Here is a 57,671-nt window from a genome sequence, read left to right as displayed (position 1 = left end):
CTGCGATGAAGACGAACTAGATCCATTACTTGAGCAAGTAGCACAGCAAAATGCCGTACTACGTAAAAAAATGGAAAGCGGACGAGATCGTTTACTAGAGCTACATTCATCGGGTCAAGGTGCTGCAGATTCGCTTGTAGCTGAAATCGAAAAACTCGACAATCAGTTTGAATTACCAAGCTACATGATCAACGTGTTCGACACATTTGGTGTAAGCCAAGAAGATAAAGGTGAAAATACCATTATCTTAAAACCAACTGAACATATGTTAAACCCATCATTCCCATCGCTTAAAGAAGACGGTATGACGGTTACCTTTGATCGCGACACGGCACTTTCGCAAGAAGACGTGCACTTTGTTAGTTGGGATCACCCAATGGTGCAAGGCACCATGGATATGATTTGTGACGACGACTTTGGTAGCGCATCAGTAGCATTACTTAAAAACAAAAAATTACCGCCAGGTACCTTTTTTGTTGAGCTAATTTTTGTTGCCGAAGCAATGGCACCAAAAGTATTGCAAGTTGGTCGCTTTTTACCACCTACACCAATTCGTATATTGCTTGATAAAGCAGGCAATAACCTTGGCGAAAACGTAGCGTTTGAAGGTTTTAATCAGCAGTTATCTGCTGTTGGTCGCCAGACAGCAAGTAAACTTGCTGGCGCATTGCAAAGTGCTGTACACCCTATGATTGCTACCGCTAAAGATATGGCACAAGAAAAGCTTGAAGTTATTCGCGCAGCGTCGCTTGCTAAAATGCAAACGTCACTAAATGAAGAGCAAGAGCGACTTGTTGCCCTTAAGCAAATTAACCCAAATATTCGCCAAGAAGAAATTACCTTCTACGATAAGCAACGCAACGACATAACTACGTATATTGAAAAAACGCAGTTACAACTTGATGCAATTCGATTAATCGTTGTTTCGCACTAAGCTTTGAGCTTTCGATGTAAAGCCGTAAATCATTAGTAAAAAATCACTAATGAATCTAACTTAAAAAAAGCGCGGTATTTATACCGCGCTTTTTTATAGAATAAAATACATAAAACGAGATATACAGTCTCACCTATATAAAATTAAAACACCTAACTTATAGGCGTAAATTCACTTCGCGCCCAATTACGCTAACTCAAAAACTTCGAACTTCGATATTAATTACACACCAACTTAAACCTTTACCTTGAGCCTTAGCATTTCCTGCACTAAAATAGCACTCTTAAAAATCATTAAGGTCGGCCGTGTTAGTTAACTACAATCCCCCAATGAATCCGTATTTAACGATACTTTATCAGGATGACGATTTGCTCATTGTTAATAAGCCAAGTGAGCTATTAACAGTTCCAGGTAAAGACCCTAAACATGCCGATTGTTTAATAAGCCGTGTTAATCGCGTTTTTCCAACAGCAAAAATAGTACACCGCTTAGATATGGCAACATCAGGTATACTTTGCCTTGCTATGAATAAAGCAGCGCACAGGCATTTAAGTATGCAGTTTCAAGAACGTGAAACCGCTAAACGCTATATTGCACGCATATATGGAAAGCTTGAGGTCGATACGGGCTCAGTAGATTTACCACTTACTTGCGATTGGCCTAATCGCCCTAAGCAAATGGTTGATCACGAAAACGGTAAACCATCACTTACACACTTTAAAATCCTTGAGCGTGAAGCAAACGCAACCCGCGTTGAGCTAACACCTATAACAGGACGCTCACATCAGTTACGTGTGCATATGCTAAGTTTAGGGCATCCTATTTTAGGTGATAGACTCTATGCTCATAAAGATGCACTAGCTGCAGCACCTCGTTTACAGCTTCATGCACAAATGCTACAACTGAAGCACCCAGTAACTGAGCAAGTACTTACTTTTGAAGCTGAGACTGAGTTTTAGTCGCCTTATTAATATTGACTATTAAGCTATAGTGCTAAACTTTTACCGTGCAAAGCCGATACCTAATTAGTTCACATTATTTGGGGTTGTTATGGTATTTGCACCGTTATTTAAAAATACGCTTTTTAATCTATTACTAAGCTATACATTATTTTTAAGCACACAAGTAACTGCTGCAGAGCATATTGCCCCACCAACCCCATCAAGTATTGAAAATAGCGATATTGAACGTTTACTACCAAATGACGAAATAAAGCCAATACTTGCAGGCGACACCGAATTTTTAAGTTTATACAGTGAATATATGAGCGCCGACTTTAGAGGTGTTGTATTACTTATACCTGATTGGCAATCTACTCCTACGAACAATACAGGCATGAGTTTTTTACGAAAAGAGCTTAATAATTTAGGCTATACAACGTATGCGATGACAGTACCCGACATAGATTGGCAAGCCGGTAAAACACCAGAATTAACACCGGAGCTAACACCAGCCAAAGCAGCAACGGATGCGCAAACTGAAGTAGCAACACCGACAGTACCTAAAGAAGAAACTACCGTAGAATCACAGACTACAGAAATAAAAAAAGAGGTAGAGCCTCATCACGTTAACGCAATCGAAAAAGTAACCGATGAAATACTCGATAACTATAAAATAAATTTAATCGCTCGTTTTAATGCGTTGTATCAAACTGCGATGGAAGAGCCAAATAATATAGTTGTTATTGCACAAGGGACCAGTGCTGGTGTATTGATAGAATATTATGCCGACTTTCCTGAAGAACGAGTTGATGCATTTATAAGCTTAAGTAGTTATTTGCCTAACACCAAGCGCAATGAAGAACTGAGCCAAACAACGTCACTTGTTACACCTGCCCTACTTGATGTTTATTATGCTAACGACAACACTGACATTTTAATGAACCTTAAAAACCGTCAGCGTTGGGTTAACCGCAATGCAAAGTTTGATTACCGCCAACGGCTATTTTTTGGGCTTCGTGATCAACCCGATCAACATGCACGCCTAACAAAAGAAATAGACGGCTTTTTACGCCGACTTTTTTAAATACTCGTAAGCGGCCTGTATATCTTGGCTTTTTTTAACAGCAAGTTCCATCATGTGTTTTGGTAAACCTTGTGATACCAACTTATCTGGGTGATGCTGAGCCATTAACTTACGATAAGCTACTTTTATCTCTCGCTCAGTCACACCATCATTAAGCCCTAATAGTGCCAATGCTTGTGCACGATTCATATTATTATTTGGCGGTACGTGATGACCAGAGCCTTCACGATAACTACTACTTTTATTCTGTTGTTGCTTAAAGCGTTCTTGCTGCTGTCTAAAATTAAATTCAGCTTGGTAGCGTTTTAATACAAATATAAAATGTGCTTTAGAAATACCTAATTGTTTGCTGACTTCATCCAATAGCTTTTTTTCTTGCTCAGCTAATACACCATCAGAAAATGCCATTTGAATCTGAATTTCTAAAAATAATTGCAATAAATCATGACGCTTTGCAAATCGCTCTTTAAAGTCGTATACCGTTTCTTTTAATGAAAAATCACTTTCTTTACCGGACTGAAAAGCATGCTGCGCTTCACGGCGTTCTTCGCCTTTTAAACCCATTTCGTCCATAAATAAGTTAGCAGCTTTTATATGTATTTCGCTAACTCGTCCGTTGGACTTAGCAATATGACCCATTACGGCAAAGCAACTCGAAAAAAACAAAGCTTGGCGCTCGTTTACATCATCACCTTTAAACAAACTAGAAAAACCGCCTGCTTTATCAAAATTATTTTTTAAGCTTTTATCAAATAAATGACCAAGGTATAACCCTAAAATTGCACCAAATATTTTGCCAAACATAAAACCAAAGCAAAAACCGAGTATTTTTCCCCACATCTAAGCAACTACCTCTATTAAATTTATATGTTTGCTAACGCTAAGCGTTCGTTAAGCGCAGCTAGTCGCTCTGGTGTACCGATATCATCCCACTGCCCTATATAAAGTTCAGTAGAAACTAAATGTTCAGCAAGCTTTTTCCGTAATATTGGTCCAAGTGGACGAATGCCTAGCTCAAAGCCTTGAAAAAAATCAGCTTGATAACGACCAATACCCGAAAATGTATACTTTTGACTATCAGGCGATAAATGACTTAAGGCAAAATCGCCATCTTTGTTATGTGGTGGGTTTTCTATGAGCACTATATGCGCTTCACCACTTTGCAAATGCAACTGCATTAGCGCACTAACATCGTAATCAGTAAATACATCTCCATTTATAACAATAAATGAATCGCCTAGTAATGGTAACGCCTCAATAATACCGCCAGCGGTTTCAAGACCACCTTCAACTTCTTGGCTGTACTGTATATTTACACCAAACTGACTACCATCATTAAAGTAATTTTTAATTTTATCACCCTGCCACGCAAGGTTTATTACAATATTTGTGATGCCAGCAGCTTTTAGATTATTTATGTGGTGCTCAATAAGCGGTTTATCTACCACTTTTAACATAGGTTTGGGCATATTTTGCGTCAGTGGCATCATACGTTGTCCGCGCCCAGCGGCTAAAATCATCGCTTTCATTTACGCTCCTTTGCCAACTGTTTTGTTACTTTTGGGATGATTATATTTTTAGTCCAATCACTTAATGCTTTAAGATCTGGATAATTAGCAGCTACCTCAACAATATAATCAAGGGTTGGTAAAATATTATCTAAGTAACCGGTTTTACCATCACGTAAATATAAACGACAAAATATACCCGCCGCTTTTAAATGACGCTGCAGGCCAGTTAAATCAAACCAATATTTAAATTCATCGAATGAAGTGTTAGCCAGTAAATTTTGAGCCGTAAATTCTTGATAAGCAAAATCAAGCAAGCTTGTTAACTCTTGTTGAGGCAGTTTAAAGTAGCAATCGCGTAGTAGCGATACTAAATCGTAGCAAAGCGGACCGCGCACGGCGTCTTGATAATCTATAATCGCCCATTTGCCATTACTGTGCATTATATTACGGCTATGGTAGTCGCGATGTACTGTAACTATGGGTTGAGCTAGCATAATATTAGTTAACAGTTTACTGCTTGCTTGCCACATTGCTTGATATTGAATATTGGATTCTGTACTGAGATCAATACCTATAAAATCATTAACTAACCACTGGCTAAATATATCAAGCTCGAGCGCTATAAAATCCTTATTATAAGCTTGCATAGCAACAGATGCTGGCGTTTTTGCCCATTGAGCGCTTAAGTCTATTAACGCTTCATAATGCTTTGTTCTATTTACATCATTTAGCATATCGGCTAAATGCGTACTCCCTAAATCGCTTAATATAAAAAAACCTTGTTGCTCATCGCTCGCTATAATATGAGGCAATAAAAAGCCTTGGTCAGTAAATACTTTATTAAGCAAAATATAAGGAGTGTTATTCACTTTTTTTGGATCGGAGTCCATAACAATAAAGTGCTTATTAGCGTAACTTAACCGGTAATAACGTCGAAAACTCGCATCCCCCGTAATGGCGGTTAATGTAGTTGCCTGAGCATCAAAGTGCGTGTTTATAAATTGTTGCAAATTATCAATACGTGTCATTTTATAAGATATCTATTTTTAGCTAAGTTAATTAGGTCAATTACTGTATTTGCCATTATTTTCCTTTATTATGTCTATATTATATTTAGTTAAAGAGCATTAAGGGCAATAAATGAGCAAAACCTGGGGCATATTGATGCTAGGCGTAATTAGCGCACCATCGCTTGCCGAAACTGAACTGACACACAAGCTTTGTGGCACTTCAATGCAAACCAGTGCTTGGCAACCGCTTCCAGGCCTTGGGCTTGGTACTGTTGACATTAAAGCCGATGATGTAGAGCTCCTTGGCGCTCAAAGCGCTGAATTTACTGGCAACGTTGATATTAACACCGTTAATATGAGTTTGTCCGCACAAACTGCGTTAATAGACAAGCAACGCGGCTTATTAAATGCAACCGGTCCAATTACTTATCGTGACTATATTAGCCAAGTAAACAGCACTGGTTTAAACGCTGATTTAAATAATTCAGAGATTAGCTTGCTTGGTGCTGATTACAGCTTAACTGAGCAGCAAGGTAAAGGCGGAGCCGAAAAACTCACTGTTAATGAGTCTGGCTTAGTGCTAATGAATGCAAGCTTTACTGCTTGCCCTGGCGAAACGCCTGTTTGGGAAATTGAAGCCGACGAAATTAACCTATCAAGAGAAGAAGGTTGGGGCGAAACGCACAACGCTATATTACGCATTCTTGATACACCGGTTTTATACTTACCTTACTTTACCTTTCCTCTTGATGAGCGACGTAAATCTGGTTTGCTTACACCAAACATTTCAAGTTCTGATAAATATGGGCTTGAAACAATAACACCGTATTATTTAAATATTGCACCCAATTTTGACGCAACTATTACGCCGCGTTATATGTCACGTATTGGACTGCAACTACAAACAGAAGTCAGGTATTTAACTGAGCAACATGAAGGCTTAGTAGGTATAGAATACTTAAATGAAGACGACTCTGAGCCAGAATTAGATGAGCGTTATATGTTTCATTGGCAACAAAGAAGTTATTTAAGTGAAAACTGGCGTGCAAACGTAGATATAACAAACGTAAGTGACGATAACTACATAACCGATTTAGATTCTAACTACGCTAACAAAACCGATACTCAACTATACCGTACAGGTGCACTTACGCATTTAGGTGATACATGGCGTACCGATATTAAAGTTCAAAACTTTGAAGTACTAGGCGATCACTTAGAATCATATACTGCAATACCACAAATTAATTTTACGCAAACAGCACCTTGGCGAATTGATCATTTTGACTTTAGCGTAGCGGGTGAAATAAGCCACTTTACTAACGACTCAGCAATTATTGACGAAGCAACACGTGTTCATATTGAACCAAAAGCACGCTTTGACTATAAAAAGCATGCTTGGTCGTTTCTATCAGAAGTTAGTTTATTACAAACCAATTACAAGCAGCATGGTGACTTAAGTGGTACTGATTACCGTGAAAGTGTGTCTCGTACTATTCCTAAGGTACGTTTGTACTCACAGCTTAATTTTGAACGCGATACGTCATATTTTGTTGACGATGGTATTCAAACCCTTGAACCGCAAATTCAGTATTTATATACACCAAATAAAGATCAATCTGATATAGGTCTATTTGATACAACCAAGTTGCAAGACGATTATTATGGTTTATTTAGAGATACGCGTTTTTCGGGCGTTGACCGTATTGCTGCTGCAAACCAATTTACTTTGGGTGCAACAACCCGTTTATTCGATAAAAAACAAGAAGAAATATTTAACTTTAGCGCTGGTCAAATCTTTTATTTAAGTGACTCGGCTAAACCTACAGAGCAAGGTTTAAACTCTGATACTAACTACAATGCATTATTTGCAGCGCAAACCATGTTACATTGGCATCGTCGTTGGTACCTCTCTGGTGGTGTACAATACGACACTGATAGTAAACAAATGATCCAATCGAATGTTACCTTAGATTATAAAGGTGATGAAAATCAGCTAGTACAATTGAACCATCGCTATGCAAATGATGTCTCAGGAAATACAATTGAACAAGCAGGTGTCTTTACAAGCATTCCAATTAGTGACGAATGGCAGTTTATTGCAAGCTACCATCGTGACCTTAACAATAACCGAAGCGTCGAAATATTGAGCGGGTTACAGTATGAGTCATGTTGTTGGGCATTCCAAATTACTGGTCATCGCCAAATTGAAACTGACTTAAATCAGTCAATCGGGCAAGAGCAAGCAACCTTTGATTCGGGTATTAGTTTTAACTTTGTATTAAAAGGACTTGGTAGTAAAAGCCGTTATGATGCAAAAAAATTATTACAACAAGGTATTTTTGGCTATCGTAGACCGTATTTTCTCAATAACTAGTATCACAACAGTACTATTAGCAAGAGTAGTAAAAAGAATATGAATTTAAAAAAATTATTAACATCAGCAGTATTAAGTATTAGCCTTTGCCAAAGTGCATTTGCAGCCCCAGTAGAAATAGATAAAGTTATTGGTGTAGTAAACGAAGGCGTTATATTAAAAAGTGAAGTAGACACCATTATTAACCGTGTTAAAAAGCAAGCTGAAGAACAAAGTCAGCAACTGCCTAAAGACGAAACATTACGTGTACAAGCAATAGAACGCTTAGTTAGTCAAACACTAATGATGCAGATGGCTGAACGTATGGGTTTAGAAATATCTGATAGCCAACTTGACCAAACACTTGCAAATATGGCGAAAGAACAAGGCGGTACAATTGCCGATTTACGTCGTACAATTGAAGGTGCTGGCGAAAGTTTTCAAGCATATCGTGAAGAAATTCGTAAAGAAATTACGACGCAACAAGTAACACGTGCAAACGTAGACCGTCGTATTTATATTAGCGAACAAGAAGTTGATAACCTTTTAAAGATTATGGAAACTCAAGGTCAAAATTCTGAAGAATATGATATTGGGCACATTTTGATCGACATTCCTAACGATGCAACCCCTGATGAAATTAACGATGCAAAAACACGTGCAGATAAAGTAATTGAACTACTACAAGATGGTCAAGAATTTAAGCGTATTGCAATTTCTTCATCAAGTGGTTCAAAAGCACTTGAAGGTGGACAACTAGGCTGGATGGGTATTAACGAAATGCCATCATTATTCGCTGAAGCTGTTAAAGGTAAAAAAAGCGGTGCTATTGTTGGTCCTCTTCGTTCTGGTGCTGGTTTTCATATTATTAAAGTACAGGAAATTCGTGGTCGCCAAGTTGTAGAAACAACTGAAGTGCGCTCTCGCCACATACTAATTAAACCTTCAATTATTTTAAGCGAAGAAAAAGCTCGCTCTATGCTTGCCTCGTTTGCAAAAAGATTACGCGATGGTACTGCTGACTTTGGTGAGCTAGCTAAAGAATACTCTGAAGACCCTGGTTCAGCACTTAAAGGTGGTGAGTACGATTGGACAGACCCAACTACCTATGTTCCTGCATTTAAAGATACGCTACTTTCACTTAAACAAGATGAAATTAGTGAACCATTTAGAACGCAGTTCGGTTGGCATATAGTTCAGTTACTAGGTAAGCGCGTAGCTGATAAAACAGAACAAGCTAAACGTAACCGTGCTCATGGCATGTTATTTAACCGTAAATTCAAAGAAGAAAGTTTTAACTGGCAGCAAGAAATGCGCGAACAAGCCCATGTTGATATTTTCCCAGCAGACCAATAAATATGACTTTAAGAATTGCTATTACGCCAGGCGAGCCTGCTGGCATAGGTCCCGACTTACTACTCACGCTTGCTCAGCAAGCGTGGGATGTACAACTTGTAATTATTGCTGATGGCAAACTACTTAAAGAACGTGCAAAACATCTTGGTTTAACTATTAACTTAATAAAATTTGATCCAAGTAAACCTGCACTGCCCGCTCCTGCTGGCAGTGTTTATCTTGATCAGGTTGATTTAGGTGCAGAAGTAGAGCTTGGTGTATTAAACGATAGTAACGGACAATATGTTTTAGACACTTTGCGAATCGCAAGTGAAAAAAACATGGACGGTACGTTCGATGCTGTTGTTACCGGTCCTGTGCACAAAGGTATTATTAATAAAGCTGGTATTTCATTTAGTGGACACACTGAGTACTTTGCTCAGCAGTCAAACACAGCAGATGTAGTAATGCTATTAGCAACTGAAGGTTTAAGAGTTGCACTTGTGACTACTCATATTCCACTTGCTTATGTATCACGTGCTATTACGCCTGAGCGTTTAACTAAAGTTGCAGGCATATTAAATCACGACCTACGCACTAAGTTTGGTATTGAACAGCCACGTATTTTAGTATGCGGGTTAAACCCTCATGCTGGTGAAGACGGTCATCTTGGACGTGAAGAAATAGAAACAATCACACCAACTCTAGATATACTTAGAAGTCAGGGGATGAATTTAATCGGACCACTTCCAGCCGATACTCTATTTCAAGATAAATACTTATCAGAAGCCGATGCTGTACTTGCTATGTATCACGATCAGGGATTACCTGTGCTAAAATACAAGGGATTTGGTAAATCGGTAAATATTACCCTTGGCTTACCATTTATCCGCACCTCAGTTGACCACGGTACAGCGCTAGATTTAGCCGGTACCGGAAAAGCTGATGTTGGCAGTTTTGAATTAGCGATCCGCGAAGCAATTAAGCTCGCCCATGAAAAAGCACAGAATCAATGACCGATAAAGTACATTTAGGACACCGCGCCCGAAAACGTTTTGGGCAAAACTTTTTATTTGATGAAATGATCATCGATAAAATAGTCTCTGCTATTGATCCTAAGCCAGAGGACAACCTAGTAGAAATTGGTCCAGGCTTAGGTGCAATCACAGAACCTGTTGCAGAACTGAGCGGCCACTTAACTGTTGTTGAATTAGATAAAGATTTAGCACAACGTTTAATTGAGCATCCATTTTTAGGCCCTAAGCTAACGGTTAATCAGGGCGATGCAATGACGTTTGATTTTGCTAGCTTAGTTAGAGACGATAAAAAATTAAAAGTGTTTGGTAACTTACCTTACAATATTTCTACACCATTATTGTTTCATCTTTTTGAATTTGCTGACAATATTGAACACATGCACTTTATGCTACAAAAAGAAGTAGTAAAGCGTATGGTTGCAGGTCCTGGTAGCAAAACATTTGGTCGCTTGAGCGTAATGACGCAGTATTACTGTAATGCAATGCCAGTAATAGAAGTACCACCAGAGTGCTTTAAGCCAGCGCCTAAGGTTGATTCGGCTGTTATACGCCTTATCCCTAAAAAACCAGAACAACGCACTGCAAAAAGCGTTAAAATTTTAAATACAGTTTGTTTAGAAGCTTTTAATCAACGTCGTAAAACACTACGAAATAGCTTAGCCAACTTACTAACTGCAGAAGAGCTTACTAGCATCGGCATTGATATAACACTTCGTGCTGAGCGCTTATCTTTACAACAATTTATTGATATAGCTAATTGGATTTATGACAACAAGCAGTAATATTGGATCGCCTGTTAAGGTATCGGTAGAAACATTTTACGTAGAAGGTCAATCTCAACCAGAGATCGAAAAATACGTATTTGCTTATTCGGTAACTATTCGAAATCACAGCCTATGTAGCGCAAAATTACTTAGTCGTTATTGGTTAATAACCGATGCAAATGGCAAAGAAATTGAAGTTGAAGGCGAAGGTGTTGTGGGCGAAATGCCAACTATCGCTCCTGGTGAAAGTTATAAATACACCAGCGGAGCCATTCTTGATACACCTGTAGGCACAATGCAAGGCCACTATACTCTGCGTAATGAGTTTGGTTCTGAGTTTCAAGCACCTATTAATGTGTTTCGTTTGGCTTGTCCTAATATTTTACATTAAATAATGGCAGCACCCGATGGCTGATTATGCGATAGGTGATTTACAAGGCTGCTTTAGCGAATTTAGCACTTTGTTACAAAGGGTTGATTTTAACCCAAGTAAAGATCATCTTTATTTGGTGGGCGATATAGTTGCACGTGGACCTGATTCTCTTGCCTGCTTAGATTATATTTACCAACACCAAAATAGCATGACAATTACACTGGGCAATCATGATTTACACATGATTGCCTGCTATTACCTAAATAAACCGACTAATCCTAAAGATAAACTAGCCCCAATATTTAATAGTAATAAATTACAACACTACATCTCTTATCTACAAACCCAACCTATTGCATTATATTTAAAACAACATGATAGCTTTATTGCTCATGCGGGGTTGAACCCTAACTGGTCAATTGAACAAGCGTTAAAACACGCACAATTTGCTCAAGAGTGTTATCAGTCAAATAATGCAAAAACATTTTTTGAACGCATGTACCAACCTCATCCAGCAATGTGGTCAAACGAACTCGATTGTTTTGAAAAATTTAGGTATATCGTTAATTACTTTACCCGTATGCGCTTTTTAACCCAAAACAATAAACTCGAACTTATTGCTAAAGGTGCAATAAATCAAAATAATGAGCTAACACCTTGGTTCTGTCATCCAAATATACGCACCTCTACGCACGACATTATTTTTGGTCATTGGGCTGCTCTTGAAGGAAGCACTGGCTTTAAACATGTACACGCTTTAGATACAGGCTGTGTGTGGGGTAATACTATGTCATTAATGGAACTAACTAATAAAAAAGTAATTACAGAAAAATCCCACCTTTTGTCTAAATAAACTGAAAAAAACTAATACATCTGTTAGATTTATGAATTAATAGTTAAAATTAATTAAAGTAATTGATTTTAATTACTTAACTTATCTGAATACAAGCCGATAAGTTTTAATTAAGTACCTTTGAGTGGAATCCATATGAATCTAACAGTAAGCCAACGTATTTGGGGTGGTTTTATATTCATCACGCTATTACTTTTAATAATTGGTGGTAATTCTCTAATAAAAATAGCAAATATCGATCGTTCTACTCAAAAAGTGAATCAACTATCACTTCCCGCATTAAATAAAAGCGCTAAGTTACAAGCTGAATTTATTTTAATGAGTAAAGCAGCCCAAGCAAGTTTTTATACATCATCTGTAAGTGAGCTAACTCCAATAAAAAAACAAGTTAGCGAACAAAAACAACTATTCAGTACCTTGCATAGCGAACTACAAGCTGTTGTAAAAAACGATCCTATATTAAATCAAAGTAGTCAAAATGTAGAAAAAACCTATTTAAGCTTTTTAAAAGTTGTTGAGAGCTTAATAGCCGACAAAAACAAACAATTAGCACTTAGCAAGTCTTTAAAAACACAACTAGAAAATATAGAGCTAAGCGCAGAAGACGCAAACTCTATTGTCCTCGATATTATTGATATAGATGGCTTTGAGCAAAACCATCCGCGCGCATTCCAAGCTGCTAACAATCTAGAAAATAACTTTATGTCAGTGGTAAGTAACAGCACTGACATGCTCACGGTTAAAACTATCAACACACTGGATATTGTAAAGAACGAGCAAACGTACTACCTAGAAGAAGTAACTCGTACGGTCGCGTTAATAAAGCCAGCGATAGAGCAATCACATAGTGATTTATACAACAGTTTAAAAGAGTATGTGGATACACTAGAGAACAATATAAAAGGTAATAATGGCTTATCTGCAAATAAAAAACGTTTAATTGACGCTATAGAGCTTACCGAAAAAGAATTAGCGCAATCTGAACAAGCTACTAGAATGGCTTTAAATCAAATAGATGAACTAGTTAAGCAAGCCAGCAATGAAGCATTTAAACTTCAGCAAGGTGTACGAAGTGATGTAGATTCAGCCAACTTATGGACATGGGTTGGGATGGTTATTGCAACACTTTTAGCTATAGCAATCGCTATTATTACGGTTAGCCGTATTACAAAACCCCTTGCAGAAGTTAACCGAATTTTGGATATTGTTGCCAGCGGTGATATGACTCAGAGATTAGATGACACCGCCAAAGATGAGTTTGGTGAATTATCTAAAAGTTGCAATACATTAATAGACAGCTTACGTAGCTTAATTAAAGGTATTATTTCTCGTTCAACTCAACTTGCTGCTGCATCAGAAGAAACATCTGCAATTACAGCTGAATCAAGCCAAGCAATAAGAAACCAACAAGCACAAGTAGAACAAGCTGCCACAGCAACAACTGAAATGAGCAGTACCTCACAAACAGTAAGTAATAGTGCGCAACAAGCGTTAAGCGAAATCAAAAATGCGGACAAAGAAGCTGAACGTGTAAAAGGTATTTCTAATAACAATAAATCGACTATTGAACAACTCGCTCGAGAAGTAGATGACGCATCACAAGTAATTAATAAATTACATCAAGATAGTGCATCTATTGGCAGCATATTAGATGTAATACGCGGTATCGCTGACCAAACTAACTTACTGGCACTTAATGCAGCAATTGAAGCAGCGCGTGCTGGTGAATATGGTCGAGGCTTTGCTGTTGTAGCCGACGAAGTACGATCTCTAGCAAGTAAAACGCAAGAGTCTACTCAAGAGATACAATCAATGATTGAGTCACTACAAACAGGCGCAGAAGCGGCTGTAACGGCAATGAGTAAAGGAAAGCAACGCGCAGTATCATGTGTGGAGCAAACTGACTTAGCGAGCACTGCGCTTGACTCTATTACGTTTGCTGTATCGCAAGCGCACGATGTAAGCGAGCAAATCTCAACAGCAGCACAAGAGCAGCAACAAGTAGCACAAGAAATAAGTGAACGTCTTGAGTCAATTGTAGCTATTGCCGAACAAACAGCTGAAGGTGCAAGCCAAACAAATATATCTAGCTCTGAGGTCGCAAAGCTAGCGGAAGAACTTCGCTTGTCTGTAGATGCATTTAAAGTTTAATTTATACTAACCCACATAAATATATAATCGATTTAATTATTTATATGGATTAGCAGTAAATTTTAACTCGAACAAAAAAGCCGTATTGTGATTATCTCAATACGGCTTTTTTAATTTTCAAATTAATTTTTTATTATGCTCATATTTATTGAACACAAAAAAGCCGCAATAAATGCGGCTTTTCAATAATTAAAGTAAGGCTTATAAACCAGCGCGTTCTTTAATTACTGCAATAAGAGGTGAGCTAGCATAGCTACTCTCAGCCCAGGCTATGTCTGCGCCATCTGCTAATGAGCTTTTAGATAAGTTTTTAACAATGTACTCACCTGTATCTACTGCGCTACTTGCAACAGCATGGCGTAATAAGTTATTACCATTACATTCGACCGCATCGTATATATTACGAATTTTTACACGAGAACTTTTAAGTTTACTGCGTAAACGGTTTTTGTCGTCCGCTGCAATATACTCACAAATAGATACAGCTAATTGATCATCTGCATTTGCAGGTGCTGTATAAACAAATGAACCGGCTGTTATAGCAGCAATAACAACTAGCTTTGGTAATTTAAACATTGAAAACCCTTCCTGGTACTTTATTCTTATATTGATTGGTTAATATTGTACCAATCTACTAAGGTTTTCGCAATAATGTTATCGGTTTTTATATAAAGTTACGAATTTATAACTATGTTTATTTTTATCATCAGGCTGTTTACTTTCTTCACTTTTCACTTCCCAATTAGCTACTTTTTGATAATCTGGAAACTGAGTGTCACCTTTAACGTCTAAATCAATAAAGGTTAAATATAAACGATCTGTGCGTTCTAAAAATTGCTGATAGATATTTCCACCACCAATTATCATAACTTCTTCAACATCACAAACCAGCTCTAATGCAGCCTCCGGCGTTATTACAGCCTCAATACCTACAGCTTGATATTCGCTATTTCGAGTAATAATAATATTACGTCGACCTGGTAAAGGACGACCAATAGACTCAAATGTCTTACGCCCCATGATTACAGGTTTACCCGTAGTCACTTTTTTAAAATGCTGAAGATCGGCAGGTAAATGCCAAGGCATTTTATTATCTAGACCAATTACACGGTTATTTGCCATAGCGGCGATCATTGAAATTATCACACTAAATACCTAATACTTTATTACCAAACAAAGAAAAAGGAGCATAAGCTCCTTTTATATAATCAATTATAATTAACGCTCGTAGACTACTTCTACGTCGTAATCACTTTCATCCCAGTCGTCCCAATCATCATCGTCGCCTTTAGTGGCTTTTTTATGATAAGAGTCCCACTTAAACTCAACTTCTTCGTCTTCAATTTCAGCAAACTTCTCTTTCGGCATGCTATCTAGCAGCGTCATAATGTTGTGAATTAAAGGCTGAGTATTAAGTTTATTAATAGCTGAGATGCTATAAATATTTTCAGTTTCGCCTAGCTCTTCTGCAATTTTTTCACATAGAGCTTTTGCTTCGTCTTCCGGTAATAAATCTATTTTATTAAATACCAACCAACGCGGCTTCTCAGCTAATTTAGGGCTGTACTGATGTAACTCATTAATAATAGCAAACGCATTATCAATAGGGTTTGAACCATCAGCTGGCATTAGATCGATTATGTGTAATAACACACGACAGCGCTCTAGATGCTTTAAGAATTGTATTCCTAAGCCAGCACCGTCAGAAGCTCCTTCGATTAAGCCTGGAATATCGGCAATAACGAATGATTTATTAGCTTCAGGACGCACTACACCTAGGTTAGGTATAAGCGTAGTAAACGGGTAGTCTGCAACTTTAGGTCTAGCTGCAGATACGCTACGTATAAATGTAGATTTACCCGCATTTGGCAAGCCTAGCAAGCCTACATCAGCTAATAAAAGTAGCTCAAGCTTAAGGTTACGTACTTCACCTGGTGTACCCAACGTTTTTTGACGAGGTGCTCGGTTAGTGCTTGATTTAAAACGCGCATTCCCTAAGCCGTGGAAACCACCCTTTGCAACTAAAATTCTTTGACCATGTTGAGTTAAATCGCCAAGCCCTTCTTGTGTTTCAACATCCATGATACGTGTACCAACCGGTACCATAACAAATAAGTCATCAGCCTTTCTGCCAGTACAGTTACGACTACGACCATTTGTACCACGTTCAGCTCTGTGAAAGCGTTCAAATTGATAATCGATAAGGGTATTTAAGTTTTCATCAGCTTGTAGATAAACACTACCACCGTCTCCACCGTCACCGCCATCAGGTCCACCATCTGGAACATATTTTTCACGACGGAAAGACACGATGCCGCTGCCACCGTCACCAGCTTCTGCGCGAATTTCTACTTCATCTACAAACTTCATGATTACTCACTTTAGGGATTGGCTTGTTAATTTAACTATTATATACCGAAGTAGCCTTTAGAGCACACAACGAAAAAATACTTAGGTATATATTGCAAAAGAACTGAAAACAAAAAACCCCGCAAAGGCGGGGTTTTTTAACTACCTTACTGATTACTCAGTTACGATAGTTACGTATTTACGGTTTAAAGGACCTTTCTGTTCAAATTGAACTTTACCATCTGCTTTTGCGAAGATAGTGTGGTCTTTACCGATACCTACGTTTGTGCCCGGGTGAAAACGAGTTCCACGCTGACGTACAATGATGCTACCCGCTAGAACTGATTCGCCACCAAAACGCTTAACACCTAGGCGTTTGCTTTCTGAATCGCGACCGTTACGAGTACTACCAGCTGCTTTTTTATGTGCCATTTCTAAGTACCTCTAATTAAGCGCTAATGCCAGTGATTTTAACTTCAGTGAACCATTGACGATGGCCCATTTGATTACGAGAGTTTTTACGGCGTCTAAATTTAACAATTTTAATTTTTTCACCGCGACCGTGTGAAACAACCTCAGCTGTTATCTTGCCACCGTTTACGAACGGTACACCGATCTCAATCTTCTCACCATCAGCAACTAAAAGCACTGAATCAAATTCAACTGCCGCACCAGTTTCAACGTCTAATTTTTCAAGACGAATCGTTTGACCTTCAGTCACACGATGCTGTTTACCACCACTTTGGAAAACCGCGTACATAATTAACTCCGTCTGTGTGCCCTCAAATCGGCACAACTAAAATATTCTTCGATAGGGCGCGAAGTCTACGCTAATGCTAAAAAACAAGCAACCCTGTTTTGTAATTAAAAAGAATAAAAAGTAGCTACATTGAGGACAATTCATTATTTCCCCTATTTTATATTAATTAGCCTTTTTGCCAAGGGCTTTTTAGCTGTTAACTGAAATAAATTAATGCTTTTAAATATGAGCGCTGCGGTACAATTATTAAACTCAATAACGACTGGGTTTTGATTATCTATTAATCAAGTATCTTTGCTAATTAAGCCTCTATTAAGAACTTTAAAGGTGTTTTTTCAACGAATCGTCACAAAATATCGAGCTAGCCCTTTTTTTGTTGTACAATCTGCGCCGTTCACACATAAAAATTGGCTCGGAGATCAATGGATATACAAGCTATCCAGGCGTTAATCAAAAGCGATATGAATGACGTCAATCAACTTATACATGCGCAAATGCGCTCAGATGTGGCCTTAGTTAACCAACTAGGCTTATATATTGTAAACAGTGGTGGTAAACGTGTACGCCCAATGCTGGCTATTCTAGCGGCTAAAGCGCTTGGCTATCAGGGTAAAGATCACATAACGCTCGCAACTATTGTCGAATTTATTCATACAGCAACGTTACTACACGACGATGTTGTAGATGAATCAAATTTGCGACGAGGCACCCCCACAGCAAATGCTGAATTTGGTAACGCGGCAAGTGTGTTAGTTGGTGACTTTATTTACACTCGCTCATTTCAGCTAATGGTTGGTCTTGGTAAAATGCAAGTTATGCAGGTACTAGCCGATGCAACTAACATTATTGCTGAAGGTGAAGTGCTGCAACTTATGAATTGTAATGACCCTGATACAACTGAAGCAAGTTATATGCAGGTTATTTACTCAAAAACAGCTAAATTATTTGAAGCTGCAACGGGGCTTGCTGCCATTATAACAGAGCAAGACCAAGCAACTCTTAACGCATTAAATGCATACGGTATGCATTTAGGTACTGCGTTTCAATTGGTCGATGATGTACTTGATTACAATGCAGATGCCGACCAGTTAGGTAAAAACATTGGTGATGATTTAGCTGAGGGCAAACCAACGCTTCCACTTATTTATGCAATGCAACATGGTAACGAGCAGCAAACGCAGCTTATACGTGATGCTATTGAGCATAGTAATGGCATGGATCACTTAGATGATATTTTATCTGCGCTTAAACAGACTAATGCACTTGAATTTACAATGAAAAAAGCTGAAGTTGAAGCAGATAAAGCAATTGCATGTTTAGACTTTTTAGCTGAGTCTGATTATAAGCAGGCATTAATAAGCCTTGCTCGCATAGCGGTTGATCGCGACCACTAGCTTTAACACTTTATATTATGTGCATAAACTCCGAACAATAAAAAAGCCTGCAAATGCAGGCTTTTTTAATACTTGATTTAGGCTATTACGCCATGAAATCAACACCTTCTTTGATGTCTTTTTTCAATGTTTCAAGCATGTCATTTTTTGCTTTAGTTTCAAATGCGCTTAGCTCGCCGTAAGAAAGAATTTCTTCTACGCCGTTTTTACCTAAACGTACTGGATGTGCAAAGTATTCTGCATCGCCATTTTCAACAGCAACGTAAGCGTAATCTACAACGTCTTCACCTTGTAGGCCTTTAACTAAAGACATACAAAAACGTGCAGCAGCAGCACCCATTGATAATGTAGCAGAACCGCCACCAGCTTTAGCATTTACAACTTCAGTACCCGCATTTTGGATACGTGGAGTAAGTGCAGCAACTTCTTCATCAGTAAAGCTAACGCCTTCAACTTGAGAAAGTAAAGGAAGAATAGTTGTACCAGAGTGACCACCGATTACAGGAACTTTTACAGTCGCTACGTCAACGCCTTTAAGTTCAGCAACAAATGCTTCTGAACGAATCACATCAAGAGTAGTAATACCGAATACGCGTTTAGCGTCGTAAGTACCTGCTTTTTTAAATACTTCAGCAACAATTGGAACAGTGCCGTTTACTGGGTTAGTAATAATACCCACTAACGCTTTAGGACAGCTAGCAACAATGCCTTCTGCTAAAGTTTTGATGATGCCAGCATTTACATTAAATAAATCAGCACGATCCATACCTGGTTTACGTGGCATACCCGCTGGGATAAGAACGATATCAGAACCTTCAAGCGCTTTATTTAACTCATCAGCGCCAAAACCAGCTACTTTTACATCTGTTGGGATGTGAGAAAGGTCAACCGCAACACCTGGAACCACTGGTGCAACATCATAAAGTGATAATTCAGAACCAGCTGGTAAACCTGTTTTTAATAATAAAGACAACGCTTGACCGATACCGCCCGCAGCACCTAATACAGTAACTTTCATTGGAATTCTCCGTAATTTGAGGTAGGAAATACTTGTGGCACATAAGATAAAGAAATTAAGAGCTAAAAACAAATTTATCCTGCTTATTTTAAGTATATTTTCGACCATAGTCGTAAACTTATTAATTTAATAACCTCAAACTGGCAAGTTAAGTAAACAACTACTGCATAATTATTCATTATTGTGTAGAATTTACAGCATAAATAACAAAAAATGAATGTAGGCTATGCAACCACAAGATAAACAAGAAGCACTGGTAAAAGCATTTAAATCACTTTTAAAAGAAGAAAACTTTGGCTCTCAAGGCGAAATAGTTGACGCGTTAAAAGAGCAAGGCTTTGACAATATAAGCCAAAGTAAAGTATCGCGCATGCTAAGTAAATTTGGTGCTGTACGTACTCGTAATGCAAAACAAGAAATGGTTTACTGTTTACCTGCCGAAATGGGTGTACCAACAGCAAAGAGCCCGTTACGCCAATTAGTTATTGATATTATGCATAACGAAATGATGATCATTATTCGTACTAGCCCTGGCGCTGCACAATTAATAGCACGTTTACTTGATTCATTAGGCAAAGCAGATGGTGTATTAGGTACAATTGCAGGCGACGATACAATATTTATCGCTCCTGCAAAAATATCTGAAATAGACGTAACACTGGAGCGTGTACGACTTTTATTTGATAACGTTTAATAAATTAAGTAAAAGCTTAAAGCTGCTTTAAAAATCCTACTGAGGGTGCAAAAAAAGCAGAGCCCATATCGGCTTGAGTAAAATCAAGCCAATGGTCGTAGCACTCTCCTTCCCCAAGACGGCTTTTTAATACCTTTTCAAATGCAGTGCCTGTAGAGGCGCATGTTATAGATAACATTCCCTGCTCGTAAACATCACCGTAAGGCATACTTTGATTTAATAGTAGTGGTTGTCCGTTTTCATCTTTTAACTCGTTACGTACAGCATGAGAGGTCTCTAAAGCTGGTGTAATCAGTGTATTATCAAGGCGTGTTCGACCCATTATTTGTTCTTGTTCACTCAACGACAAATGCTGCCATACGCTTAAATCATGTTTATAACGCTGCACATGGATATAGCTGCCTTGATCTTCAAAACTCTCTGGTTTATTTATTAATGCCGTAGCACGCTTTTTTCTTCCAAGCGCAGTATCTCCACCATAAATAAAACCGTTAAAGTCTCGACCATCCAAAAAACGAAAGTTACGAATCTGCTCCACCAACTCTACATCAGGTGCAAATAGCTTTAAAATTTGCAACGCAAATAAATGATTAACGTCTTCTCGATCAGAACGTATTTGTACAAATAAATCGCATGGCTGAACACTCATAGAGTGATCGCTGTGATTTATATTTGGAAAGCTTTGTAATTCACTCGGGATATATTCAGGTAAAATATGCGGCCAATACTGCGCACCAATAGCAACCATACAAGACAACATTGATTCAGAAAACTGATCGCTAAATTCTTCTTCAATCGCATTCACTTGCTTTAGTTTTGCGCGCAGAGACTCATCTTGACCATCAAATACATTAAAAAATAAATGCAAACCGTGTAAGTTTGCTTCAGCACAAATCCCTGATTGCGCTTGCGCCATTGTTATTCCTTAGCTTATAAACAAATAAACACGGCGAATTAAAGTTAATTATAATTCGAAGAAATTCACCGTATGAGGTTTTATTTTTATTATAACCTGTTCATTTTGCTCAAATGACTGGCCATATTGTGCAGCAACTTCAATTTCTTGTTCTGCAATCACAACAGTGTAAACATAAGCAGAGCCAATAAAACGACTGTTTAATATTTCTGCCCGCTCGCTTTGTTTATCACTTGTGTTGTCGCTAATTAGCTCTATTTGATGAGGGCGAACATATATTTGCCCAACTCTTGCCTTGTGCTTATGTAAAACATCAGACTCGACTACACCAAATGGCGTTTTATATTCAGTTGCTGTTAATGCATTTGCGCTTAAGTATATGCCCTGACCCAGAAACTCTGCAACCTCCTTTGAACTTGGTGATGTAAAAAGCTGCTCTGGCGACCCTTGTTGCGCAATTTTACCCCGATGCATAATGGCAAGCGTATCTGAAAAAGCAAATGCCTCCTCTTTTGAATGCGTAACAAACACAGCCGATACTTGTTGGGTTTTAATAATTCGACGAATATCAGCAATTAATTCAAAGCGTACTTGCGTATCTACATTTGAAAAAGGTTCATCGAGTAATAGTAAACTTGGTTTGTAAGCAAGTGCGCGAGCAATCGCAACACGTTGTTGTTGACCACCAGAAAGTTGATGCGGGAACCTATCGGCACAACCAATTAAGTGCACGAGTTTAAGCATTTCATCAACGCGTTGCTGTTTTTGAGCTTTATTCATTTTACTTAGCCCAAATGCAATATTATTAGCAACAGTTAAATGAGGAAATAATGCATAATCTTGAAACATCATTCCTATATTACGGTGCTCTGGCGATACAAATGTTTGTCCATCGCTCACCAGCTTTGCATCTATAAATACACTGCCCTGCTTAGCTTCAATTAAACCAGCGATTGCTTTAAGTGTCGTGGTTTTTCCGCAGCCACTGGCTCCGAGTAAACACACAATTTCATCTTTACCAACCGTTAAATCTAAACCATGAAGCACCTGCGTGCCATTATAGTGATAGCTTACGCCTTGCAAAATTAAACTACTCATTTAGCTACGTTGCTCCATAGAACGATTAATAAAATACAAAGGAATAAACCCAACAACAACGATAAACAAGGCTGATACAGAAGCAAGCTCTAACTGCTCATCACTTACATATTGAAATACATGCGTAGCTAAACTCTCAAACCCAAAGGGCCTGAGTAATAATGCTGCTGGTAGCTCTTTCATACACTCAATAAATACAAGCAATGCTGCTGTAAGCAACCCTCGGCGTAATAAAGGTAAATGCACTAAGCGAAGCGTTTGCCCTTGGCTTTTACCCATTGACTGGCTTGCCATATCAAGTGATGGGCTAATACGTAAAAAACTCGATTCGATTGCACCATGTGCAATCGCATAAAAACGCACAACGTAAGCAATAATAATAGTGATAATACTGCCCGTAAGTAACAAACCTATATCAAGATTATAAGGCTCTAGTGCAACGTTAATAGAGTTCTCTAATAATGTGAACGGTAGTAATACTGCAATGGCAAGCACCGTACCAGGAAGCGCATAACCGGTGCTTGCTAAGCGCCCAGGTATAAGTGGATAAGTACTTTTAGATACCCGCTGATAAAACACAACCAATATACTTAAAAAAATTGTGACTAAGCTAACAATGCCAGCTACTTTTAAGCTTTGCCAAGCATAGCTAAAAAATTCAACATTCCATGCTTTGTCAAAATAAGTAATTGCATAACCTAAAAGAATTGCCACGGGCAACACAAAAGCAAGAAACAAAATAACACTACAAAAAGCAGTTGCTAGCCAAGCCGACTTACCTTTTAATATATAAAGGGATTCACTATTAACGCTTGATTGGCGCTCAAATACCGCTTGCTCGCGACGACTAAAACGCTCTGCCATTAATGCTAAAAATAATAGTAGCAGCATAACGCCTGATATTTTTGCGGCAGCTGTTAGTGAATAATACCCAAACCACGTGTCGTATACAGCCGTAGTTAATGTACTCACTGCAAAGTAGCTTACCGTTGCAAAGTCAGCCATCGTTTCCATACTAATTAGCGCTAAAGCCGCTACAATTGCCCCACGAGAGAGCACTAAGCTCACTCTAAAAAAACTTTGTCTAGGTGTAAGCCCCATCAATTGGCTTGCTTGTACTAACTTAAAGGATTGTTCTCGTAATGCGGTTTTAAAAATCAAATACAAATAAGGATAAAGCACTAAGGCAATCATCACCATCGCCCCCGGTAATGTGCGTATATCAAAAAACCAGTAATCGTTAGGAGACTGCCAGCCAAACCAGTCTCTAAGTGCTATTTGTATGGGTCCCGCGTAATCGAGTAAATCGGTATATACATAGGCAATAATATAGGTGGGCATAGCAAGGGGCAGCATAAGTGCCCATTCAAACTGTTTTTTACCTGGGAAGCTACAATACGCAGTAAGCCAACCAAGCGGCAATGCAATTGCACAACTGAGTAAACCCACGCCTAAAATAAGCAGTACAGTATTTGTTATATAATCCCAAAGCACAGTATTCCAAAGGTGAGTAAACACCTCTGAGTCGCCTTGTAAAGATTCAAAAAGAAGAAAAAACAACGGAGCCGACAATAATAAACCTGTCGACCACGCAAAGAGCTGCCATTTAGACAGCTTAAATTTATAAGTCATTAAAGATCGAACTTCACCTCATCAATCAGCTTAAGTGCCAACGGACGATATTTACTGATCTCATCCAGTGGTAAGCTGTCTTCCTTAAAGCTTCCCCAAGACGTAACCAAACTTGATAATTCAACACCAGCCTTAACCGGATACTCCATATTAAGCGAGGCATACATGTTTTGTGCTTTATTGTCGGTCATATACTCTATGAGTTTCAAGGCATTTTCGGCGTTTTTTGCATACTTTGTAATAACAGCGCCAGAAACATTTATATGCGAACCACGATTTGTTTGATTAGGAAAATTAATATTTACCGCTTCAGCCCATGATTTTTGTTCGTCATCTTGCAACATTTTGCCAAGGTAATAACTATTACCTAACGCTAAGTTACATAATCCCTCTTTAACAGCCTTTACCTGAGCACGGTCATTACCTTGAGGTTTACGCGCTAAGTTACTTTTAACACCTTCAAGCCACGTTTTAGTCTCAGCTTCACCGTGATGGGCAATCATTGATGCAACAAGCCCTAAGTTATACGGATGCTTACCTGAGCGAGTGCAAATTTGCCCTTTGTATTTAGGATCAGCTAAATCTTCATAGGTAAGCTCTGGTAATTTTCCTACACGTTCTTTTGATGAATAAACATTTCGTACACGTTTTGTTAGCGCAATCCACTGCCCATCCCCATCACGAAAAGCAGCAGGAACATTTTCATTTACGCTATCACTCTTTATAGTTTGCGTTAAATTTAGGTCTTCTAACTGAATAAGCGCACTAAAATTAGAGGTTAAAACCAAATCGGCTTTACTGTGTTTTCCTTCGCGTTTAACACGCTCAATTAGTCCTTTATTAGCAAAAACAACATTGGTTTTAATACCTGTTTGTTTTGTAAAATCGTCTAAAATTGGCTGTATTAAATACGGTTGACGAAAAGAGTAAATATTAACGACATCATTTGCAAAGGCAGGTACCGATACAACTAACCCTAATACGGTAGCGAGTGTTTTTTTCATTACTTCACCTAAATAATAACTATTATCAAATAATTCTATCGTGATCAGCAATAAAGTGCACACTTTAAATAATTGTAAACAGATAAAAGCGTCCAAAAAGGAAATGCCGTGTAAGAGATCTCTCACGGATATGGCAGCTAATGAGTAAAAAGCTATACAAAAAACCAGCATAAAACCAGTAAGCCATTATATTTAAAGGTTTTATTTATTTTTGCTATTGAGTAAATACAAATTAAATGCAGTTTATGTCCTACTTTAGTTGCCTAAGCTCTTTATAATTACCACATCAAGCAAGCAATGATGCTTATCGAGTAAATGGAAATGGATTACTTACTCGAACAACCAATGATTAGGTTACTAAGGACAGAACGGATTTTAGGACAGGCTCTGGATGAGTATCGCAATGGAATGTTGCACAAAGGATAGCGTTAGGAAGACGCGAAAAGGATAACAACACGGGTTAAGTTGTTTAACAGGATGTTGAAGGAATACACGGACAGGCCTTTAGAGGTAACACAATGGATTTGTTAAAAATGGATGCACTTGGAAGTGCAATATAAGGATTTGGTAATAGTATTTACCCTACAGGATGTTTAGGAATAAAGGATACAGGCCCGGATTGGTCTACATTACATAGAACTAAAAAGTAATATAGTAATAAACATGGATTAGTAAAAATTGGAGTTGATTAAGTTCAATTGCAGGATGCAGAAAATTAGAAGATTCCGCAAGCGCGTTCTAGAAATAGAGCGCGCTTTTCTTCATTTAAAACACAACGCACAACACTCTACACATGCCGTAAAAATAAAGTTATAAAAAATAGCTAAACTACTTAAGCACTCTGCCGATATGTAAGCATAGCTTCGTTAATAACTCACAGGTATGTGCTTAAAATTCAACTACAGCAATTCAGCTGATATTTCTAAAATAAATTCGCTAGAGCAACTACAATCAGTTGGATCTTTTGACGATTACTTAGTAAAGAAAAACCCATATCAAACATTATTGAACACTCAATACTATGATTTTTTGAATATGTCTTTAAATGAGTTTAAAAATATTATTAACGTAATAATTAACTTAGAAAGTGACATAAGAACAAAAAAATATGGCAGCTACGCAAGAGTCGACCCCTTTGGTTACCAACTTAATAAAGTCGCTAATGCTATAAAAAACACTCGTTTTGTAGGCAAGCTTAATATTTGCGATTATTTTTTTAAAATAACCGCGAGCACTAATCAAATGAAACTAGATGGGTTTGATTCGTCTACTGAAGTTCATACAAATTTAAGTAGCATATACGAAACCGTAGCACAGCTTACTTCTGAGCTGGGGTTTAAAGCAATTCAACGAAAAGCTAAATTTCACCTAGGTCAATAGCCTGTAAATACATAGCGTCAAACTAAACAGACAGTGGTCGACCCTTATTTCGCTTACCTAATAAATAGGCATCACGAAACTTAATAAAATGCTGCTCTAATTTTGAAGATGCATCCATTTCGCCCGCAAGAGCCAATACCATAATAGCAACTTCTGCAGTACCTAATTGATGCGCATGAGGGGCAACACGTAAACGGTAATCTGATAACTTATCAGCAGTAACAGAAAGTACAGGCAAGTTATCTAAATAAGGACTTTTACGAATCATTTTTTTGGCTTCACGCCAAGTACCATCCAAAAAGATAAATAAAGGTTTTTTACCTTCTTCAATATTCACTTCTGTAATTGCTCTACCCTCTTCTATATCTTCAGCCGGAAACACAACCAATGGCTGATATTGTGAATCGCTAATCAAAGCTAAAAGAGCTGGGTTAGGATCTGTTCTATCCCATCTAAATGCATGGTTATCGGGTACTATTTCAGCAATTAAGCGCCCTGTATTAGAAGGTTTAAAACTTTCATTGTGATACATCAGTAAGCATACCGCTGCTTTACAATCTGCATGCTCAACACCTTCACAAATACAGTAATGCTTAGCTATTAGGCATTGCTCACAGCGATCCATTTTTGCGCCTCGAGCATTAAACTCACGACGTGATTCACTTATTTGTTGAGCGCGTAATGCTAAAACTGAGTTTTTCACTGTATTTACCTTCAATTAATTAAGCGCGCATTGTAACGACTTATCGCTATTTAATCTTATATTTATCTAGTTTGAATTTGAGAATAGTTTGTTTTAAAAATTATTCATCTATTAACACTATGACGACTAACTCACACAGCTAAGCTAAGCTAAAAATAGGCATAAAAAAACCCAACCTAAGTTGGGTTTTTCAAACAAACGCTAAAAAGCTAAATTACTTCTTTTTTGCTTTTTTGTTTGGTAAGTCAGTGATCGACCCTTCAAAAATTTCAGCTGCAAGACCAATAGATTCGTTAAGTGTTGGGTGAGCATGAATAGTAAGCGCTAAGTCTTCGCCATCAGCGCCCATTTCAATACCTAAACCGATTTCGCCAAGCATTTCGCCCGCGTTAATACCAATCATAGCACCACCGATTATACGGCCACTTTCTTTATCAAAGATAAGTTTAGTAGAACCCTCAGTACGAGATGATGCAATAGCACGACCAGAAGCTGCCCATGGGAATACCGCAGTTTCAATTTTTAAGCCTTGCTCTTTTGCTTCTTTCTCAGTAACACCTACCCAAGCGATTTCTGGGTCAGTATACGCAATCGAAGGAATACATTTAGGGTCGAAGAAATGCTTCTGACCAGAAATAACTTCTGCAGCAACATGACCTTCATGAACCGCTTTATGCGCAAGCATAGGTTGACCAACTAAATCACCAATTGCAAAAATATGGCTTACGTTAGTACGTAATTGCTTATCAACATTAATAAAGCCACGCTCATCAACATTTACGCCCGCTTTTTCAGCATCAAGTAAGTTACCGTTCGGAGTACGACCAACTGCAACAAGTACTTTGTCGTAGCGAACTGGTTCTGCTGGTGCGTTTTTACCTTCAAACGTTACGTATAAGCCGTCTTTTTTAGCTTCAACGCCAACAACTTTAGTTGAAAGCATTACGTTGAATTTTTTGCTTACGTATTTTTGGTAAATTTTGATAATGTCTTTATCAGCTGCTGGAACTAATTGGTCAGCAAATTCTACAACGTCAATTGCAGAACCTAGCGCACGGTAAACCGTACCCATTTCAAGACCGATAATACCACCACCAAGTACAAGTAGTTTTTCTGGTACGTCTTTAAGCTCTAATGCGCCAGTAGAATCAATTACACGGTCATCTTGTGGGATGAAAGGTAAGTTAACTGGTTTAGAACCTGCTGCAATAATCGCGTTATCAAACGTGATAGTTGTTGCGCCATCTGCGCCTTCAACTACTAAAGTATTGCTGCCAGTAAATTTACCGTAACCAGATACAACTTTAACTTTACGCATTTTAGCCATACCGTCTAGCCCGCCAGTTAACTGGCCAACTACAGAATCTTTCCAAGAACGAACTTGGTCTAAATCTATTTTTGGTGCGCCAAAAGTAACACCGTGAGATGACATTTCAGCTGCGTCATCAATCACTTTAGCTACGTGTAAAAGTGCTTTAGAAGGAATACAACCAACATTAAGACATACGCCGCCTAATGTTTCACGAGATTCTACTAATGTAACTTCTAAGCCCAAGTCAGCAGCACGGAAAGCCGCAGAATAACCACCAGGACCACCGCCTAGTACAACAACTTGAGTTTTTAATTCGTTGCTCATGCTTTTACCTTAATTGTTTGAACGGGACACTGCCCTAAAATTTAACTGCCATGTTTCTGCAAGGCAGAAAGAGTGAGCAGCGCACAAAGTGATGCAATTCGTACAAAGATTGTATCATTGCAAATGGTAAAAATCCCAGCTAAAAACAACTGGCTGGGATTTGATTCTATTTATTATCTAACGATTACATCACCAATTGGCGAATATCGCTCATGTAACTTGCAAGAGTCACAGTAAAGCGTGCAGCAAGTGCTCCGTCAATAACCCTATGGTCGTATGACATAGACAGCGGAACCATTAGTTTTGGTTCAAACTCTTTGCCATTCCATTTAGGTTTCATTTCAGACTTAGACACACCTAAAATAGCCACTTCTGGTGCATTAACAATCGGCGTAAATGCCGTACCGCCAATACCGCCAAGGCTAGAAATAGTAAAACAACCACCTTGCATATCAGACGATGTAAGCTTACCGTCACGTGCTTTAACAGATACTTCCATTAATTCGCGTGATAGTTCAATAATGCCTTTTTTATCAACATCTTTAAACACCGGTACAACTAAACCGTTTGGCGTATCAACTGCAACACCAATGTTAATGTACTTTTTAAGGATTAAGCTTTCGCCGTCTTCAGAAAGCGATGAGTTGAATTTTGGAAATTCAGCAAGCGCTTTTGCAGCTGCTTTCATTACAAACACAAGTGGTGTAATTTTAACACCCAGCTTTTTCTTCTCGCTAAGCACATTTTGCTCTTTACGGAATACTTCAAGGCTTGTGATATCAGCTTCGTCAAACTGTGTAACATGTGGGATTTGCACCCAGTTACGGTGTAAGTTTTTGCCTGATAGCTTTTGAATACGAGACAGCTTTTGCTCTTCAATTTCGCCAAACTTAGCAAAATCAACTTTAGGCCATGGAATAAGACCAAGCTCGCTACCACCCGCGCTACTACCTGCTGATAATTGACCAGACTCAACTTGCTTAACTAAGTTTTTAACGTAGTTTTGCACGTCTTCTTTAACTATACGGGCTTTGCGACCAGTGCCTTTAACGTTAGCTAGGTTAATACCAAACTCACGCGCTAAACGGCGAACAACAGGTGATGCATGAGCATACGCGCTATTTTCTGTGAAGCTTTCATTACTTGCTTTTGCAGGTGCTGCTTGAGCCGGTACCGACTCAGTTTTAGCCGCTGCTGCAGGTGCCGATTTTTCAGCGGGTGCAGATGCTGCTACTGGCGCGCTGCCTGCAACTTCAAATACAAAAATTAATGAACCAGTCGATACTTTATCGCCAGCGGCTACTTTAATTTCTTTAACTGTACCTGCAAATGGAGCTGGTACTTCCATTGCAGCTTTGTCGCCTTCAACGTTTAAGATTGATTGATCTTCTTCAACCGTATCGCCAACTGCAACCATAATTTCAGTTACTTCAACTTCATCGCCACCAATATCAGGTACATTAACTTCTTTAGTACTAGGTGCTGCGTTTGCTGTTGAGCTAGCTGCTGGCGCTTCTACAGGAGCCGACTCTTTAGCCGGTGCTGCAGATTCACTTCCTGCTACTTCAAAAACAAATACTAATGAGCCTGTTTTAACTGTATCGCCAGCGGCGACTTTAATTTCTTTAACTATACCGGCAAATGGAGCAGGTACTTCCATTGCTGCCTTGTCGCCTTCAACGTTTAAGATAGATTGCTCTTCTGAAACGGTGTCGCCAACAGCAACCATGATTTCAGTTACTTCAACTTCATCATCGCCAATATCTGGTACGGTTACTTCTTTAGTTGAAGAACCTGTAGAAGCAGCAGGTGCTGCCTCTTCAGATTTAGCTGGAGCAGCGGCTGATGCTTTTTCTTCACCAGTGCTTTCACTCTCGCCTTCAAACAAAAATACTAAAGAGCCAGTTGTAACGGTGTCGCCAACGTTTACTTTAATCTCTTTCACTGTACCCGCTTGTGAAGCAGGTATTTCCATTGATGCTTTGTCGCCTTCAACATTAAGTAATGATTGGTCCACATCTACTTTGTCGCCAACGCTTACTAATATTTCGGTTACTTCTACTTCGTCGTCACCAATATCTGGTACTTTAATTTCAATACTCATTGCAAACCTCTTATGCGTACAGTGGGTTAAGTTTGTTAGTGTCGATGTTGAACTTTTTAAGTGCTTCAACAACTACTGACTTCTCAACTTCACCGCGTTTAGCAAGTTCAGATAACGTAGCAACAACAACGTAGCCCGCGTTAACTTCAAAGTGACGACGTAGGTTTTCACGGCTATCAGAACGACCGTAACCATCTGTACCTAACACTTTGTAGTTGCTGCTTGGAATAAATGAACGCGCTTGTTCTGCGTAGTTTTTCATGTAATCCGTTGCTGCAACAGTCACAGAGTCGTTTAATACGCTTGTGATGAATGCTGTTTTTTGCTCGCCTTCAGGGTTAAGCATATTGAAACGTTCAACATCTTGACCTTCACGCGTTAATTCGTTGAAAGACGTAACAGAGAACACGTCAGACGCAATGCCATACTCTTCGCTTAGAATCGTAGCGGCTTTACGTACTTCAGTCATAATAGTACCTGAGCTTAATAGCTGTACGTTGGCTTTTTTACCTTCGTAACTTTCAAGCTTGTAAATACCCTTACGAATACCTTCTTCAGCGCCTTCTGGCATAGCTGGTTGATGGTAGTTTTCGTTCATAAGCGTTAGGTAGTAGTAAATATTTTCTTGGTCATCACCGTACATACGACGAATACCGTCTTGTACAATAACAGCTACTTCAAACGCGTAAGTTGGGTCATATGAAATACAGTTAGGAACCGTATTAGCAAGAATATGACTGTGACCATCTTCGTGTTGCAAGCCTTCACCATTTAGCGTTGTACGACCCGCAGTAGCACCTAATAAGAAACCACGTGCTTGTTGATCGCCCGCCATCCATGCCATGTCGCCAACGCGTTGGAAACCAAACATAGAGTAGTAAATGTAGAATGGGATCATTGGTAAATCGTTAGTGCTGTATGAAGTTGCAGCAGCAACCCATGACGACATTGCACCTAACTCATTAATACCTTCTTGAAGCACTTGCCCTGATACAGTTTCTTTATAGTAAGAAACAATATCACGATCCTGTGGTGTATAGTTTTGACCATGCGGGTTATAAATACCGATTTGACGGAATAAACCTTCCATACCAAATGTACGCGCTTCATCGGCAATAATTGGTACGATGTTTTTACCAATGCCTTTATCTTTTAATAAGATATTAAGTGCACGAACAAAACCCATAGTCGTAGAAATATCACGTTTTTGCTCTTCAAGTAGCGGCTTAAACGCGTCTACCTCTGGCAACGTAAGTTTTTCACTAAAACGTGGAATACGCTTAGGTGTATAACCTTTAAGTTCATCACGACGAGCATGTAGGTATTTATACTCAGGTGAACCTTCTTCAAGCTCTAAATAAGGTAGTTCTGCAAGTTGCTCTTCAGATACTAAATCGTCAAGACCAAGGCGTGAACGTAAATGTGCAACATGCGACATGTCCATTTTTTTCACTTGGTGCGCAATGTTTTTACCTTCAGCTGCTTCACCCATGCCGTAACCTTTTACAGTTTTAGCAAGAATTACAGTTGGACGACCTTTAGTGTCTTCTGCTTTTTTAAATGCAGCAAATAATTTTGATGACTCATGACCACCACGCTTAAGCGCGAAAATTTCGTCATCTGTCATATCAGCAACAAGTGCTGCTGTTTCAGGGTAACGACCAAAGAAGTTTTCACGTACGTACGCGCCATCTTTGGCTTTATATGTTTGGTAATCGCCATCCACAGTTTCGTTCATTAACTGTAGTAATTTACCCGTTGTGTCTTTAGCTAGAAGAATATCCCAGCCGCTGCCCCAAACCAGTTTAATTACGTTCCAGCCAGCGCCTTTAAACAAGCCTTCTAGCTCTTGAATAATTTTACCGTTACCCATAACTGGGCCATCTAAACGCTGTAAGTTACAGTTAACTAAGTAACAAAGGTTATCTAGTTTTTCACGTGCAGCAAAAGAAATAGCACCACGTGATTCTGGCTCATCCATTTCACCATCACCTAAAAACGCGTATACACGTTGGTTTTTAGTATCTTTTAAGCCACGACCATCTAAGTATTTTAAGAAGCGCGCTTGGTAAATAGACGAAATAGGACCTAAGCCCATTGATACCGTAGGGAACTGCCAAAATTCAGGCATTAACTTAGGGTGTGGGTACGATGGTAAACCTTCGCCATCAACTTCTTGGCGGAAGTTATCTAGTTGTGCAGCCGATAAACGACCTTCAACAAATGCACGTGCATAAATACCAGGAGAAATATGACCTTGGTAATAAACTAAGTCACCACCGTCTACATCATTTGGTGCTTTAAAAAAGTGGTTAAAACACACTTCATAAAATGCAGCAGATGATTGGTAAGACGCCATATGACCGCCTAAGTCGAGATCTTTTTTCGATGCACGTAGAACGATCATAATCGCGTTCCAACGTATGATCGAACGAATACGGCGCTCAAGGTTTACATCACCTGGGTAAGCCGGTTCTTGATCTACAGGAATAGTATTAACGTAGTTCGTGGTAATACCCGTTGGCATATCAACGCCGTCTAAACGGGCTTGCTCTAACACTTGCTCAAGTAAAAACTGAGCTCGTTCAACACCTTCTTCGCGCACAACTGATTCAAGAGCTTGTAACCACTCTTGTGTTTCTAGCGCGTCTACGTCAATTTTATTGACTTCAGACATATGGAGGTTTCCTTATGTTTAAAATACGAATGTTTAATTTAATATCACTGTTACTTAATTTTGTGTGTTCAAAGTAGCAATGTACTAGCTTAATTTTGTTTGGTGCGTCTTAAACTACGTTCAATTCGCGAATGTTCTTTTCCCGCTTCAAGTAATGCTTCTTCTATAAACGCTAAATGCGCATTACTTGCTAAACGGGCTTGTTCTGGATTACCGTCAATAACGGCATCCATTAATAAACGCCGGTGCTGGGCTAACTGACTGCTAATATCTGACTTTTTTAATAGAACAGTTAAATTTTGCAATACATTTTGCTCAAGTAGCGCTTTCATGCCTCTTACTAAATGCAGTAACACCACATTATGCGAGGCTTCTGCCACGCTAAAGTGAAATGCATTAATTGCTTTTGCTTTTTGCTGTAAATCATCATTAACTAGGGCAATTTTATCAAAGCTTTCTTTCACTTTGCTAAAATCGTTGCTGGTCCCGCGCAGTGCTGCGTAGTAAGCAGCAATCCCTTCTAATGCATGACGAAATTCAAGTAAATCAAACTGCGACTCAGGGTGTTTACTAATCAAATCAAAAAGTGGATCAGTAAGCCCTTCTTCGAGCTGATTTTTTACAAACGTGCCGCCACCTTGGCGACGCGTAACTAAACCTTTTGCTTCTAACTTTTGAATTGCCTCACGCAGTGACGGGCGAGACACTTCAAATTGCTTTGCTAGTTCACGCTCTGGTGGCAACTTTTCACCTGGTGCTAACGAGCCTTCAAGAATCATATTCTCAAGTTGCTGTAAAATAACATCAGATAATTTTGCTGCTTTAATCTTTAAAGACATGAATCAACGTCCGCGTTGTATAAATACCAAGAGCCCGTAAAACGTGGCTTTGAGTTGGATGACTTACCCAAAAGGTAAATTGGTCATACCAAAATTTTACAATAAGGTATCAAAAACCCTAATAGCTGTCAATTTACAGTATATTTGTATGATCAGAGCAGCGTAACGCATTTTGAACGAAGATTAAACAATACACAATTAGGTATAAAAAAGAGAGTGAAAACAAAGATGTTTACAATTGGTCTGACCAGAGGTATTTAGAGTTTTAGCTCTATTTTATGCATTTAAAATCTAACAAAAAATAATTAAGTTTAAATACAATTACTGAAGTACCTTTTTATAATAAAGGCACTCCAGTTTAAGTATTATTAAAATAGTTATGACACCGCGCCAAATAAAGTAAGCAATGCAATAAGTACTAAATAAAATAGCACGTTGCGCTTTACCAACTTAATCATGCATGTGGCTTCGTAAGTACAACCATAATAACGTTTCTCTACTTGTTCAGCAGCTAAAGCAGTGCAAGTAACAACTTTTCTATTTGGGCTGGTAAAATCAAGTACATAATGCAGCCAACAACTTGTGCCTTTATTAAAGTTGCCAATAACTAAATATCCAAAGCTTGTAATACGTGCAGGTAACCAATCAAGCCAAAATAACAGTTTATGTATTAGCTTAAAGCGTTTTGCAAATACAACTTTGTGATCTTCTCTAACTAAATCAGCAAACGTACGCACTAATGCATACAACACAGCACCAGGAGCGCCTAGTACCACAAACCAAAATATAACCGCGCAGTAAAATCTAAAATTAACCCACGCTAATGTTTGCCCAAAGGTTTCGCCGTTATCTTCGCCTTGCATATGCTTTTGCCCAATTTGTAAAGCATATAACGATGCCGCAGTTCCGTCATCGCGTGTTAATGCATTTAAGTACGACTTATATAAAGCACGTTGTTTAGCACAACCAAAGCATACTAATAACACCGCTACATTAATACCTAGCTGCCATAATACAAAATCAGATAAGCAATAAATAAACGCCATAGCAATAACAGGTAATATTAACCAAATTAAAAACCCAGGAACCGAACAAAACAAGCCTTTATCGGCAAGTAATTTAGTAGAGCGTTTTAAGTAACCATTTGCGTAATAACTTATTTGCCAATAGTTTGAGCGAGCACCTAAACGCTCAAGTATTAATGCAATTATTATAGAAACCAAAATCATTGTAGTTACTCTCTTAACTTGATTGCTCAAGCATATTAAAAAACAATTGCCAATTAAAGCTATTACCAGGATCGGTTTTTCGCCCTGGTGCTATATCGCAATGCCCAACAATACGCGAAGCGGTAATTTTAGGATAGCGCAGCATTATTGACCCGCTAATACGAGTTAACGTTTTGTATTGCGCTAAAGTATAAGGTGTAGTGTCGGTACCCTCAAGTTCAATACCAATACTAAAGTTATTACAAGCGGGCTCGCCATTAAACTCAGATAACCCTGCATGCCAAGCACGCTTATTAAAAGGTACATATTGAATAAGCTCACCGGTGCGTTTAATAAAGCAATGCGCCGACACCCTAACTCCCTCTAAACTAGTAAAGCTTGAATGTGCACTGCAGTTAATATTGCCCATAAATAAATCATCAACAAACGACGTACCAAACTGCCCCGCCGGTAGAGAAATATTATGTATAACCAATAATGAAATATCTACGTTAGTAGGGCGTTCATCAAAATGATTACATCCACGCTTTACTACATTGCGTACCACGCCATTTAAATCTATTTTCATAATGCTTTTATAATGTTTTTTATAATATAAGTACAAAAAATGTATAACGCGATGCTAAAGGATTTAAAAAAATAATGATAGTAATGAGCGAGGTATAAAACCTCACCTACAAACAACTCAAAACCATACGTAAGTAAAAATACTCCAAGTTTATATAAGCCCAACCTGTAGGTGCGAATTTACTTCGCGCTTGTTATTAATACCGGCCATGTTGCCCACATCGCTCATACATCTAATTTAAGCACTTTAAAAGCGAGGTATAAAACCTCACCTACAACAACTCAAACCCGCACATAGGCAAAAATATTCCAAACTTATATAAGCCCAACCTGTAGGTGCGAATTTACTTCGCGCTTGTTATTAATATCAATCACGTTGCCCACATCGCTCATACATCTAACTTAAGCAACCAAAAAGCGAGGTGTAAAACCTCACCTACAAACAACTCAAGCCCGCACATAGATAAAAATACTCTAAGCCTATATAAGCCCAACCTGTAGGTGCGAATTTACTTCGCGCTTGTTATTAATACCGATCACGTTGCCCACATCGCTCATACATTTAACTCATGCAACCAAAAAGCGAGGTATAAAACCTCACCTACAAATCCCCCATAAACACACACCGATGAAATTTATTTCACGCCAATAAATAAACCAACCTGTAGGTGCGAATTTACTTCGCGCTTGTTATTCATGCCACTTACATTATCTATATCACTCACATATCTAACTTAAGCACCTAACTACAACACCTCAAAGCGAGGTATAAAACCTCACCTACAAATAATCCAAAACCACCACCAACTAAAAATCATTCCACGCCAACGTATAAATTAACTTGTAGGTGCGAATTTACTTCGCGCTTGTCAATTATACCATTCACGTTTTCCATATAACGCATCTAACTCAAACACCCTAAAGCGAGGTATGAAACCTCACCTACAAATAACCCAAAATACACACCGATGAAATTTATTTCACGCCAATAAATAAACCAACCCGTAGGTGCGAATTTACTTCGCGCTTGTTACTCATGCCACTTACATTATCTATATCACTCACATACCTAACTTAAGCACCTAACTACAACACCTCAAAACGAGGTGTAAAACCTCACCTACAAATACCCTATAAACACACCGATAAAAATTTATTCTACGTCAATATATAAACCAACCCGTAGGTGCGAATTTACTTCGCGCTTGTTTAACTTTTTACTTAAAAGCCAATCGCTTCTCTTTCTTTTATAAACATAGTAAAATTTAACTAATTTATTAACGCTTATGAGCTTTTATTATGCCTATCCCGCACTCTTTAGTTAGCCAACTTGTCACTCTTGCACTCGACGAAGATCTAAATTATCAAACAGCTCAAAACGGCGATATTACCGCGCAGCTTATCCCTCAGAGCGAGCAAGCAAACGCAAAAGTAATTACCCGCGAAGACTGCGTATTTTGTGGAAAAGACATAATCCTCGAAGTATTTAAACAAGTAGACCCAACCGTAAAAGTAAATGTATTAATAAACGATGGCGATACAGCCCTAGCCAATAGCACTTTATTTACAGCAACAGGATCTGCACGATCTATATTAACAGCCGAGCGAACTGCACTTAATTTTGTACAAACACTCTCTGGCACTGCAACCACTACGGCGCATTATGTAAAAGAATTAAGTGGTACTTCAACCCAGTTGCTCGATACCCGTAAAACCATACCGGGTTTGCGCGCTTTACAAAAATACGCAGTAAAATGTGGCGGCGGTGCAAACCACCGTATAGGCTTATTTGACGCATTTTTAATTAAAGAAAACCACATAGCAGCGTGTGGCGGCATTACTAACGCAGTTGCTCAAGCTAAAGCTAATCACCCAAATAAACCGGTTGAAGTAGAAGTTGAATCGCTTAATGAGCTTAAACAAGCCATTGATGCAGGTGCCGACATAATCATGCTCGATAACTTTAGTGTTGAACAGATTAAACAAGCGGTTATTTTAACCAACAAACGCGCAAAAATTGAGGTTTCGGGCAACATGACACTCGATATACTCAAAACTTATTCGCAAGCGGGTGTTGACTTTATATCAAGTGGAGCGTTAACAAAAAACTTACAATCGATAGATTTATCCATGAGATTCGAATAAAAAAAATACGATTACAAATTTCTGACAATTCTAATACGTTGACAACGAGCATAAAAAGGCATTTAATAGCACGAAAGGATGAATTGTAACATTTTGTTAATTAATGTGTGTGTTTAATTAAAAAACACGTGCTAAATAGTAAGCAATAATGGTAGACTCATCCTGTTGGTCTATTTTATTTATAAAGTTAAGCTTAAATAACTAGTTAACCCTTTTATTTTAAATGTGTTTTAAAATATTTTTTAGTAAATATGTTAAAAATACAGATGAAACGGAAGTAACTTATCTTTTTATAGCTATACTTTACCGACTTGTTTACTGCTTAACAGTTGGAAAAGTGAAAGCAATATAAATAAGTGCAACATATAATAGTGAATTCACATCTAGCTTTTGTGTTTCATACCCTAAAGCTAAAAGTGCAATAAAAATTAATTTTAAGTAAAACTGTAAAATTAATAGATTAAAGTAAGTTAGGCATTCTCGCCGCTTATACTATTATTTTACAACATCTATCCTTTAGGAGAGGAAACATGAAAACAATGACTCAAAAACAACAGGGTTTCACCCTAATTGAATTAATGATTGTAGTAGCAATCATCGGTATTCTTGCTGCTGTAGCATTACCTGCGTATCAAGATTACACTAAACGCGCCCATGTAAGCGAAGGTATTAACTTAGCCGCGTCTGCAAAAACTGCTATTACCGAGTACTACACCTCTCAAGCTGTTTTACCTTCAACAAACGCTTTAGCAGGACTACCTGACAAAGCAACAATAAAAGGTAATGCTGTAACCTCAGTTGAAGTCGGAACTGATGGCGTTATAACAGTTATATTCAATTCAAAAGTTGATGATGGAAAAACTTTAGTTCTTGTTCCAGATGTTACAACTAATGTAGGCAGTATAAGCTGGAGTTGTAATACAGGTACTGTTGATGATAAATATCTACCTGCAAACTGCAGATAATGTATAGTTGTTTATTGGTATAAATAAAAAGCTGGGTAACTTTGTTACCCAGCTTTTTATTTTAAAACTGACATATGAGTTTACTTCATGGTAAAAAAAAATGGCAATAAAGAACTAGACACATTTATATGGGTTGGAGTTAGTGCTAGAGGTAAACGCCTTGATGGAGAGCTTACAGGCTCAAGTATTGCATTAGTAAAAGCCCAGCTTCGAAAGCAAGGTATCACTCCTTCTCAGGTAAAACGTAAACCAAAACCTTTATTTGGTATTGAGAATAAGCAGAAAATCACACCAAAAGATATCGCACTTGTTACTCGTCAAATAGCTACCATGCTTATGGCTGGTGTACCATTAATCCAATCAATAGAAATGATTGGCTCTGGCTCGACCAATAAAAGTGTTTCAAAGCTAATGAAAAAGATTGGTGATGAAGTAAAAGCAGGTCAGCCACTTTCGGCATCACTTAGAAAACACCCTCGTTATTTTGATGACTTATATTGCGATTTAGTTGCCTCGGGCGAGCAATCTGGAGCGCTTGATAGAATTTTTGATCGTGTTGCAATATATAAAGAAAAATCTGAAGCACTAAAATCAAAAATTAAAAAAGCAATGTTTTACCCTATTGCGGTATTAGTAGTTGCCGTTATTGTTACTTCTATTTTACTTATATTTGTAGTCCCGCAATTTCAAGACATTTTTAATGGTTTTGGTGCACAACTCCCTGCATTTACCTTATTTGTGATTGGTATATCAGAGTTCATGCAAAAATATTGGTGGGTAGCGCTTATTGCTGTTATTGCATTTGGTTATGCTTTTAAAGAGGCTAAGCTCAGGAGCTTAAAGCTGCGAGATGCAACGGACAGAGCAGTCCTTAAACTGCCTGTAATCGGTATGATTTTAAACAAAGCCGCAGTTGCACGCTATGCAAGAACGCTTTCGACCACCTTTGCTGCCGGTGTACCACTGGTTGATGCACTAGATTCTGCTGCAGGAGCATCAGGCAACGCGGTGTATCGATATGCTATTTTAGATATAAAAGCAGAGGTTAGCTCGGGTAACCAAATGAACTGGGCAATGCGTAACTCTAGAATATTCCCCGATATGGTGATTCAAATGGTAGCAATTGGTGAAGAGTCAGGTTCTTTAGATGGTATGCTTGAAAAAGTAGCCACTATTTACGAGCAAGAAGTGGATGACGCAGTAGATGCCTTGTCTAGCTTACTAGAACCATTAATTATGGCCGTACTTGGTGTGTTAGTCGGTGGTTTAATTATTGCTATGTACTTGCCTATTTTCGAATTAGGTTCTGTTGTTTAATTTTTTATTATTACGTCATCTATTTAATTATTTGGTTTTTATATGCAAAGTATTATCGATTTAATGCAAAGCCAATTGTGGTTTTATTTAACCACGGTTGGCTTAGTAAGTTTATGTGTAGGCAGTTTTTTAAACGTGGTAATTTATCGGTTACCACTCATGATGCAACGAGAATGGCAAAGTGAATGTCGTATATTATTAGAAGATGAGCTAAAAGCTAATGTAGCCAATGTTAATAAAAAGACTAACAGTACCGTTGAAAACAACACTGAAAACAGTACCGGAAGTAATCAACCTTTTAATTTAGTAAAGCCAAATTCAACTTGTCCAAAATGCAAAACTGCAATTAAACCTTGGCAGAACATTCCTATAATCAGCTGGTTATTTTTAAAGGGTAAATGTGCAAGTTGTAGCAACCCTATATCTGTACGCTATCCCGCTGTTGAGGCTATTACGGCAATATTAAGTTTAGTTGTAGCCTATAGCTTTGGTGCGACCGAACAAGCCCTATTATATATACTTGTAACTTGGGTATTAGTAGCACTTACATTTATTGATATTGACCACATGCTACTGCCAGATCAGCTTACACTGCCACTTGTATGGCTTGCACTTATAGCCTCAGTGTTGGGTTACACCATTGCACCGACCGATGCAATTATTGGCGCAGCGTGCGGTTATTTGAGCTTATGGAGCGTGTTTTGGTTATTTAAACTACTTACCGGTAAGGAAGGTATGGGTTATGGCGACTTTAAGCTATTAGCTGTATTTGGTGCCTTACTTGGCTGGCAAGCGCTGCTTACTATTATATTACTTTCAAGTGTGGTGGGTGCCATTATTGGTATTGCCTTACTGAGCATTCAGGGGAAAGACAAAGCAACACCAATACCTTTTGGTCCTTACCTTGCCATTGCTGGTTGGATTGCCATGCTGTGGGGCAGCCAACTACAAAGTACTTACTTTAATTTAATGGGTTATTAAGTTGGGCACGACTAGAGTGGCCGAGCAAACCGCTAAAATAAATAATTGGGTATTAGGTTTAACAGGTGGTATTGGCTGCGGTAAAACAGCCGTGAGTAATATATTTGAAGAACTCGGCATAACCATTATTGATGCCGATATTATTGCTCGCCAAGTAGTAGCGCCCAATACTATAGGCTTAAATGAAATAGTTAGCTATTTTGGTAATGAAATACTACTGCCCAATGGTACTTTAAACAGAGCTGTTTTAAGAGAGCGTATTTTTGCTAACACTGATGACAAAGAATGGCTAAATAAATTATTGCACCCGCTTATTCGTAATAAAATACTTACAGATTTAAACACAGCAACAAGCGCTTATGTTGTTTTAGTTGCACCGCTGCTATTTGAAAATAGCCTTGATAAATACTGTAACCAAACGCTATTAATCGATGTACCTAACAGCGTGCAAATAGAGCGTACTACTCAACGCGATAATGTAAGCGTTGAGCAAGTAAAAAGTATTATTGCAGCGCAAATGCCACGAGAACACAAACAGCAAAAAGCAGATGCTATTTTGAATAATGACCGCGATTTAGCATTAGTAAAAACAGACCTTTTACGCCTACATAAAAATTACCTACAGTTAGCATTAAAAAACATAACTATAAAAACAACTTAAGCACAATTTAAGCACTCAAAAGTGGTCATAACTTTTATAAACCTCTATATTAAATAGTAAATTTAGCCTAGATTATGAAGAATAATATAATCGCCTTCTTTTTTCTGATAAATTACTCACACCGAAGGATTAAAACAGGTGCGCAATGAATACTAACTCACCGTTACTGAGAAAATTTATTACGCTTGGTCGTATTGACGCCGATACGATTAAAGCAAAACAACAAGAATTTGCCTCAACAGCTGAGCTTATTTCTAAATGTGGAAAAATCGACAGCAAAGATTTAGCTGAGCAATGTATTGATTTGTTTCGCGTGCCTTACTTTGATTTGAGAGATTTCGATCCTGCAAGAATTCCACCCGATCTTATAAAAGAAAAACTGATTCGTAAGCATCATATTTTACCTTTGTTGCAAAAAGGCAGAAAAGTTTATATTGCTGCGTCAGATCCTACAGATTACGGCGCATTTGAAAACTTTGAATTTAGCACTGGTTTTTCGTGCGAAGTTGTTGTTGTTGATTATATTCAGCTTGATAATAAAATTGAGCAATTGCTTGATGCTACTGGTAGCTTAAATTTAAGCGATGATGAATTTCAAGAGTTTGCTGATCTTGATTCAGAAAGCCAAAAAGATACGATGGCTACAGAAGATGAAAAAGATGATGCTCCTATCATCGTTTACATCAATAAAATTTTAATGGATGCCATTAAGAAAGGCGCGTCTGATTTACATTTTGAACCATACGAGCACAAATACCGCATTCGCTTTCGTATAGACGGTATTTTACACGAAGTAGCAAGCCCACCTAACACACTGGCAACTAAACTATCGGCGCGTATAAAAGTAATGTCGCGACTTGATATTGCCGAAAAACGTAAACCGCAAGATGGTCGTATAAAACTAAAAATAACCGAACGTAAAAGTATCGACTTTCGTGTAAGCACCATGCCTACACTTTGGGGCGAAAAAATTGTAATGCGTATTCTAGATTCATCAAGCGCTATGCTAGGTATTGATGTACTAGGTTACGAGCCAGAACAAAAAAAATTATACATGGATGCGCTTAGCCAACCACAAGGGATGATATTAGTAACGGGTCCTACAGGGTCTGGTAAAACAGTATCGCTTTATACCGGTTTGAATATATTAAATCAGCCAGAACGAAATATTAGTACAGCTGAGGATCCGGTTGAAATTAACCTTGAAGGTGTAAACCAAGTACAAATTAATATTAAAGCCGATATGACCTTTGCAAATGCACTGCGTGCATTTTTACGTCAAGATCCCGATGTGGTAATGGTAGGTGAAATACGTGACCTTGAAACCGCTGAAATATCAATAAAAGCAGCGCAAACTGGTCACTTAGTTTTATCAACACTGCATACAAACTCGGCGCCCGAAACAATTACCCGCTTATTAAACATGGGCGTACCTGCATATAACGTAGCAAGTTCAATTAGTTTGATTATTGCTCAGCGCCTTGCGCGCCGTTTATGTTCAAAATGTAAAACACCAGAAATACTGCCAGATGAAGAACTTACTCGCCAAGGCTTTAGCGAGCAGCAAATTAGTGAAATGACACTATATACGCCAAAAGGCTGTGATAGCTGTACCGATGGTTATAAGGGTCGGGTAGGTATTTACGAGGTTATGCAAATTACGCCAGAAATAGCACAAATTATTATGCGTGGCGGCAACTCATTAGAAATAGCAGACGTTTCACTTAAAGCTGGATTTAATAACTTACGTTTATCAGGTATTCGTAAAGCAGCTGAAGGTGTAACCTCACTTGCTGAAATTAATCGAGTTACTAATTTTTAAAAATAGCTTACTCACCCAGCTAATATAATTATTAGTTGAGTGAGTAATTTATATCTCATGATTTGAGTTAGTAGCTTGGACTTAGATAATGTAAGATGCACCAAAAAATTGTAGAGAGTAAATTATGCCTACTATTGTTAACTGCCCAACATGTAAAAATAAAGTTGAGTGGTCAGAACAAAGCCCATACCGCCCTTTTTGTTCTAAGCGTTGTCAGCTTATTGATTTAGGTGAATGGTCGTTTGAAAACAACAGAATTTCTGCACCAATTACATCTGCTGATGAATTCAGCCAAGATATGATTGAAGATATTGAAGCCATGATGGCTAAAAATGAAGACAGTTTTTTTAAGTAAGCGGTTAAAACTAATAAGCGCACATAAAGAAGCCAGCATTTAGCTGGCTTTTTAGTATTTACAAAAAAGTACTATTAACTTTTTTGTTTACTGTGTTTTTTACCCATACGTTTTTGCATTTTTTCAAACTTTTCGCGTTGCTCTGCGTTTAGCACTTGCCATACTTGGTGCTGAGTTTTTAATTTAATTAAACCCATTTCTTCACCTTTTTCGTGGCGTTGTGTTAATAATTCTTTTGCTGCATTTTCGTCAAACGTAGCAGCCGATAATAATGCATCCATTTTAGCTTTATTAGCTGTGCGCTGTGCTTTACGCGCTTCTTTATCGGTGCCTCTTAACGCTTGCATTTGCGTTTTTTGCGCTTCAAAAATAGCCTTTAATTTAGTTTGCTGCTCATCTGTTAGCTCAAGTTTGTCAGCACCGCGCTCAGAAAGTAAAAAGCGTGCTGGTGAATTACCTTGTCTATGCCCGTCGCCTTTAGCCATTACGCTACTAGCACCAAGTGTTGCTGTTGCTAGGCCAAAAACAAGTACTAATTTTGAAAGTGTATTTAATTTAGTCATAATCGTTACCTTACTATTGGTTGTACTATTAATTGCATTATTGATTGGGCTATTAATAAAACGAGGTTGGTTGTAAGTCCTCAATCAGCTGAGTTAACTATACCTTCTTCAATGCAAAGTAACGCAAAGCAGTGTAAAGGTTGTGTAAAGATTCACTTTTGCACTATTTAGGGCGTAAAATAACGCTATAAACAACTCTAAGGGTTTGTAAATGAAACTATTAATGATTGATGACGATACGGGTCTTTGTGAACTATTAAGCGAATACTTAACCGCTCAAGGCTTTGAAATACAAAGTGTACACGACGGTGAGCAAGGCTTAAAGTTAGCGCAAACTAATGACTATGCACTTATATTACTTGATGTAATGCTACCTACCCTTGATGGCTTTGAAGTACTTAAACAACTTAGGCAAACAAAGTTAACCCCAGTAATTATGCTTACTGCAAAGGGTGAAGACTTTGACCGTATTTTTGGTTTAGAGCTAGGCGCTGACGATTACATACCTAAACCATTTAATCACCGAGAATTACTTGCACGCGTTAAAGCAATTACACGACGCATAGAACATATTAATAGCCTCAATGTCACCACAAGTAGCAAACTACTGGTTAACGGTATAACGGTTAATTTAGCCTCGCGAGAAGCCGCTATTGATAATAATGTGCTCACACTAACCGGCACTGAATATGAAATACTTGCCTTACTTTGTAAAAGTGCGGGCGAGGTGGTCAGTAAAGAGTTAATTAGTGAAGAAGTGCTTGGTCGCCGTTTAGCATCATTTGACCGATCTATTGATATGCATGTAAGTAATATCCGTAAAAAAATAGCTGAGCACATATCAACAGAACGAATTAAAACAATGCGAGGCACTGGCTATGTATTCATCCAAGGCGAATAAGCCCACTTTGTTTTCTTGGCTTAAGCATCCTAACCACTATTTATTTTTTAAAATATTTATATGGTTTTGGTTGACTATAATAGGCACTGTTGCAGCGTTGGTATTTTTAAGTAATATTACAGCGATTAATGCAGTAACCAACGAGCCATTACATGGACCAATGGAAAAAAACTTAATTTATACCGCTAAAAATATAGAGCGCTCAGTAATAAAACATAAGCGTACACTTAACGATATGCTATCTCACCCTCGCCTTTCAAAACGCAAATTGCTGTATTTAAGTGCTGAACAATCAGAGGACTCTTTAACCAATAAAGAAGTCCCAATTGATGTCGATTTAAGCTTACTTAATTTTACAAAAAATATGTCGCCACAAATTATTTTTACAGAAAAATACCAGGCTTTTGGTCCAATAAAAATAACAGTACCAGCGGGCGATTTTTATCTATACGAAATAGATATGAACCACCAACAACCTCTTTTTATTCGTTTAAAGTTAATGCCTGGCTGGATGAAAGTATCTATCGCTATTTTTGCCTCCCTTATTTTAAGTTTTTTATTTAGTCGCAATTTAATTGCACCTATAAATAGCTTAAAAAAAGCCGCTGTTAAACTCTCTAGCGGAGATTTAAGCGCAAGGGCTGCTATTTCTATAAATCGAAAAGATGAGTTAGGTGTATTAGGTCGCGACTTTAACAGCATGGCTAATCAATTGGAGCTGTTAATTAGCTCTCAAAAACGTTTACTTGCCGATATATCTCACGAATTACGCTCCCCCCTTACGCGTTTAAAAATGGCAACGGGGCTTGCACAAATGCAAGCAAACGAAGCAAGCCAATCGTATTTACTACGCATTGAAAAAGAAGCTAATCAGCTTGATAAAATGATTGCCGATGTATTACAAGTTTCACGCTTAGAAGCAAAAAGTCAGGCGCTTTCATTACATACGCAATCTCTGCAAATTATTGTTGAGCATGTGCTTAACGATGCACAATTTGAAGCCAAACAAAATAATAAGCAACTGCAAATAAGTGGTAGTGCAGAGGTAAATATTGACTGCGATGAAACCCTTATAGCCAGCGCACTTGAAAATTTATTACGCAATGCAATAAAATACGCCAAAAACACCATCAGCATTAGCCTAAAGCACAGTGACGCTATATATATAGAAATTTGTGATGATGGTCCGGGTGTACCTAATGATCAGCTTAACAAGCTATGTGAGCCGTTTTTTAGACAATCTGATGCGAGAGATCGTGTTAGTGGTGGCACAGGCTTAGGTTTAGCTATCGCTAAAAATGCGATTACCGCACATGGCGGAAATTTAGTGCTATCAAATAAAAAGCAAGGTGGCCTTTGTGCTAATATTACGTTGCCAATAATAAAAGAGTAAACCATGTTTTATAGTAGTGAGAGCGAACTTAAAAGTAATCAATCGGCCATTAACAGCTTTTATGATAATACGCTGATTAAGTCTTATTTAAGTACGCCTTGCGGGCAACTTTTTTACGCTTATGCTAAGCCAAATAATGCGCATACGGCTATTGTAATTAGTTCCGGACGCATTGAAGGGCTCGATAAATACAAAGAGCTATTGTGGGAGCTTTATAATAATAACTTTGCTGTATTTATAGTCGATCATCAAGGGCAAGGTCGCTCTTATCGTCATTTAAAAAATAAGCATAAAGGTTATGTAAAATGCTTTAAAAATTACAGCCTCGATTTTGATTTATTTAATGCAAAAATTGTGGACACTTATTGGCAAGGCAAAAAGGTATTAGTTAGCCACTCAATGGGGGGCGCTATTGCATTTGATTACTTAGCACATTTTGAGCATAGCTATAGTGGCGCTTTTTTATCGGCTCCAATGCTCGACATTTTCACAAAAGGCACACCTAAGCCGTTAGCTAAATTAGTTGCAAGTAGCGCAAATTTACTAGGTTTTCAGTACAGTTATGCACTTGGGCAAACAGATTATAGCCCAATTGATTTTGCGTTAAATGTTTTAACAAGTAGTCAAATACGTTACGATTTATTTAGGCAAACTTACCAAAAAGATTCAATGTTGCAGCTAGGTGGGGTTACCTATGGTTGGTTACATACCGCTTTTTCGTTTATATCTTCAATAGATAGATTAGCCGTTAATATTCCACTTTATATTGCCAGCGCACAAAATGACGAAGTAGTCGATAACAACGCACAATATACACTAGCAAAAAGGCACAAAAATACAGTAATCGAGAGCTTTGCTGGCGCTAAACACGAACTATTTTTTGAACGTGACGAAATACGCCAACCGTTACTAACTAGCTTGTATACATTTTGTGAGTCAGTTACGGCTTAACAGGCAACTTGCTCTTTTGATATAAATTTATCTCAAGCAGCTATTTTTAACACTAATTCCCTTGAATTTACTTGCTAGAAAAAAGTAAGTTTAAATCGCATTATGGTTCAATGTATTCACAAACCGCTTAATCAGAGGTCAGGTTAAGCACCGATAATGGGTCTAGGTGAATTAATATATCAACCTCAGATTCAAACTCTTTTGCGATTAATGCTTCAACTTCGTCAGCAATATTGTGCGCACGAATAAGCGTTAAGTTGTCATCTAGCTCTAAGTGCATTTGAATAAATTTTACTTTCCCGCCTTGGCGTGTGCGAATGTCATGCACACCATGTACATCGCTATGCGCTTTAGCTATGTCTAAAATGCTTTGCTTTTCATCATCAGGGAGTTCTTTATCCATTAAGTGATCGGCGCTATCGCGGGCTATATCCCAACTGTTATAAATTAAGTAACCTGCAACGCCAATAGCAAAAATGGGATCGGCATACAACACGCCATAATAAGCTAGCAAAATGGCAAGTAGTACTGCTGTATTTAAAATTAAATCGCCTTTGTAATGTACCGAATCTGCTTTTATTGCTATTGAATCGGTGTATTTAACTACTTTATTTTGTACATAAACAATAACAAGCGTACAAGCAATTGCAAAAACACTCACCCAAACACCCAATAAAGAGTGGCTAAGTACAACAGGGTTAAATAAACGTTCAATACCATGAAATGCCAGTAAACAAGCCGAGCCTGCAATAAACGCTGCTTGCCCTAATCCAGCTAATGCCTCTGCTTTACCATGACCAAATCGGTGATCGTCATCAGCAGGACGCAGTGCATAACCTAATACCAATAAGCTCATTGCCGTGGCTGTAATATCCATTAATGAATCGGTTAACGAGCCAAGCATTGAAGCCGACCCCGATGCAAGCCATGCCCATGCTTTTGCTGCAATCATTAAACTTACCATTACCATGGTAACAATACTGGAAGTTTTAACCCAAAATTCGTAACTGCGGTTATGCACGTTTTTATCCGCTAATAAGAGTATTCAATGGCTTGAGTATATCATTTTTTTGAAGGGTTTCGTGTATACTGAAAGCCGTTAAACTACAGATTATTTAAAAGGCTTATTATGCTGGATATTGTTTTATACCAACCTGAAATACCTCCTAACACGGGTAATATTATTCGCCTATGTGCAAATACTGGCTACGCATTACATTTAATTGAGCCATTAGGTTTTGAGTGGGACGATAAACGCGTAAAACGTGCAGGTCTTGATTACCATGAGTTTAGCCATGTGCAACGCCATGCTTCATTTGAACATTATCTTGAAAAGTGCAAACCAAAAAAAATATATGCATGCACCACTAAAGGCAGCCGATTTCATCATGAAGCAAGTTACGAAGCTGGTGATTGTTTAGTATTTGGACCAGAAACACGCGGTCTTCCTGACGAGATGATTCAAGCTTTGCCAAATGAGCAACGTGTCCGTATTCCTATGCAAGCAAATAGCCGTAGTATGAATCTATCTAACGCGGTAGCTGTATTTGTTTACGAATCGTGGCGTCAGCTAGGTTTTCCTAACGCGCAGTAAATAGCTTTGAGCTAAACAACAAAAAACCGACATAATTGTCGGTTTTTTAGTTTTATAAATGCTTATAAATTTATTCAGAACGTTGCTCTCGGCCCAATAGCGCCATTGCTGCTTCTTTCATATCTTTATTTTCATAAAGTACTTTATAAATTTGCTCAGTGATCGGCATTTCTACACCGGTACGTTGCGCTAATAAATATACTTCTTTGGTGTTCCTAAAGCCTTCAACTACTTGACCAATTGACTCAATGGCAGCATCTACGCTTTCACCTTTACCTAGCGCCAAACCAAATCGACGATTACGAGACTGATTATCAGTGCAAGTGAGTATTAAGTCCCCCAGCCCTGCCATTCCCATAAAGGTTTCTGGTTTTGCGCCCAGTGCACAACCTAATCGTGTAAGCTCAGCAAGCCCACGTGTAATAAGTGCTGTACGTGCATTTGCGCCAAAACCTACACCATCCGAAATACCTGCGCCAATTGCAATTACATTTTTAACGGCACCACCAAGTTGTATGCCAATAAAATCATCATTGTTATACACACGAAATGAACGCCCACAATGAAGTAAATCAGCTAACTGCTGAGCAAACTCAGTAGAAGTAGAAGATACCGAAATAGCCGTAGGTGAACCCATCGCCATTTCTTTTGCAAAAGTTGGACCCGAAAGTACCGCTAATGGAATGTCACCGCCAAGTTCTTGCAAAGCAACTTCTTGCAGTAAACGACCGGTATTTGGTTCAAGCCCTTTAGTTGCCCATGCTAACTTTGCACCCTTTTGTAACGCTGGTTTTATTTGCTTAAGCGTATCGCCAAAGGCATGGCTTGGCACAACAACAAGAACAATAGGACTACTGGCAACAGCACGTTGTAAATCGGCTTCTAAAGATAGAGTATCTGGGAATGGAGCATCAGGTAAGTAACGTTGATTTTTCCGCTCAGCTGCAAGCGTGGCAACGTCGTCGCTATTTCTACCCCAAAGAGTCACATTATGACCATTTCGGGCTAAACAAATAGCAAGGGCGGTGCCATAAGACCCCGCCCCTAATACAGTAACAGCTGTCGTTGCTGTACTCATAAATTACGCGTCTGCTGTAACCTGGTCAGCTGGCGCAGTACGTTGTTGCATGTACTGTGCAAACAATGCGTCAAAATTTACTGGCGCAAGGTTAAGCTGTGGGAAAGTACCACGGTTAACTAGGTTTGATACTGCTTCACGTGCATATGGGAATAACACGTTAGGACAAAATGCACCTAGCATATGCGCTAGTTGTGCTTCTTCAACATCAGCAATAGTAAAAATACCCGCTTGTTGAATTTCACATAAAAACGCAGTTTCTTCACCAAGAGAAGCAGTAACAGTTAGTGCTAAAACAACTTCAAATACACCTTCGTCTAACTTGTTAGAGCGAGTGTCTAAGTCTAACTTAACTTCTGGTGTCCATTCTTTTTGAAAAATAGCCGGTGAATTTGGCGTTTCAAACGACACATCTTTAGTGTAAATACGTTGAATAGTAAATTGTGCGCCGCTTTCTTGGGCTGCTACGTTTTGGTTTTCTTCGTTCATTGTTATTCCTAACTTGTTCGTTATTATAATTAAATTAAGCGCTTAGCTTAGCGTCAAGTTTACCTTGCGCTTCAATAGCCATCATGTCGTCGCAGCCACCGATATGTTCATCATTAATAAAAATTTGCGGTACTGTGCTTGCGCCGCCTGCTTTAGCAATCATTTCATCGCGTAGCTCAGGCTGAACACCAATATCTATATTTGTATATTCTACGCCTTTGCTATTTAAAAGCGAAAGTGCGCGCTGACAAAATGGACAATACGCTTTGGTGTATAAAACAACATTACTCATAATAAATCCTCTATCGGTCTAGCTAAAAATGATTAGCGACCTGTTGTAGTTGGTAAGCTGGCAGATTGCCATGCACCCATGCCACCGGCTAATAAGTAAACACGTTCAAAACCGGCTTTACTCATAGCGGCTGCAGTACCTTGGGCAGTCATACCTGTAGTACATACTATTATAATGGGTTTAGTCTTGTACTTTTCAAGGCTTGAAAAGTCAGATTGTTTAGCTTTTTCTGGAACTAAGTGTTCTGCACCCGAAATATGCCCAACTTTAAACTCTTTTTGTGCACGTATATCTATTACCTGACCATCATCGCGGTTAATAAGTAACGTAAGTTGCTGAGGGTTTATTTGGCGAACGGCTGAAAGCTTACTTTTTATCCAGCCACTAACGATAAGAAATACAATACCAACCCAAGCAAGGCTTAAAATTGGGTGATTGGTGATAAATTCAATATATTGATCCATTCGACTTCCACTATAAATTACATCCTAAAACGCTATGTTTTAGATATTTTAGACTTGAACCACGCAAGTATACCCAAACCAACTTAAAATGCGAGTTTAGGGGCTGTTTAAAAGTACATAAAACGCCCCATATATAAGTTATACAGCGTGCATTAACGACTTTACTTTATATCGCACAATGAAAAATTTTAATATGCTGTTTTGATTGCTGATCCTAGCTACAAAACACGGTATGCTAAAGCGAGACAGGTGCCAATTATTTAGGAGCTACTATGACAGAACATAAAAAACCACTGGTATTAATGATTTTAGACGGTTGGGGATACCGCGAAGATGAGCAAAGTAACGCTATTCTTGCAGCAAACACGCCGGTATTAGACGATTTATGGGCTACACGCCCTCATACATTAATTTCAGCCTCAGGTTTTGATGTTGGTCTTCCTGATGGTCAAATGGGCAACTCAGAAGTTGGCCATGTAAATTTAGGCGCAGGACGTGTTGTTTATCAAGATTTTACTCGCATTACTAAAGCAATTAACGATGGCGAATTTGATTCAACGCCAGCACTTGTAGAAAATATAGATAAAGCCGTTAAAGCAGGTAAAGCTGTACATATTATGGGACTACTGAGCCCCGGCGGTGTGCACAGTCACGAAGATCATATTGTGGCAAGCATTGAACTTGCTGCAAAACGTGGTGCAAAAGAAGTGTACTTTCATGGCTTTTTAGACGGCCGCGATACACCTCCTCGCAGCGCTAAAGAATCAATTGAGCGCATTGAAGCGTTATTTGCAAAACTCAAATGTGGTCGATTAGCCTCATTAGTTGGTCGTTATTATGCAATGGACAGAGATAATCGTTGGAACCGCGTAGAAAAAGCCTACAACGTAATTGCATTAGCCGAAGGCGACTTTAATTATGACAATGGCGTAACAGCTCTTGAAGCCGCTTATGAGCGCGACGAAAACGACGAGTTTATAGCCGCAACAACTATTGCACCTAAAGGCGCTAAATCAGCCGCTATAAATGATGGCGACACACTTATATTTGCTAACTTTAGAGCCGACAGAGCCCGAGAAATCACACGTGCTTTTGTTGAACCAAGCTTTGATGGATTTACTAAAAAAAGTACGCCTAAGCTGAGCGCATTTGTAATGATGACAGAATATGCTGCCGATATTGATGCGCCAGTAGCATTTGGACCTACGCCTTTAGTTAATGTACTTGGCGAGTGGTTTGAAAAACATGGCAAAACACAGTTACGTATTTCCGAAACCGAAAAGTACGCACATGTTACGTTTTTCTTTAGTGGTGGACGAGAAGATGAATTTAAAGGCGAAACTCGCGAGCTAATTCCTTCACCTCAAGTAGCAACATATGACTTACAACCTGAAATGAACTCAGAAATGCTAACCGATAAACTAATAGCAGCAATTAAAAGCGGTAAATACGACGCCATTATTTGTAACTATCCTAATGGCGATATGGTTGGTCATTCTGGTGTATTTGAAGCAGCAGTTAAAGCATGTGAAGCTGTAGATAGTTGCATTGGTCGAGTTGTTGATGCGCTTGCAGAGTTTGGTGGTGAGGCATTAATAACAGCCGATCATGGTAACGCAGAGCAAATGGCAAACCTTAAAACAGGTCAAGCGCACACTGCACATACTAGCGAACCAGTTCCATTTATTTATGTAGGTCGCGATGCAACAGCATCAACAGGTAAAGCATTAAGTGATGTTGCACCAACTATGCTTCACTTAATGGGTATGGAACAACCAAGTGAAATGACAGGCAAACCTATCATGACGTTGAAATAACACATGAATAGACGTATTAACCGGTTAATTAAGTGCGGATTAATACTCACTTCATTAGCGGCTGCTCCTGCAGTCGCTAACGAAGATCGTACTAAAAAAGACTTATCAGAAGTTCAAAATGCACTTGAGCAAAGCCGAGCAGAATATGATGCACAACGTAAAAAAATAGCTAAATTACAAAAAAGCCTCAAAAGTCACGAACTCGATATAGCTAAAAACGCCAAAGCCTTAAACATGGCAGAGCAATCAGTTAAAGAAACCCAACAACAACAAAAACAGCAGCAGCAAAAAGCTGAACAACTTGATGAAAAGCATACTGAATTTCAACGCATTTTAGCCGCGCAAATAAAAAGTGCGTATATGGCTGGTGGCGATGACTACTCTAAAATGATGTTGAACCAAGAAGACACGGCTAAATTTGAACGAACACTTAGCTACTACAATTATTTAAATAAAGCGCGAATAGAACAAATTGAAGAGTTAAAAGAACTTCAGCAGCAAATAGTACAAAACCAAATTGAACTTGCTAAAACAGAGCAAAAATTAGTCGCCTTACATGATGAACAAAAAAGACGACAAACAGCGTTAGTTAGTGCGCAAAAAGAACGACAAACTAATTTTAAAAACTTAAAAGCACAGATTAACGGCACCAAAAGTTCGATTAACTATTTAAAAGAAAACCAACAAACCTTAATTACCACCATCGAAGAACTCGAAAAAGAAAAAACACAAAAAATAGAATTACTCGGGCTAAATAAAAGTAAAGGCAAACTAAACTGGCCAAGTAAAGGTAAATTAGAGCATACGTTTGGTCAGCGCAAACATGGTGGCATTGATTGGAAAGGCGTATTAATCGGCGCAAAAGAAGGTGCAAATATTAACAGTGTGCAAAATGGACAAGTTGTATTTGCTGATTGGTTAAAAGGTTACGGTTGGGTAATAGTTGTAGATCATGGTGAAGGTTTTATGAGTCTATACGGTCATGCTCAAACACTTCTAAAAGATGTGGGCGATATGGTACGTGAAGGCGAAACCCTTGCTTTAGTTGGGCAAAGCGGCGGACAAGCCAGTTCTGGTCTATACTTTGAAATACGCCATAAGGGACGTGCAGTAAATCCTGTAAAATGGTGCAGACGAATTTAATTAAATTAACCGCTGCGCCGCACTGGAGCAGCTAATGAATAATAAAACCACTACCCCATACACTTTAAAAAATACAAACACAGGCTTAGCACTAAGCCTGTGTTTGCTTATCTTAATAACCCTCTTGGTACTGTCGAACAACGTATTTGCAAGTTCAGTAAAAGAATTAAAAAATAAAAAAATCAATGAGATTTTATTTAATATTCAAGCTTATTATGTAGAAGATTTAGCACTCAAAAACAGTGGGCATATAGAATATGACAACCAACAATTTGAGCTTTTATACGCAAAACTCGATCCCTACTCTAAGTATTTAGATGAGCAAGAACTCACCGCGTTATTTGATAATACGAATGGACGCTATACCGGTTTAGGAATTGAAGTTAAAAATATTGAAGGGAAAATGACTATCGTAGATGTTGTTAATAACTCACCCGCTAAAAATACAGGCGTTTTACCTAACGATATTATTATAAGTGTAAACAAGCAAACTATTGAAAGTCTTACAATTGATCAAGTAGCAGCTTTAATAAGAGATAGTGAATTTGCAAATATAAACCTAACTGTGCAACGAAATAAAAATAATATTTCTTTTAATGTGACTCGAGCTGAAATAAACCTAGAAAGCGCTACAAGCCAACTTTTAGACTCCGGTACCGGTTATTTGGCAATTAATGCTTTTTCTAATCATACATTGCATGAAGTGGCTATGCAGGTTGCTGCAATGCAAAGTAACTATGGTCACTCACTTAAAGGGCTTGTTATTGATTTGCGCGATAATCCAGGAGGGACATTGCAAAGTGCAGTAGCAGTATCTGATTTGTTCTTACAAAGCGGCACTATTGTTACAACCAAAGGACGCTTTTATGACGCTAATCAAGCTTTTTACGCTAAGCGTGGAGATATTTTAAAAGGAGCACCAATCGTGGTGCTTATCAACGAAAATTCAGCCTCTGCCGCCGAAATTTTAGCTGCGGCTTTAAAAGATAATAAACGCGCTAAAATTGTAGGAAGCCAATCGTTTGGCAAAGGATCAGTACAAACACTCATTCCATTAGCTGACGGAAATACAGCAATAAAACTCACTACCGCTAAGTACTTTACACCATCGGGAGCATCAATAGATGGCATAGGTATAACGCCCGACGTGGCGATTAATCAAACAACTCTTTCACAAAGCAATAAAGCCGTTATAATAAAAAATGAACAGGCTAATGGTACTCAGCAATTACACTTTGATAATTTAGCCGATCTACAATTAGTTAAAGCAAAACAATTACTCAGTATGCAATAAACGAGCTTTATTTAGGGCTATGTACTGACATTAAAAAGATAATAATAATTATAAACGTGAAAACTATACCGGTGAAAAACATAAATATAAGAATAATAATGTCGTTTTTATTCGTTGTTTGCTTTGCATCTACTGCTGTTAAAGCTAAACAAATAGCGATAGTGATTGATGATATAGGCTATCACCAACGAGATTTAGAGTTTCTCTCCTTACCTGGGCAATTGACGTATTCAATTTTGCCTCATACCCCTTATTCACAAATTTTTGCAACACTCGCCAGTCAATCAAATAAAGAATTATTATTGCACATACCTATGCAGGCATTAAATGGCAAAGAGCTAGGTCCGGGTGGGCTCACATTAAATATGAATAAAAAACAGCTTCAACAAACACTTGGTACAGCTCTCGCTAGTTTGCCTCAAGTAAAGGGAGTTAATAACCATATGGGCTCTGCACTTACACAGCAAAGCCAAGCAATGAAATGGACAATGGAAGTACTGAAAAAGCGCCATTTATATTTTTTAGATAGTAGAACAACAGGTTTGAGCCAAGCTCAAAATGCTGCTAATTTTTTAGGTGTTGCCAATATTAGTCGCCAGGTTTTTTTAGATAATATAACTACAACAGAGCAATTACAGTTAAGACTTAACGAGCTAAAAAAACAAGCCACCGATCACAGTTTTGCCATTGCGATTGCCCATCCCTACCCTGAAACTATTGAATTTCTACGCCATGCATTGCCTAAACTAACAGAACAAGGTTTTGAATTAGTACCTGTGTCGCAGTTGGTTGAGCGAAAGTATATTCAGTTAGCGCAATCTGAGGGAAAGGCGGGAAATGCTAGATAAGTCATAACGCTTAACTCAAAACAAAAAGCACTTAAAGCGGTGTTAATTGAATACTTAAATATTGGCATTTAAACTTATGATATTTATTACTACTTAGCATCTGCTATTTTTTGTTTTTATAAGGCTTAAAAGCAAAAAAGCCCCGCATTTTCATGCAGGGCTTTTTAAATTTTGTAGCTTGAGCAGTATTAACTCATAGCGCTTTGTAGCTTTTTCATCGCTGTTTTTTCTAATTGGCGAACACGTTCA

The 57,671-nt window shown here is 38.4% G+C and carries 55 protein-coding genes (2 of these 55 running past the window's edge); 28 read left to right on the top strand and 27 right to left on the bottom strand.

All coding sequences use genetic code 11. The features are described from left to right. The 3 genes from rapA to GQR56_RS00790 form a co-directional block, all read left to right on the top strand. Positions 1 to 934, top strand: partial view of an RNA polymerase-associated protein RapA gene (gene rapA / locus GQR56_RS00800; protein ID WP_166108843.1) — the 3' portion only. It extends 1,961 nt beyond the left edge of the window; the window shows 934 of its 2,895 coding nt (coding positions 1,962-2,895); the start codon falls outside the window, past its left edge; its stop codon occupies positions 932 to 934. Between the two features lie 305 nt (positions 935 to 1,239). Beyond that, positions 1,240 to 1,893 (top strand): bifunctional tRNA pseudouridine(32) synthase/23S rRNA pseudouridine(746) synthase RluA, encoded by a 654-nt coding sequence (rluA, locus tag GQR56_RS00795; protein ID WP_166108842.1) that lies wholly within the window; start codon positions 1,240 to 1,242, stop codon positions 1,891 to 1,893. A 91-nt stretch (positions 1,894 to 1,984) separates the two neighbouring features. Then, the gene (locus GQR56_RS00790) at positions 1,985 to 2,959 is read left to right on the top strand and encodes a DUF3530 family protein (protein ID WP_166108841.1); all 975 of its coding nucleotides are present in this window, start codon (positions 1,985 to 1,987) and stop codon (positions 2,957 to 2,959) included. Here GQR56_RS00790 and djlA read toward each other — a convergent pair. Genes djlA through GQR56_RS00775 form a run of 3 tightly spaced genes read right to left on the bottom strand, consistent with a single transcriptional unit; the run spans position 2,942 to position 5,498 of the window. Next, positions 2,942 to 3,799, bottom strand: coding sequence for a co-chaperone DjlA (gene djlA, locus GQR56_RS00785; RefSeq protein WP_166108840.1), 858 nt, complete (start codon positions 3,797 to 3,799; stop codon positions 2,942 to 2,944). The two genes, GQR56_RS00790 and djlA, sit on opposite strands and share 18 nt — an antisense overlap. Before the next feature lie 23 nt (positions 3,800 to 3,822). Continuing rightward, a complete protein-coding gene (gene murU, locus GQR56_RS00780; RefSeq protein WP_166108839.1) occupies positions 3,823 to 4,488 on the bottom strand; it encodes an N-acetylmuramate alpha-1-phosphate uridylyltransferase MurU in 666 nt (221 codons plus the stop codon). Beyond that, positions 4,485 to 5,498 carry a phosphotransferase gene (locus GQR56_RS00775; RefSeq protein ID WP_166108838.1) on the bottom strand — a complete coding sequence of 338 codons (1,014 nt, stop codon included), beginning with the start codon at positions 5,496 to 5,498 and terminating at the stop codon, positions 4,485 to 4,487. The genes murU and GQR56_RS00775 overlap by 4 nt, the downstream gene beginning before the upstream one ends. Before the next feature lie 112 nt (positions 5,499 to 5,610). Here GQR56_RS00775 and lptD point away from each other — a divergent pair, with 112 nt between their 5' ends. The 7 genes from lptD (at position 5,611) to GQR56_RS00740 (ending at position 14,349) form a co-directional block, all read left to right on the top strand. Next, positions 5,611 to 7,857: an LPS assembly protein LptD gene (gene lptD / locus GQR56_RS00770; protein WP_024611154.1), complete on the top strand. Its 2,247-nt coding sequence runs from the start codon at positions 5,611 to 5,613 to the stop codon at positions 7,855 to 7,857. Positions 7,858 to 7,896: 39 nt separating this feature from the next. After that, positions 7,897 to 9,192, top strand: a complete 1,296-nt coding sequence (gene surA / locus GQR56_RS00765; RefSeq protein WP_166108837.1) for a peptidylprolyl isomerase SurA — start codon at positions 7,897 to 7,899, stop codon at positions 9,190 to 9,192. A gap of 2 nt (positions 9,193 to 9,194) precedes the next feature. Beyond that, positions 9,195 to 10,187, top strand: coding sequence for a 4-hydroxythreonine-4-phosphate dehydrogenase PdxA (gene pdxA, locus GQR56_RS00760; protein ID WP_166108836.1), 993 nt, complete (start codon positions 9,195 to 9,197; stop codon positions 10,185 to 10,187). Continuing rightward, positions 10,184 to 10,990: a 16S rRNA (adenine(1518)-N(6)/adenine(1519)-N(6))-dimethyltransferase RsmA gene (rsmA, locus tag GQR56_RS00755; protein ID WP_024611157.1), complete on the top strand. Its 807-nt coding sequence runs from the start codon at positions 10,184 to 10,186 to the stop codon at positions 10,988 to 10,990. Before pdxA ends, rsmA begins: the two co-directional genes overlap by 4 nt. Then, a complete protein-coding gene (gene apaG, locus GQR56_RS00750) occupies positions 10,974 to 11,363 on the top strand; it encodes a Co2+/Mg2+ efflux protein ApaG (RefSeq protein WP_024611158.1) in 390 nt (129 codons plus the stop codon). The genes rsmA and apaG overlap by 17 nt, the downstream gene beginning before the upstream one ends. Positions 11,364 to 11,379: 16 nt before the next feature. Beyond that, positions 11,380 to 12,198 carry a symmetrical bis(5'-nucleosyl)-tetraphosphatase gene (locus GQR56_RS00745; protein ID WP_166108835.1) on the top strand — a complete coding sequence of 273 codons (819 nt, stop codon included), beginning with the start codon at positions 11,380 to 11,382 and terminating at the stop codon, positions 12,196 to 12,198. A 135-nt stretch (positions 12,199 to 12,333) separates the two neighbouring features. After that, on the top strand, positions 12,334 to 14,349 hold the full coding sequence (locus tag GQR56_RS00740) for a methyl-accepting chemotaxis protein (RefSeq protein ID WP_166108834.1): 2,016 nt from the start codon (positions 12,334 to 12,336) through the stop codon (positions 14,347 to 14,349). 201 nt (positions 14,350 to 14,550) lie between these two features. Here the strand turns inward: GQR56_RS00740 and GQR56_RS00735 are convergent, their stop codons facing one another. From GQR56_RS00735 to rplU, 5 genes are all read right to left on the bottom strand, one after another. Next, positions 14,551 to 14,925: a DUF3718 domain-containing protein gene (locus tag GQR56_RS00735; protein WP_024611647.1), complete on the bottom strand. Its 375-nt coding sequence runs from the start codon at positions 14,923 to 14,925 to the stop codon at positions 14,551 to 14,553. Between the two features lie 78 nt (positions 14,926 to 15,003). Continuing rightward, entirely contained in the window at positions 15,004 to 15,495 is a 492-nt protein-coding gene (gene folA / locus GQR56_RS00730) for a type 3 dihydrofolate reductase (protein ID WP_166108833.1), read from the bottom strand. Between the two features lie 72 nt (positions 15,496 to 15,567). Beyond that, positions 15,568 to 16,719 (bottom strand): Obg family GTPase CgtA, encoded by a 1,152-nt coding sequence (cgtA, locus tag GQR56_RS00725; RefSeq protein ID WP_024611649.1) that lies wholly within the window; start codon positions 16,717 to 16,719, stop codon positions 15,568 to 15,570. 153 nt (positions 16,720 to 16,872) lie between these two features. After that, positions 16,873 to 17,130, bottom strand: coding sequence for a 50S ribosomal protein L27 (gene rpmA, locus GQR56_RS00720; protein ID WP_002957747.1), 258 nt, complete (start codon positions 17,128 to 17,130; stop codon positions 16,873 to 16,875). Positions 17,131 to 17,146: 16 nt separating this feature from the next. Further along, on the bottom strand, positions 17,147 to 17,458 hold the full coding sequence (rplU, locus tag GQR56_RS00715) for a 50S ribosomal protein L21 (RefSeq protein ID WP_024611650.1): 312 nt from the start codon (positions 17,456 to 17,458) through the stop codon (positions 17,147 to 17,149). Between the two features lie 422 nt (positions 17,459 to 17,880). Here rplU and ispB point away from each other — a divergent pair, with 422 nt between their 5' ends. Further along, positions 17,881 to 18,852 (top strand): octaprenyl diphosphate synthase, encoded by a 972-nt coding sequence (gene ispB / locus GQR56_RS00710; RefSeq protein ID WP_166108832.1) that lies wholly within the window; start codon positions 17,881 to 17,883, stop codon positions 18,850 to 18,852. Positions 18,853 to 18,937: 85 nt separating this feature from the next. On the opposite strand, the gene mdh is transcribed toward ispB, so the two are convergent. Continuing rightward, the gene (gene mdh, locus GQR56_RS00705; protein ID WP_024611652.1) at positions 18,938 to 19,870 is read right to left on the bottom strand and encodes a malate dehydrogenase; all 933 of its coding nucleotides are present in this window, start codon (positions 19,868 to 19,870) and stop codon (positions 18,938 to 18,940) included. Between the two features lie 226 nt (positions 19,871 to 20,096). On the opposite strand from mdh, the gene argR reads away from it, so the two are divergent. Beyond that, on the top strand, positions 20,097 to 20,564 hold the full coding sequence (argR, locus tag GQR56_RS00700; protein WP_024611653.1) for a transcriptional regulator ArgR: 468 nt from the start codon (positions 20,097 to 20,099) through the stop codon (positions 20,562 to 20,564). Positions 20,565 to 20,580: 16 nt separating this feature from the next. Here argR and GQR56_RS00695 read toward each other — a convergent pair whose 3' ends face one another. Genes GQR56_RS00695 through GQR56_RS00680 form a run of 4 tightly spaced genes read right to left on the bottom strand, consistent with a single transcriptional unit; the run spans position 20,581 to position 25,214 of the window. Further along, positions 20,581 to 21,480: a Dyp-type peroxidase gene (locus GQR56_RS00695; RefSeq protein ID WP_166108831.1), complete on the bottom strand. Its 900-nt coding sequence runs from the start codon at positions 21,478 to 21,480 to the stop codon at positions 20,581 to 20,583. Positions 21,481 to 21,528: 48 nt separating this feature from the next. Beyond that, entirely contained in the window at positions 21,529 to 22,578 is a 1,050-nt protein-coding gene (locus GQR56_RS00690) for an ABC transporter ATP-binding protein (protein ID WP_024611655.1), read from the bottom strand. After that, on the bottom strand, positions 22,579 to 24,210 hold the full coding sequence (locus GQR56_RS00685) for an iron ABC transporter permease (RefSeq protein ID WP_166108830.1): 1,632 nt from the start codon (positions 24,208 to 24,210) through the stop codon (positions 22,579 to 22,581). Then, positions 24,210 to 25,214, bottom strand: a complete 1,005-nt coding sequence (locus tag GQR56_RS00680) for a Fe(3+) ABC transporter substrate-binding protein (protein ID WP_166108829.1) — start codon at positions 25,212 to 25,214, stop codon at positions 24,210 to 24,212. Before GQR56_RS00680 ends, GQR56_RS00685 begins: the two co-directional genes overlap by 1 nt. Before the next feature lie 882 nt (positions 25,215 to 26,096). Here GQR56_RS00680 and GQR56_RS00675 point away from each other — a divergent pair. Then, positions 26,097 to 26,594: a hypothetical protein gene (locus tag GQR56_RS00675; RefSeq protein ID WP_024611657.1), complete on the top strand. Its 498-nt coding sequence runs from the start codon at positions 26,097 to 26,099 to the stop codon at positions 26,592 to 26,594. A 22-nt stretch (positions 26,595 to 26,616) separates the two neighbouring features. Here the strand turns inward: GQR56_RS00675 and GQR56_RS00670 are convergent, their stop codons facing one another. The 7 genes from GQR56_RS00670 to ampD all read right to left on the bottom strand — a co-directional run bounded on the left by GQR56_RS00670 (position 26,617) and on the right by ampD (position 36,350). Beyond that, the gene (locus GQR56_RS00670) at positions 26,617 to 27,297 is read right to left on the bottom strand and encodes a tRNA-uridine aminocarboxypropyltransferase (protein ID WP_166108828.1); all 681 of its coding nucleotides are present in this window, start codon (positions 27,295 to 27,297) and stop codon (positions 26,617 to 26,619) included. Positions 27,298 to 27,511: 214 nt separating this feature from the next. Further along, entirely contained in the window at positions 27,512 to 28,933 is a 1,422-nt protein-coding gene (lpdA, locus tag GQR56_RS00665; protein ID WP_166108827.1) for a dihydrolipoyl dehydrogenase, read from the bottom strand. A gap of 184 nt (positions 28,934 to 29,117) precedes the next feature. Continuing rightward, a complete protein-coding gene (aceF, locus tag GQR56_RS00660) occupies positions 29,118 to 31,037 on the bottom strand; it encodes a pyruvate dehydrogenase complex dihydrolipoyllysine-residue acetyltransferase (RefSeq protein WP_166108826.1) in 1,920 nt (639 codons plus the stop codon). Between the two features lie 10 nt (positions 31,038 to 31,047). After that, positions 31,048 to 33,714, bottom strand: a complete 2,667-nt coding sequence (gene aceE / locus GQR56_RS00655; RefSeq protein WP_010553346.1) for a pyruvate dehydrogenase (acetyl-transferring), homodimeric type — start codon at positions 33,712 to 33,714, stop codon at positions 31,048 to 31,050. Between the two features lie 89 nt (positions 33,715 to 33,803). After that, a complete protein-coding gene (pdhR, locus tag GQR56_RS00650; RefSeq protein ID WP_007586129.1) occupies positions 33,804 to 34,553 on the bottom strand; it encodes a pyruvate dehydrogenase complex transcriptional repressor PdhR in 750 nt (249 codons plus the stop codon). Between the two features lie 377 nt (positions 34,554 to 34,930). Beyond that, the gene (ampE, locus tag GQR56_RS00645) at positions 34,931 to 35,782 is read right to left on the bottom strand and encodes a beta-lactamase regulator AmpE (RefSeq protein ID WP_166108825.1); all 852 of its coding nucleotides are present in this window, start codon (positions 35,780 to 35,782) and stop codon (positions 34,931 to 34,933) included. Between the two features lie 13 nt (positions 35,783 to 35,795). Then, entirely contained in the window at positions 35,796 to 36,350 is a 555-nt protein-coding gene (gene ampD, locus GQR56_RS00640) for a 1,6-anhydro-N-acetylmuramyl-L-alanine amidase AmpD (protein ID WP_166108824.1), read from the bottom strand. A gap of 1,298 nt (positions 36,351 to 37,648) precedes the next feature. On the opposite strand from ampD, the gene nadC reads away from it, so the two are divergent. From nadC to yacG, 7 genes are all read left to right on the top strand, one after another. Continuing rightward, entirely contained in the window at positions 37,649 to 38,494 is an 846-nt protein-coding gene (nadC, locus tag GQR56_RS00635; RefSeq protein WP_166108823.1) for a carboxylating nicotinate-nucleotide diphosphorylase, read from the top strand. A 530-nt stretch (positions 38,495 to 39,024) separates the two neighbouring features. After that, entirely contained in the window at positions 39,025 to 39,459 is a 435-nt protein-coding gene (locus GQR56_RS00630; RefSeq protein ID WP_206018047.1) for a pilin, read from the top strand. Positions 39,460 to 39,546: 87 nt separating this feature from the next. After that, positions 39,547 to 40,776 (top strand): type II secretion system F family protein, encoded by a 1,230-nt coding sequence (locus tag GQR56_RS00625; RefSeq protein ID WP_166108822.1) that lies wholly within the window; start codon positions 39,547 to 39,549, stop codon positions 40,774 to 40,776. Between the two features lie 42 nt (positions 40,777 to 40,818). Beyond that, positions 40,819 to 41,757, top strand: coding sequence for an A24 family peptidase (locus GQR56_RS00620; RefSeq protein WP_166108821.1), 939 nt, complete (start codon positions 40,819 to 40,821; stop codon positions 41,755 to 41,757). A 16-nt stretch (positions 41,758 to 41,773) separates the two neighbouring features. Beyond that, entirely contained in the window at positions 41,774 to 42,418 is a 645-nt protein-coding gene (gene coaE, locus GQR56_RS00615; protein ID WP_166108820.1) for a dephospho-CoA kinase, read from the top strand. A gap of 145 nt (positions 42,419 to 42,563) precedes the next feature. After that, complete coding sequence (gene pilB, locus GQR56_RS00610) at positions 42,564 to 44,240, top strand: type IV-A pilus assembly ATPase PilB (protein ID WP_166108819.1); 1,677 nt, start codon at positions 42,564 to 42,566, stop codon at positions 44,238 to 44,240. Positions 44,241 to 44,364: 124 nt separating this feature from the next. Continuing rightward, positions 44,365 to 44,595 carry a DNA gyrase inhibitor YacG gene (gene yacG, locus GQR56_RS00605; RefSeq protein WP_166108818.1) on the top strand — a complete coding sequence of 77 codons (231 nt, stop codon included), beginning with the start codon at positions 44,365 to 44,367 and terminating at the stop codon, positions 44,593 to 44,595. Between the two features lie 74 nt (positions 44,596 to 44,669). On the opposite strand, the gene GQR56_RS00600 is transcribed toward yacG, so the two are convergent. Then, positions 44,670 to 45,158, bottom strand: coding sequence for a Spy/CpxP family protein refolding chaperone (locus GQR56_RS00600; RefSeq protein ID WP_024612464.1), 489 nt, complete (start codon positions 45,156 to 45,158; stop codon positions 44,670 to 44,672). Positions 45,159 to 45,369: 211 nt separating this feature from the next. On the opposite strand from GQR56_RS00600, the gene GQR56_RS00595 reads away from it, so the two are divergent. The 3 genes from GQR56_RS00595 to GQR56_RS00585 are packed head-to-tail and all read left to right on the top strand — an operon-like array spanning position 45,370 to position 48,403. After that, positions 45,370 to 46,059: a response regulator gene (locus GQR56_RS00595; protein WP_024612463.1), complete on the top strand. Its 690-nt coding sequence runs from the start codon at positions 45,370 to 45,372 to the stop codon at positions 46,057 to 46,059. Then, positions 46,037 to 47,452, top strand: coding sequence for an ATP-binding protein (locus tag GQR56_RS00590; RefSeq protein WP_166108817.1), 1,416 nt, complete (start codon positions 46,037 to 46,039; stop codon positions 47,450 to 47,452). Before GQR56_RS00595 ends, GQR56_RS00590 begins: the two co-directional genes overlap by 23 nt. Positions 47,453 to 47,455: 3 nt before the next feature. Beyond that, positions 47,456 to 48,403, top strand: a complete 948-nt coding sequence (locus GQR56_RS00585; protein ID WP_166108816.1) for an alpha/beta fold hydrolase — start codon at positions 47,456 to 47,458, stop codon at positions 48,401 to 48,403. A gap of 127 nt (positions 48,404 to 48,530) precedes the next feature. Here the strand turns inward: GQR56_RS00585 and GQR56_RS00580 are convergent, their stop codons facing one another. Then, positions 48,531 to 49,373: a cation diffusion facilitator family transporter gene (locus GQR56_RS00580; RefSeq protein WP_166108920.1), complete on the bottom strand. Its 843-nt coding sequence runs from the start codon at positions 49,371 to 49,373 to the stop codon at positions 48,531 to 48,533. A 159-nt stretch (positions 49,374 to 49,532) separates the two neighbouring features. Here GQR56_RS00580 and trmL point away from each other — a divergent pair, with 159 nt between their 5' ends. Next, positions 49,533 to 49,997 (top strand): tRNA (uridine(34)/cytosine(34)/5-carboxymethylaminomethyluridine(34)-2'-O)-methyltransferase TrmL, encoded by a 465-nt coding sequence (gene trmL / locus GQR56_RS00575; RefSeq protein WP_166108815.1) that lies wholly within the window; start codon positions 49,533 to 49,535, stop codon positions 49,995 to 49,997. Positions 49,998 to 50,067: 70 nt separating this feature from the next. On the opposite strand, the gene gpsA is transcribed toward trmL, so the two are convergent. Genes gpsA through GQR56_RS00555 form a run of 4 tightly spaced genes read right to left on the bottom strand, consistent with a single transcriptional unit; the run spans position 50,068 to position 52,320 of the window. Then, on the bottom strand, positions 50,068 to 51,075 hold the full coding sequence (gene gpsA, locus GQR56_RS00570) for an NAD(P)H-dependent glycerol-3-phosphate dehydrogenase (RefSeq protein WP_166108814.1): 1,008 nt from the start codon (positions 51,073 to 51,075) through the stop codon (positions 50,068 to 50,070). 3 nt (positions 51,076 to 51,078) lie between these two features. Then, a complete protein-coding gene (gene secB / locus GQR56_RS00565; RefSeq protein ID WP_024612457.1) occupies positions 51,079 to 51,564 on the bottom strand; it encodes a protein-export chaperone SecB in 486 nt (161 codons plus the stop codon). A 34-nt stretch (positions 51,565 to 51,598) separates the two neighbouring features. Continuing rightward, positions 51,599 to 51,856, bottom strand: a complete 258-nt coding sequence (grxC, locus tag GQR56_RS00560) for a glutaredoxin 3 (RefSeq protein WP_077536886.1) — start codon at positions 51,854 to 51,856, stop codon at positions 51,599 to 51,601. 32 nt (positions 51,857 to 51,888) lie between these two features. After that, positions 51,889 to 52,320, bottom strand: coding sequence for a rhodanese-like domain-containing protein (locus GQR56_RS00555; protein WP_024612455.1), 432 nt, complete (start codon positions 52,318 to 52,320; stop codon positions 51,889 to 51,891). A 272-nt stretch (positions 52,321 to 52,592) separates the two neighbouring features. Here GQR56_RS00555 and gpmM point away from each other — a divergent pair, with 272 nt between their 5' ends. The 4 genes from gpmM to GQR56_RS00535 all read left to right on the top strand — a co-directional run bounded on the left by gpmM (position 52,593) and on the right by GQR56_RS00535 (position 57,422). Continuing rightward, complete coding sequence (gene gpmM / locus GQR56_RS00550; protein ID WP_166108813.1) at positions 52,593 to 54,137, top strand: 2,3-bisphosphoglycerate-independent phosphoglycerate mutase; 1,545 nt, start codon at positions 52,593 to 52,595, stop codon at positions 54,135 to 54,137. A 3-nt stretch (positions 54,138 to 54,140) separates the two neighbouring features. Beyond that, positions 54,141 to 55,280 (top strand): peptidoglycan DD-metalloendopeptidase family protein, encoded by a 1,140-nt coding sequence (locus tag GQR56_RS00545; RefSeq protein WP_166108812.1) that lies wholly within the window; start codon positions 54,141 to 54,143, stop codon positions 55,278 to 55,280. A 34-nt stretch (positions 55,281 to 55,314) separates the two neighbouring features. Next, the gene (locus GQR56_RS00540; protein WP_166108811.1) at positions 55,315 to 56,574 is read left to right on the top strand and encodes a S41 family peptidase; all 1,260 of its coding nucleotides are present in this window, start codon (positions 55,315 to 55,317) and stop codon (positions 56,572 to 56,574) included. 98 nt (positions 56,575 to 56,672) lie between these two features. Next, positions 56,673 to 57,422 (top strand): divergent polysaccharide deacetylase family protein, encoded by a 750-nt coding sequence (locus GQR56_RS00535; RefSeq protein WP_024612451.1) that lies wholly within the window; start codon positions 56,673 to 56,675, stop codon positions 57,420 to 57,422. Positions 57,423 to 57,610: 188 nt separating this feature from the next. Here the strand turns inward: GQR56_RS00535 and rpoH are convergent, their stop codons facing one another. Next, positions 57,611 to 57,671: the 3' portion of an RNA polymerase sigma factor RpoH gene (gene rpoH, locus GQR56_RS00530; RefSeq protein ID WP_166108810.1), read on the bottom strand. The gene runs 803 nt beyond the window's last position; only the last 61 of its 864 coding nucleotides appear in the window; the start codon falls outside the window, past its right edge; it ends in the stop codon at positions 57,611 to 57,613.

This window comes from Pseudoalteromonas sp. Z9A5 (assembly GCF_011378875.1).
Classification (GTDB): Bacteria; Pseudomonadota; Gammaproteobacteria; order Enterobacterales; family Alteromonadaceae; genus Pseudoalteromonas.
This window is presented reverse-complemented; position numbering and strand designations above follow the sequence as displayed.

What these genes read in the sequence shown, in the direction of transcription:
- GQR56_RS00535 (WP_024612451.1), top strand. Translation starts at nt 56,673, where the DNA reads ATGTCGTTTTTATTCGTTGTTTGCTTTGCATCTACTGCTGTTAAAGCT.
- apaG (WP_024611158.1), top strand. Translation starts at nt 10,974, where the DNA reads ATGACAACAAGCAGTAATATTGGATCGCCTGTTAAGGTATCGGTAGAA.
- GQR56_RS00600 (WP_024612464.1), bottom strand. Translation starts at nt 45,158, where the DNA reads ATGACTAAATTAAATACACTTTCAAAATTAGTACTTGTTTTTGGCCTA.
- gpmM (WP_166108813.1), top strand. Translation starts at nt 52,593, where the DNA reads ATGACAGAACATAAAAAACCACTGGTATTAATGATTTTAGACGGTTGG.
- GQR56_RS00740 (WP_166108834.1), top strand. Translation starts at nt 12,334, where the DNA reads ATGAATCTAACAGTAAGCCAACGTATTTGGGGTGGTTTTATATTCATC.
- GQR56_RS00595 (WP_024612463.1), top strand. Translation starts at nt 45,370, where the DNA reads ATGAAACTATTAATGATTGATGACGATACGGGTCTTTGTGAACTATTA.
- rpmA (WP_002957747.1), bottom strand. Translation starts at nt 17,130, where the DNA reads ATGGCACATAAAAAAGCAGCTGGTAGTACTCGTAACGGTCGCGATTCA.
- GQR56_RS00775 (WP_166108838.1), bottom strand. Translation starts at nt 5,498, where the DNA reads ATGACACGTATTGATAATTTGCAACAATTTATAAACACGCACTTTGAT.
- pdxA (WP_166108836.1), top strand. Translation starts at nt 9,195, where the DNA reads ATGACTTTAAGAATTGCTATTACGCCAGGCGAGCCTGCTGGCATAGGT.
- GQR56_RS00690 (WP_024611655.1), bottom strand. Translation starts at nt 22,578, where the DNA reads ATGAGTAGTTTAATTTTGCAAGGCGTAAGCTATCACTATAATGGCACG.
- GQR56_RS00555 (WP_024612455.1), bottom strand. Translation starts at nt 52,320, where the DNA reads ATGGATCAATATATTGAATTTATCACCAATCACCCAATTTTAAGCCTT.
- rplU (WP_024611650.1), bottom strand. Translation starts at nt 17,458, where the DNA reads ATGTACGCGGTTTTCCAAAGTGGTGGTAAACAGCATCGTGTGACTGAA.
- yacG (WP_166108818.1), top strand. Translation starts at nt 44,365, where the DNA reads ATGCCTACTATTGTTAACTGCCCAACATGTAAAAATAAAGTTGAGTGG.
- surA (WP_166108837.1), top strand. Translation starts at nt 7,897, where the DNA reads ATGAATTTAAAAAAATTATTAACATCAGCAGTATTAAGTATTAGCCTT.
- GQR56_RS00590 (WP_166108817.1), top strand. Translation starts at nt 46,037, where the DNA reads ATGTATTCATCCAAGGCGAATAAGCCCACTTTGTTTTCTTGGCTTAAG.
- ampE (WP_166108825.1), bottom strand. Translation starts at nt 35,782, where the DNA reads ATGATTTTGGTTTCTATAATAATTGCATTAATACTTGAGCGTTTAGGT.
- djlA (WP_166108840.1), bottom strand. Translation starts at nt 3,799, where the DNA reads ATGTGGGGAAAAATACTCGGTTTTTGCTTTGGTTTTATGTTTGGCAAA.
- pilB (WP_166108819.1), top strand. Translation starts at nt 42,564, where the DNA reads ATGAATACTAACTCACCGTTACTGAGAAAATTTATTACGCTTGGTCGT.
- aceE (WP_010553346.1), bottom strand. Translation starts at nt 33,714, where the DNA reads ATGTCTGAAGTCAATAAAATTGACGTAGACGCGCTAGAAACACAAGAG.
- aceF (WP_166108826.1), bottom strand. Translation starts at nt 31,037, where the DNA reads ATGAGTATTGAAATTAAAGTACCAGATATTGGTGACGACGAAGTAGAA.
- trmL (WP_166108815.1), top strand. Translation starts at nt 49,533, where the DNA reads ATGCTGGATATTGTTTTATACCAACCTGAAATACCTCCTAACACGGGT.
- gpsA (WP_166108814.1), bottom strand. Translation starts at nt 51,075, where the DNA reads ATGAGTACAGCAACGACAGCTGTTACTGTATTAGGGGCGGGGTCTTAT.
- rsmA (WP_024611157.1), top strand. Translation starts at nt 10,184, where the DNA reads ATGACCGATAAAGTACATTTAGGACACCGCGCCCGAAAACGTTTTGGG.
- GQR56_RS00625 (WP_166108822.1), top strand. Translation starts at nt 39,547, where the DNA reads ATGGTAAAAAAAAATGGCAATAAAGAACTAGACACATTTATATGGGTT.
- GQR56_RS00745 (WP_166108835.1), top strand. Translation starts at nt 11,380, where the DNA reads ATGGCTGATTATGCGATAGGTGATTTACAAGGCTGCTTTAGCGAATTT.
- GQR56_RS00685 (WP_166108830.1), bottom strand. Translation starts at nt 24,210, where the DNA reads ATGACTTATAAATTTAAGCTGTCTAAATGGCAGCTCTTTGCGTGGTCG.
- GQR56_RS00580 (WP_166108920.1), bottom strand. Translation starts at nt 49,373, where the DNA reads ATGGTAATGGTAAGTTTAATGATTGCAGCAAAAGCATGGGCATGGCTT.
- GQR56_RS00620 (WP_166108821.1), top strand. Translation starts at nt 40,819, where the DNA reads ATGCAAAGTATTATCGATTTAATGCAAAGCCAATTGTGGTTTTATTTA.
- GQR56_RS00545 (WP_166108812.1), top strand. Translation starts at nt 54,141, where the DNA reads ATGAATAGACGTATTAACCGGTTAATTAAGTGCGGATTAATACTCACT.
- lptD (WP_024611154.1), top strand. Translation starts at nt 5,611, where the DNA reads ATGAGCAAAACCTGGGGCATATTGATGCTAGGCGTAATTAGCGCACCA.
- ispB (WP_166108832.1), top strand. Translation starts at nt 17,881, where the DNA reads ATGGATATACAAGCTATCCAGGCGTTAATCAAAAGCGATATGAATGAC.
- argR (WP_024611653.1), top strand. Translation starts at nt 20,097, where the DNA reads ATGCAACCACAAGATAAACAAGAAGCACTGGTAAAAGCATTTAAATCA.
- GQR56_RS00695 (WP_166108831.1), bottom strand. Translation starts at nt 21,480, where the DNA reads ATGGCGCAAGCGCAATCAGGGATTTGTGCTGAAGCAAACTTACACGGT.
- GQR56_RS00630 (WP_206018047.1), top strand. Translation starts at nt 39,025, where the DNA reads ATGAAAACAATGACTCAAAAACAACAGGGTTTCACCCTAATTGAATTA.
- GQR56_RS00680 (WP_166108829.1), bottom strand. Translation starts at nt 25,214, where the DNA reads ATGAAAAAAACACTCGCTACCGTATTAGGGTTAGTTGTATCGGTACCT.
- ampD (WP_166108824.1), bottom strand. Translation starts at nt 36,350, where the DNA reads ATGAAAATAGATTTAAATGGCGTGGTACGCAATGTAGTAAAGCGTGGA.
- pdhR (WP_007586129.1), bottom strand. Translation starts at nt 34,553, where the DNA reads ATGTCTTTAAAGATTAAAGCAGCAAAATTATCTGATGTTATTTTACAG.
- GQR56_RS00675 (WP_024611657.1), top strand. Translation starts at nt 26,097, where the DNA reads ATGTGCTTAAAATTCAACTACAGCAATTCAGCTGATATTTCTAAAATA.
- nadC (WP_166108823.1), top strand. Translation starts at nt 37,649, where the DNA reads ATGCCTATCCCGCACTCTTTAGTTAGCCAACTTGTCACTCTTGCACTC.
- mdh (WP_024611652.1), bottom strand. Translation starts at nt 19,870, where the DNA reads ATGAAAGTTACTGTATTAGGTGCTGCGGGCGGTATCGGTCAAGCGTTG.
- GQR56_RS00540 (WP_166108811.1), top strand. Translation starts at nt 55,315, where the DNA reads ATGAATAATAAAACCACTACCCCATACACTTTAAAAAATACAAACACA.
- secB (WP_024612457.1), bottom strand. Translation starts at nt 51,564, where the DNA reads ATGAACGAAGAAAACCAAAACGTAGCAGCCCAAGAAAGCGGCGCACAA.
- GQR56_RS00585 (WP_166108816.1), top strand. Translation starts at nt 47,456, where the DNA reads ATGTTTTATAGTAGTGAGAGCGAACTTAAAAGTAATCAATCGGCCATT.
- lpdA (WP_166108827.1), bottom strand. Translation starts at nt 28,933, where the DNA reads ATGAGCAACGAATTAAAAACTCAAGTTGTTGTACTAGGCGGTGGTCCT.
- grxC (WP_077536886.1), bottom strand. Translation starts at nt 51,856, where the DNA reads ATGAGTAATGTTGTTTTATACACCAAAGCGTATTGTCCATTTTGTCAG.
- murU (WP_166108839.1), bottom strand. Translation starts at nt 4,488, where the DNA reads ATGAAAGCGATGATTTTAGCCGCTGGGCGCGGACAACGTATGATGCCA.
- GQR56_RS00735 (WP_024611647.1), bottom strand. Translation starts at nt 14,925, where the DNA reads ATGTTTAAATTACCAAAGCTAGTTGTTATTGCTGCTATAACAGCCGGT.
- GQR56_RS00790 (WP_166108841.1), top strand. Translation starts at nt 1,985, where the DNA reads ATGGTATTTGCACCGTTATTTAAAAATACGCTTTTTAATCTATTACTA.
- cgtA (WP_024611649.1), bottom strand. Translation starts at nt 16,719, where the DNA reads ATGAAGTTTGTAGATGAAGTAGAAATTCGCGCAGAAGCTGGTGACGGT.